The 57671-nt window shown below is 65.6% G+C and carries 44 protein-coding genes, 1 tRNA gene and 3 pseudogenes (2 of these 48 cut by a window edge); 27 read left to right on the top strand and 21 right to left on the bottom strand.

All coding sequences use genetic code 11. From position 1 onward, the window contains the following. Window positions 1–576: the 5' portion of an NYN domain-containing protein gene (locus tag ACOGJB_RS13655; protein WP_419837646.1), read on the bottom strand. It extends 75 nt beyond the left edge of the window; the window shows 576 of its 651 coding nt (coding positions 1–576); it begins with the start codon at window positions 574–576; the stop codon falls past the left edge of the window. 192 nt (window positions 577–768) lie between these two features. Here ACOGJB_RS13655 and ACOGJB_RS13650 point away from each other — a divergent pair, with 192 nt between their 5' ends. Together ACOGJB_RS13650 and ACOGJB_RS13645 are read left to right on the top strand one after the other, a co-directional pair. Continuing rightward, window positions 769–939, top strand: a complete 171-nt coding sequence (locus ACOGJB_RS13650; protein ID WP_419837645.1) for a hypothetical protein — start codon at window positions 769–771, stop codon at window positions 937–939. 162 nt (window positions 940–1101) lie between these two features. Then, on the top strand, window positions 1102–2337 hold the full coding sequence (locus ACOGJB_RS13645) for a Fic family protein (RefSeq protein ID WP_419837644.1): 1236 nt from the start codon (window positions 1102–1104) through the stop codon (window positions 2335–2337). A 544-nt stretch (window positions 2338–2881) separates the two neighbouring features. Here the strand turns inward: ACOGJB_RS13645 and ACOGJB_RS13640 are convergent. The 3 genes from ACOGJB_RS13640 to avs2 all read right to left on the bottom strand — a co-directional run bounded on the left by ACOGJB_RS13640 (window position 2882) and on the right by avs2 (window position 10826). After that, the gene (locus ACOGJB_RS13640) at window positions 2882–4174 is read right to left on the bottom strand and encodes an ISL3 family transposase (RefSeq protein WP_419837643.1); all 1293 of its coding nucleotides are present in this window, start codon (window positions 4172–4174) and stop codon (window positions 2882–2884) included. A 79-nt stretch (window positions 4175–4253) separates the two neighbouring features. Beyond that, window positions 4254–5882, bottom strand: coding sequence for a DUF4365 domain-containing protein (locus ACOGJB_RS13635; protein WP_419837642.1), 1629 nt, complete (start codon window positions 5880–5882; stop codon window positions 4254–4256). Between the two features lie 375 nt (window positions 5883–6257). Next, complete coding sequence (gene avs2 / locus ACOGJB_RS13630) at window positions 6258–10826, bottom strand: AVAST type 2 anti-phage system protein Avs2 (RefSeq protein WP_419837641.1); 4569 nt, start codon at window positions 10824–10826, stop codon at window positions 6258–6260. Window positions 10827–10954: 128 nt separating this feature from the next. On the opposite strand from avs2, the gene ACOGJB_RS13625 reads away from it, so the two are divergent. Beyond that, window positions 10955–12286 (top strand): IS1380 family transposase, encoded by a 1332-nt coding sequence (locus tag ACOGJB_RS13625; protein ID WP_419837032.1) that lies wholly within the window; start codon window positions 10955–10957, stop codon window positions 12284–12286. A gap of 224 nt (window positions 12287–12510) precedes the next feature. Here the strand turns inward: ACOGJB_RS13625 and ACOGJB_RS13620 are convergent, their stop codons facing one another. After that, a complete protein-coding gene (locus ACOGJB_RS13620; RefSeq protein WP_419837640.1) occupies window positions 12511–12672 on the bottom strand; it encodes a hypothetical protein in 162 nt (53 codons plus the stop codon). 156 nt (window positions 12673–12828) lie between these two features. Between ACOGJB_RS13620 and ACOGJB_RS13615 the strand changes: the two genes are divergently transcribed. The 5 genes and pseudogenes from ACOGJB_RS13615 to ACOGJB_RS13595 all read left to right on the top strand — a co-directional run bounded on the left by ACOGJB_RS13615 (window position 12829) and on the right by ACOGJB_RS13595 (window position 15465). Continuing rightward, the gene (locus tag ACOGJB_RS13615; RefSeq protein WP_419837639.1) at window positions 12829–13038 is read left to right on the top strand and encodes a hypothetical protein; all 210 of its coding nucleotides are present in this window, start codon (window positions 12829–12831) and stop codon (window positions 13036–13038) included. Next, a pseudogene (locus ACOGJB_RS13610) lies at window positions 13016–13525 on the top strand (IS256 family transposase); the annotation flags it as partial. The gene ACOGJB_RS13615 and the pseudogene ACOGJB_RS13610, both read left to right, overlap by 23 nt. Window positions 13526–13583: 58 nt before the next feature. After that, window positions 13584–13676: a transposase gene (locus ACOGJB_RS13605; RefSeq protein ID WP_419840734.1), complete on the top strand. Its 93-nt coding sequence runs from the start codon at window positions 13584–13586 to the stop codon at window positions 13674–13676. A 199-nt stretch (window positions 13677–13875) separates the two neighbouring features. Next, window positions 13876–14976, top strand: coding sequence for an IS110 family transposase (locus ACOGJB_RS13600; RefSeq protein ID WP_419837638.1), 1101 nt, complete (start codon window positions 13876–13878; stop codon window positions 14974–14976). A gap of 198 nt (window positions 14977–15174) precedes the next feature. Further along, entirely contained in the window at window positions 15175–15465 is a 291-nt protein-coding gene (locus ACOGJB_RS13595; RefSeq protein WP_419840743.1) for a transposase, read from the top strand. Here ACOGJB_RS13595 and ACOGJB_RS13590 read toward each other — a convergent pair. Continuing rightward, window positions 15429–16627, bottom strand: a pseudogene (locus ACOGJB_RS13590) (IS110 family transposase). The gene ACOGJB_RS13595 and the pseudogene ACOGJB_RS13590 sit on opposite strands and share 37 nt — an antisense overlap. A 258-nt stretch (window positions 16628–16885) precedes the next feature. Between ACOGJB_RS13590 and ACOGJB_RS13585 the strand changes: the two are divergent. The 4 genes and pseudogenes from ACOGJB_RS13585 to ACOGJB_RS13570 form a co-directional block, all read left to right on the top strand. Continuing rightward, a pseudogene (locus ACOGJB_RS13585) lies at window positions 16886–17105 on the top strand (transposase); the annotation flags it as partial. Between the two features lie 222 nt (window positions 17106–17327). Continuing rightward, complete coding sequence (locus ACOGJB_RS13580) at window positions 17328–18281, top strand: DNA-methyltransferase (protein WP_419837637.1); 954 nt, start codon at window positions 17328–17330, stop codon at window positions 18279–18281. 22 nt (window positions 18282–18303) lie between these two features. Further along, window positions 18304–19440 (top strand): hypothetical protein, encoded by a 1137-nt coding sequence (locus tag ACOGJB_RS13575; RefSeq protein WP_419837636.1) that lies wholly within the window; start codon window positions 18304–18306, stop codon window positions 19438–19440. 179 nt (window positions 19441–19619) lie between these two features. After that, window positions 19620–19790, top strand: a complete 171-nt coding sequence (locus ACOGJB_RS13570) for a hypothetical protein (RefSeq protein WP_419837635.1) — start codon at window positions 19620–19622, stop codon at window positions 19788–19790. A 46-nt stretch (window positions 19791–19836) separates the two neighbouring features. Here the strand turns inward: ACOGJB_RS13570 and ACOGJB_RS13565 are convergent. Next, a tRNA-Met gene (locus ACOGJB_RS13565) sits at window positions 19837–19913 on the bottom strand. Window positions 19914–20228: 315 nt separating this feature from the next. Beyond that, the gene (locus ACOGJB_RS13560) at window positions 20229–23168 is read right to left on the bottom strand and encodes a UPF0182 family protein (RefSeq protein WP_419837634.1); all 2940 of its coding nucleotides are present in this window, start codon (window positions 23166–23168) and stop codon (window positions 20229–20231) included. 179 nt (window positions 23169–23347) lie between these two features. On the opposite strand from ACOGJB_RS13560, the gene purN reads away from it, so the two are divergent. From purN to ACOGJB_RS13525, 7 genes are all read left to right on the top strand, one after another. Next, window positions 23348–24034 carry a phosphoribosylglycinamide formyltransferase gene (gene purN, locus ACOGJB_RS13555; protein ID WP_419837633.1) on the top strand — a complete coding sequence of 229 codons (687 nt, stop codon included), beginning with the start codon at window positions 23348–23350 and terminating at the stop codon, window positions 24032–24034. Window positions 24035–24209: 175 nt separating this feature from the next. Then, the gene (gene purH / locus ACOGJB_RS13550; RefSeq protein WP_419837632.1) at window positions 24210–25778 is read left to right on the top strand and encodes a bifunctional phosphoribosylaminoimidazolecarboxamide formyltransferase/IMP cyclohydrolase; all 1569 of its coding nucleotides are present in this window, start codon (window positions 24210–24212) and stop codon (window positions 25776–25778) included. A gap of 157 nt (window positions 25779–25935) precedes the next feature. Continuing rightward, window positions 25936–27759, top strand: a complete 1824-nt coding sequence (locus ACOGJB_RS13545) for a D-alanyl-D-alanine carboxypeptidase/D-alanyl-D-alanine-endopeptidase (RefSeq protein ID WP_419837631.1) — start codon at window positions 25936–25938, stop codon at window positions 27757–27759. A 170-nt stretch (window positions 27760–27929) separates the two neighbouring features. Then, entirely contained in the window at window positions 27930–28172 is a 243-nt protein-coding gene (locus ACOGJB_RS13540; RefSeq protein WP_419837630.1) for an AbrB/MazE/SpoVT family DNA-binding domain-containing protein, read from the top strand. A 13-nt stretch (window positions 28173–28185) separates the two neighbouring features. Then, window positions 28186–28629 carry a hypothetical protein gene (locus ACOGJB_RS13535; RefSeq protein WP_419837629.1) on the top strand — a complete coding sequence of 148 codons (444 nt, stop codon included), beginning with the start codon at window positions 28186–28188 and terminating at the stop codon, window positions 28627–28629. Between the two features lie 20 nt (window positions 28630–28649). Further along, window positions 28650–28889 (top strand): type II toxin-antitoxin system VapC family toxin, encoded by a 240-nt coding sequence (locus ACOGJB_RS13530; protein WP_419837628.1) that lies wholly within the window; start codon window positions 28650–28652, stop codon window positions 28887–28889. A 69-nt stretch (window positions 28890–28958) separates the two neighbouring features. Beyond that, on the top strand, window positions 28959–30197 hold the full coding sequence (locus ACOGJB_RS13525) for an RNA ligase (protein WP_419837627.1): 1239 nt from the start codon (window positions 28959–28961) through the stop codon (window positions 30195–30197). Between the two features lie 10 nt (window positions 30198–30207). Here the strand turns inward: ACOGJB_RS13525 and ACOGJB_RS13520 are convergent, their stop codons facing one another. From ACOGJB_RS13520 to ACOGJB_RS13510, 3 genes are all read right to left on the bottom strand, one after another. Then, window positions 30208–31197, bottom strand: coding sequence for a malate dehydrogenase (locus ACOGJB_RS13520; protein WP_419837626.1), 990 nt, complete (start codon window positions 31195–31197; stop codon window positions 30208–30210). A gap of 132 nt (window positions 31198–31329) precedes the next feature. Further along, a complete protein-coding gene (locus ACOGJB_RS13515; RefSeq protein ID WP_419837625.1) occupies window positions 31330–32175 on the bottom strand; it encodes a bifunctional 5,10-methylenetetrahydrofolate dehydrogenase/5,10-methenyltetrahydrofolate cyclohydrolase in 846 nt (281 codons plus the stop codon). Window positions 32176–32215: 40 nt separating this feature from the next. Then, window positions 32216–33496, bottom strand: a complete 1281-nt coding sequence (locus ACOGJB_RS13510; RefSeq protein WP_419837624.1) for an NAD(P)/FAD-dependent oxidoreductase — start codon at window positions 33494–33496, stop codon at window positions 32216–32218. A gap of 101 nt (window positions 33497–33597) precedes the next feature. Between ACOGJB_RS13510 and ACOGJB_RS13505 the strand changes: the two genes are divergently transcribed. The 5 genes from ACOGJB_RS13505 to ACOGJB_RS13485 all read left to right on the top strand — a co-directional run bounded on the left by ACOGJB_RS13505 (window position 33598) and on the right by ACOGJB_RS13485 (window position 43859). Next, window positions 33598–33885 (top strand): DUF1330 domain-containing protein, encoded by a 288-nt coding sequence (locus ACOGJB_RS13505; RefSeq protein WP_419837623.1) that lies wholly within the window; start codon window positions 33598–33600, stop codon window positions 33883–33885. Window positions 33886–34021: 136 nt separating this feature from the next. Then, window positions 34022–37288 carry a DUF499 domain-containing protein gene (locus ACOGJB_RS13500; RefSeq protein WP_419837622.1) on the top strand — a complete coding sequence of 1089 codons (3267 nt, stop codon included), beginning with the start codon at window positions 34022–34024 and terminating at the stop codon, window positions 37286–37288. Between the two features lie 11 nt (window positions 37289–37299). Next, complete coding sequence (locus ACOGJB_RS13495; RefSeq protein ID WP_419837621.1) at window positions 37300–37716, top strand: DUF7680 family protein; 417 nt, start codon at window positions 37300–37302, stop codon at window positions 37714–37716. After that, a complete protein-coding gene (locus ACOGJB_RS13490; protein ID WP_419837620.1) occupies window positions 37709–40636 on the top strand; it encodes a DUF1156 domain-containing protein in 2928 nt (975 codons plus the stop codon). The genes ACOGJB_RS13495 and ACOGJB_RS13490 overlap by 8 nt, the downstream gene beginning before the upstream one ends. Next, entirely contained in the window at window positions 40629–43859 is a 3231-nt protein-coding gene (locus tag ACOGJB_RS13485; RefSeq protein ID WP_419837619.1) for a DEAD/DEAH box helicase, read from the top strand. Before ACOGJB_RS13490 ends, ACOGJB_RS13485 begins: the two co-directional genes overlap by 8 nt. A 949-nt stretch (window positions 43860–44808) precedes the next feature. On the opposite strand, the gene ACOGJB_RS13480 is transcribed toward ACOGJB_RS13485, so the two are convergent. The 5 genes from ACOGJB_RS13480 to ACOGJB_RS13460 form a co-directional block, all read right to left on the bottom strand. Further along, window positions 44809–45153, bottom strand: coding sequence for a RipA family octameric membrane protein (locus ACOGJB_RS13480; protein ID WP_419837618.1), 345 nt, complete (start codon window positions 45151–45153; stop codon window positions 44809–44811). Between the two features lie 316 nt (window positions 45154–45469). Continuing rightward, on the bottom strand, window positions 45470–46090 hold the full coding sequence (locus ACOGJB_RS13475) for a DUF4276 family protein (protein WP_419837617.1): 621 nt from the start codon (window positions 46088–46090) through the stop codon (window positions 45470–45472). Next, window positions 46087–47268, bottom strand: coding sequence for an AAA family ATPase (locus ACOGJB_RS13470; protein ID WP_419837616.1), 1182 nt, complete (start codon window positions 47266–47268; stop codon window positions 46087–46089). The genes ACOGJB_RS13475 and ACOGJB_RS13470 overlap by 4 nt, the downstream gene beginning before the upstream one ends. Before the next feature lie 169 nt (window positions 47269–47437). After that, complete coding sequence (locus ACOGJB_RS13465; RefSeq protein WP_419837615.1) at window positions 47438–48439, bottom strand: lysylphosphatidylglycerol synthase domain-containing protein; 1002 nt, start codon at window positions 48437–48439, stop codon at window positions 47438–47440. A 116-nt stretch (window positions 48440–48555) separates the two neighbouring features. After that, complete coding sequence (locus ACOGJB_RS13460; protein ID WP_419837614.1) at window positions 48556–48837, bottom strand: hypothetical protein; 282 nt, start codon at window positions 48835–48837, stop codon at window positions 48556–48558. A gap of 190 nt (window positions 48838–49027) precedes the next feature. Between ACOGJB_RS13460 and ACOGJB_RS13455 the strand changes: the two genes are divergently transcribed. Further along, window positions 49028–49381 carry a hypothetical protein gene (locus tag ACOGJB_RS13455; protein ID WP_419837613.1) on the top strand — a complete coding sequence of 118 codons (354 nt, stop codon included), beginning with the start codon at window positions 49028–49030 and terminating at the stop codon, window positions 49379–49381. A 29-nt stretch (window positions 49382–49410) separates the two neighbouring features. Then, the gene (locus ACOGJB_RS13450; RefSeq protein WP_419837612.1) at window positions 49411–50622 is read left to right on the top strand and encodes a glycosyltransferase; all 1212 of its coding nucleotides are present in this window, start codon (window positions 49411–49413) and stop codon (window positions 50620–50622) included. On the opposite strand, the gene sucD is transcribed toward ACOGJB_RS13450, so the two are convergent. Then, complete coding sequence (sucD, locus tag ACOGJB_RS13445; RefSeq protein ID WP_419837611.1) at window positions 50619–51503, bottom strand: succinate--CoA ligase subunit alpha; 885 nt, start codon at window positions 51501–51503, stop codon at window positions 50619–50621. The two genes, ACOGJB_RS13450 and sucD, sit on opposite strands and share 4 nt — an antisense overlap. 159 nt (window positions 51504–51662) lie before the next feature. After that, a complete protein-coding gene (sucC, locus tag ACOGJB_RS13440; RefSeq protein WP_419837610.1) occupies window positions 51663–52811 on the bottom strand; it encodes an ADP-forming succinate--CoA ligase subunit beta in 1149 nt (382 codons plus the stop codon). Between the two features lie 176 nt (window positions 52812–52987). Between sucC and ACOGJB_RS13435 the strand changes: the two genes are divergently transcribed. Further along, window positions 52988–53341, top strand: a complete 354-nt coding sequence (locus tag ACOGJB_RS13435; protein ID WP_419837609.1) for a hypothetical protein — start codon at window positions 52988–52990, stop codon at window positions 53339–53341. Window positions 53342–53368: 27 nt separating this feature from the next. Here ACOGJB_RS13435 and ACOGJB_RS13430 read toward each other — a convergent pair whose 3' ends face one another. The 3 genes from ACOGJB_RS13430 to ACOGJB_RS13420 form a co-directional block, all read right to left on the bottom strand. Beyond that, entirely contained in the window at window positions 53369–55735 is a 2367-nt protein-coding gene (locus ACOGJB_RS13430; protein WP_419837608.1) for an ATP-dependent helicase, read from the bottom strand. 87 nt (window positions 55736–55822) lie between these two features. Further along, window positions 55823–57118, bottom strand: coding sequence for a bifunctional ornithine acetyltransferase/N-acetylglutamate synthase (locus tag ACOGJB_RS13425; protein ID WP_419837607.1), 1296 nt, complete (start codon window positions 57116–57118; stop codon window positions 55823–55825). A 178-nt stretch (window positions 57119–57296) separates the two neighbouring features. Further along, window positions 57297–57671, bottom strand: the 3' portion of a protein-coding gene (locus ACOGJB_RS13420; protein ID WP_419837606.1) for an RDD family protein. Its footprint extends 36 nt past the window's final position; 375 of the gene's 411 nt are visible here — the last part of the coding sequence; its start codon lies off the right edge, out of view — the gene reads right to left on this strand; its stop codon occupies window positions 57297–57299.

Below are 57671 nucleotides of genomic sequence, written 5' to 3'. Positions count from 1 at the left end.
ATGCCGGCCGGGAATGCGCAGCGCCCTTTGCGGCTCAGGCGACGCCCACCAGGTGGCGGTCTCGACGCGCTTGCCCACCCGCACGGCTTCCTCGATCGCCGGCAGCAGGTCGGTGTCGGCGGACACCACCACGGCGACGTCGTAGCGGTCGTAGTGCGCGCCCAGCGCCAGGTGCAACGCAAGCAGCACATCGACGCCTTTCTCCTCGGCCCGCCAGCGCTGCCGGCCGTCGGGATGCTTGCCGTCGGGCCAGTAGCGCATCGGGCGAGTGTGAACGCTCACGCCGGCGAGCGCTTCCCAATGGGCCTTCTGACGGTCGAACGCCTGGACCAGTTTGTGCGAGCTGCGAGCGCCTGGCTGGCCCCGGTACACCTGCACTGTGTGGAGGCGGCGAGCCGGGTCGACGCCAAGGCCGCGGCGGCACAGCAGCTCGCCCAGCCGATCCGGATGGACGTGACCATGCCACGTCGGCGATCCTGCGGGCACGAACAGCGCTCGGGTGGTGTGCCAAGTGTTCTGGTAGTCCACGAACACCGCGACCCTGGTGCTGGCGGGCTGCGGCGACGTCTCAGACATGAGGGCAAAAAATAACCCCGCCATGCCCGGCAAAGCCGGCCAGACGGGGAGGAATAGAGACACCGTACCGGATACTGGCACGACGCCGCAACACACACAGGCCAGCATTGTGAACCGCTCTGGACGACCTATAGCTACGCCGAACGAGTCACACTGGGAATGGCCTGCATGGGTGGTCTGCCAGGGGGCACGATGGCCAAGAACGGCGGCAAGGGTGGCGGCCGGAACGGAGCCATCAGAGGCCGCAATCAGTTCCAGAATCCGAAGAACGGCAGCTGGATCAAGCGCGACACGTCCTCGGGCCGCTTCATGGCGATGAAGAGAGCCGGCGGCCTGTTCAAGGGCGTGCGACGCGAGGACTGACGGGCGCGATTCTGAAACGCCGAGGCCTCCGGCAGCAGCGCCCGCCTGCTCCAAGGATCCGTTGATCTCGACGATATGTAAGTTACGGTTATCTGATAACCGATACTTAGAGGGACCGTGGCATCACACTTGCGAAAGCGCTGGGACGCGAACTTCCAGGGGATGAGTCGACGAGATCGACGCGGCTGCGACTATGACGCATACCTCGCCGATCCACTCGCCGACTGGGACCTGTCGATCCCCGCCGACGTCGCTGCCGACGTCGCCGACGCCGAAGCAGCCGTTCGAGCACTGAATGACGCGGGCACGACTCATGTGAGCCTCGAGGGTCTGGCACGGTTCTTGCTGCGCGCCGAGTCAGTCGGATCGTCCAAGATCGAAGGCCTCGAGGCCGCTGCCCGTCGCCTCGCTCGAGCCGAGGCTGCGATCGCGCTCGGCGGTGACGCCAATGATCGCGTGGCGGTCGAGGTGATCGGCAACATCGCAGCGATGGAATCGGCAGTCGAACTCGCCACCAGCGCGGACCCCTTCGAGCTTGACGACCTGCTGTCGGTTCATCGCACGTTGATGGACAACTCGCCCACCCCCGAACTCGGCGGCGTCGTCCGACAGGAACAGAACTGGATCGGCGGGAGCTCGTTCAACCCATGTAGCGCGGCGTTCGTCCCGCCGCCGCACGAGTACCTCCCGGACCTGTTGGCCGACCTGCTCGACTACGTCAACGGCGACGAGCACTCCCCCCTCGTCCAAGCCGCCATCGCCCATGCTCAGTTCGAGACCCTCCACCCCTGCGCCGACGGCAACGGTCGCACCGGCCGAGCGCTGATCCACGTCGTGCTCCGACGCCGGGGCCTCGCCCCCACCTTCGTGCCCCCGTTGAGCCTCGTGCTCGCAACGTGGTCCGATGACTACGTCAACGGATTGATGACGTTCCGCCACCTCAGCGAACCCGACAGCGCCGAGCGATCCGCCGCTGCGGTCGGATGGCTCCGCATGTTCGCCACCGCCACCAGCCGAGCCTGCCAGGACGCCGACGCCTACAGCGACGACATCGACGAAATCACTGCGGCCTGGCGTTCAAAGCTCGGCCGCGTCCGAGCGAACTCGAGCACCGACTTGCTACTGGGCGTCCTGCCGGGCGCGCCGATCGTCACCGTGGAGTCGGCCAGCAAGCTGATCGGACGGTCCAAGGCGCGGACCACCGATGCAGTGAACACCCTTGCCGAGGCCGGGGTGCTCCGTCAGCGCAACGTCGGCCGGCAGCGGTACCGGGTCTTCGAAGCAACCGAAGTCCTCGACTTGTTCACCGATCTCGAGCGAGCGCTTGCCAGCCCGACGGGAAACACAAGAAGCGATCGACCCGTCCGGCTCGCGCCCCAGCGCCCCGAGGGCCACTGAGGGCGGTCGAACTCGGCCCCAGAAGACGTCGGATCGATCGGCGTCGATCTCGTCAAGCAGCTCGTCTACGTGCTGCGTCGGTTCGGCCCCCTCCTCGCGCCGCTTCATGGCGATGAAGAGAACCGGCGGCCTGTTCAAGGGCGTGCGACGCGAGAATTGACCGGCGCGATACAAGCCCCGGAGCTGCGCTCACAGGGCTCGCTGGTTGGTGGGTGTGTTCGCCACCTATGTGGACACTAGAGAATAGGGCCTTCTCGGGAGGAGTCCACACTTTCACTATAGGGGGTTCCACACTTTTTTGGCAACACCGCAGGTCAGAACACCTTTGATAGTACCTAATTCTGGTTACCGTATAGTGCCAAAATGAGTGGTCTCGGACAGCTCCGATTGTGCTCGAATCCGCTGCTTCCACACGATCGCGGCCTCTGATACCACGTTCTGCCCGAACGGTGGCATCCATTTAGGGCGAATTGACGTAGCGGTCCAGAAGAATCCTGCGTCCTCAAGCGGACTGAGCATTACATCCATAGTGGCTCTTCGCGCTTTAGCGTGGGGTGAGGGTGTCGAGCAGGGTCCAGTCGGGTTTGCCGGCATACAGCAGGACTCGGATGCGGTAGTGGTCGAAGTTGGTGACCCCGAACGACACTCGCTTGATCAGCTTCGCGAGGTTGTTGGCTGCTTCGGTCGGCCCGTTGGTCACCTGTGAGCGGTGCCAGTTGGTGATCGGGGTGCGCCAGGCGTGCAGGGTGCGGCCGAGCTTGTTCAGCTCCGGGGAGTACGTGTCGTCGCGCAGGTCGCGGGACAGTTCGTCGAGGGCTTCGAGCGCGACCTTGCGGTTTGGGATGCGGTAGGTCATGCGCAGGGTCTCCTTGGCGTGCCATGCGTCGCGGACTTCGCCGTGGGGGTCGCCGGCTGCGAGCAGGCCGCGCAGTTTCGCCTCGCCGCGTTCGGTGACTCGTTCGTGTGCCTTGAGCAGCAGCCGCCGTATCCGGTACAAGGGATCGTGCTTGGTGCCGCGTCCGCCGGTGGTCTCGTTCTGGACGCGTCTGCGCACTTCGTCGATGGTGCTGTTGGCGAGCTTGACGACATGGAACGGATCGGCGACCTGGATCGCTTTGGGCAGCGAGCCGGTGAACGCCTTGCGGTACGGCCCTGACAGGTCCATGACCGCCCACCGCACCCGCCGCCGCCACACCGAGGTGCGCGCCTGGATCCATCTGGTGGCCCCTTTGGCGCTCTTACCAGCGACTATGTCGAGCAGCTTGCCCCGCCTGGCGTCCACGATGGTGGTGCCCCAGTGCTGTTCGCGGTATCGGCCGCGGCGGAACATCAAGATCTCGTCGAGCCCCAAAGCGGTCACGCCGCCGATGCGCGACCGGTCGGCTTCGAGCAGCGCTCGGCCCCAGCGATGCACTGCGGCCATCGCGGTGTGCCAGTTGCAGCCCAGCTCGGCTGCGATCTCTTTGATCGCCCGTCCCTTGCCCGCCCCGCGGGTCGCCCAGCGAGCAGCCCGGCTCGTCATGCGCCCCCTGGGCGGCGCGATCTGAGGCTCCTGATCGGTGAACGTGCGCACCGCGCAGCCCTGATGAGGGCACAGCCAGCGGCGCTTGCGCCACACCAGCCGGGCCGGCCGCCCGAACGCCGGCAGATCAGCCAGACCCACCGCGCTCGCCCCGTGAGCCCACACCTTGCCGCCGCAGCCCCCACAGCACGGCCGCCCGCTCAACTCGATCTCGACTTCGAGCGGGCCGCCGCGGCGGCCCCGCACATCGAGCACCGCGACATGCGGGCCCAGACCCACGATCAACAACAACGCACGCGTAAGGTCAACAGCCACAGGGATCCTCCAGAACTCGCGGTCTCGACACCTCCGATTCTGGGGGATCCCTCCCTATCCAGCCCGAACCCTCACAGCACTACCCCACGCGGAAACGCGAAGCGCCGAAATTCGCAGCGACCGAGGTGCTCACCCAGCCAGTCCTAGGCAGCCTTCGCAGTGATTTCACCAATGCGTTAGCCGGCCCGACGCGAAGCAGATGTCCGATGGCATCACCGAGGGGCTTCTTGCTGCCGCATCGGCGCAGGATGTCGAGCCCCTCAGCGAGTTGGCCTTGCTCGTCGTCGCTCTTGGAGGCGCGCATCAGCTGTCGGACGCCGCGGCGTTCCGCGATCGACTGCCACGCACCCTGTTCGGCTGTCAGATCGGCGTTCAGTTCGGCAGCGAACAGTTCGTCCTCGCCGGAGGAACCATAAACGAATTCATCAATCGGGTCGTCCTGCGCCCAAGAGCGGTAACTCTCGTCGTGTTCACCGCTCAGCGCCGCGGATACTTGGCGCGAGCGCCACCACGACACCGCCGTGTCGAATGCGATGAGCAACTCCTTGTAGTTCTGTTTCTCCTCGTCCTGATCCGAAGCGAAATCGCCAGACTCGATTCGCTTCATCCACGCACCGAAGTACACCGGCCACGCAGCGGACGCGGCGAGCGCCGACACGGTGATGTCGTCGCGGTCGCCAGCCAGAGATCGCTGAGCTTGGACTGCATCGGCGTCCGCTCCTTCTATGTCGCCCGCGTCGATCTTGCTGCGGGCTCGCTGAACCAGCACCCATCCATGGTCAGCAGGGTCCAATGAGCCGGATTCGACGAGCGAGTCGAGCACCTCAGAGCTGACGACATGCGATTCTTCACGGCGATGTGCGCAAGACAGCAAAACCCCCGAGGCGGCATGAGTGCCCCTGTCCGGAGCTGACTCGAATACCGTACGGAGCCGTACCAGGGAGTCGTTGGTAGCCCACTCCCAGAATGCAGCCACGAACTGCCACAGCCACGGTGCATCAGCGTCCGTCTCATCAGGATCAGGGACATCTTCGGCGACTTCAGAGAATCGCTTCAAGTCGCTGAAGCGGCCGGCGGCAATCAACGCGATCGCCTCCTCCGCACAGATCGTCGCCTCGAAACCTGCCGCCCGAAGCGGGGCGACAAGCCGCGGCGCCATGAGCGCATACCGCAGACGGCGACCCAAGGGAAGGCTGTCAATGTCGGCGGTGAATGCCAGCCCTTGCAGCTGCGGTGCCGATTTCTGGCGAGCTGCGGCCTCCACCAGCGCGTCTGCGTTCTCGCTCGAGATCGTCTGGGATCGGGGCACCAAGACCTTCGCGCCCTTGCCGGTCGACTTCACGGCCTTCGGCTTGACGTGCACCCAGTAGGAGACTTCCTCCGCGACATCCGCGAGCACGAGCAGGTGGGCCGCTGGATGCGTGGTCCAATGATCGAAGTGCCGCTTGGATCTCTCCTTGTACCACCAGCCCTCAATGTCATTGTCTTTGCCTCGTCGGCGTCGCTTGAAGTAGCTGGGGCCTGACTTCACCTGGACACCGATCTGCAGCTGAAGGCTGTGCCCGCGTTCGTCGAACAGGTCTGCGTACAGATCCGTACCGACATCGCTGCTCGACGGCGTCTCGACGGTGCGCCACCCAAGACGCGTCAAGTCTCGCTCGACCTGTTTCAGGCCCTCCACTTCGACTTGACGAGACCGCCTGCCCATCAGCCGGACAACCTACGGCGCTCAATGACGCGCCAGCGCGCGAATTCTGAGCGGGTGCCGCCGTCCGGACGCTGCCACCCGATCGTCACGCTCAGACGTGCGTTCTTGGAATCTCTCGGGAGCGACCCTGCGGCCTGAAGTTTCAACGGGGCAACGTCATGCTTAGGAATCCCGTGCGTCGGGCCGAAAGCATGAGTTGTTCATTTCCGGGTCGGGACGGAACGGCGGTTGCCGGTCGATATTTCGCCGGCTTCGTATCGGCGCTCCTGCTCCTTCTCGTCGGCTTGGTTGACTCGTTCGCACTGTTCAGCGTCGAGACAGAACGCCACGTCCTCGGCACGGCCGTGAGCTTCGGCGTAGTCCTCCTAGCCAGGCCTACGCGGTGCGATCGCCGGTCGGGGCTTCCGGGTAGGTCTGCATGTTGCCTCGGGATGGATCGTCTCCGTAGACGTAGGCCCCGGATCGTCGCACGCTTGCTGCCCAGCAGTCCAGCCAGTTCCCGGGTTCACGTGCCCGCTTTTCGCCCACGATGGCCCACACGAGCGCATCGCCTGAGTCCTCCAAGTATTGGGACAGGCGATCCTCTCGAATGAGCAAGGCCGACGAGCAGTCATCGTGGGTCGATGGATCAAACGCGACGAGCGTTCCATGGTTGTCAACGAAGTCGGCGCCGTTTCCCGTCCATCGCATACCCATCGCGTCGACGAGTCGGGAGTTGGACCGCAGCATTTCGTGACTGTCGGTCAGCGAACAGTCGTAGCCACTCGTTTCAGCGCTATAGCTGAATGCCGCCGGACACAGAGGCGTCGGACACGCTCGTCCGTCATCGAACGGCTCGGGATGTTGCGATTCAAGGTGGTCGCTCAGTTGGTCCTTGAATCCCGGTCCCCAGCCCAGTTCGCCGAAGAACAGGTAGTGCGCCTCTGGCGGTTCGGTCATCCATCGGTTCCAGAAGTCGACGTTTCGGGACCAGGCGAGGAACTCGTCGACGCGGTCTGCGTCGACGAGGTATCCGTATGCATCGAGCCACAGTTCGCGGTAGTCGACCTTCTCGCTGACGATGACAAGCGGAGCGGGTGATTCCCAGGTCCTGAATCCGTGCACCTTGATCCAGGTCGTGCCGCTCTCAGGGTCCCGGAAACGGAGCTGGCCGTCACGGCCTGGAATGTCGTCTTCTTCGCGCAGCCAGTCCTCGTGTCGGATCTCGTCAACTGTGGGGATCGGCACTGACCGGTTCCACCATCTTGTCGGGGCGCCGGGATCGTCTCGGTCGCGCTCGATTCTGGGGACGATCACGGATGGATCGATGTCCCGGACGCTGAGCTGCCAAGGTCCTTGGTAGTCAGTGCTCGAACCGGTGTCCTGGTAATCAGATCGATACTGATAGTGGTCAGCGATGAGCGCCAGTATCTCGTGGTACGCGATCCACTGGTATTTCTTGCCGATGCGCTCGGCCTTTTGCGTCCCATGTCGCGGACCGCCGCCCGTTGACCGATCGAAGTCCCCGAATCGCTCCGGCGTCCATCCGAAATCGAATACGCGCCACAGCACATAGCGCTGAATGATGTCCAGTTGCAGACGCGGTGCTGAAGCACCTCGTGCCTGCGTTACTTCTGCGTATCGCGCGATGTGTTCTTGCGGGAGCATCCTGATCAGCAGGCGTTCGAGTTGCTCGTCGTGATAGGGCACCTCAACAGTCGCATCGAGGTACGAATCAAGTGCTTCGTCAGACTCGTCGATATTGAGGCCGCCGAGGGCGTCTCGGAACGCGATCGAGAGCGGCGTAGGTTTCGTCCTCGTGCGGAGCTTCTGAAAAACTCTCCGAGCAATCGGGCCGAGAATCACTGCGAATGCGTCAGAGACCTCGTCGGCAGAGCGCCACGGCGGCTCGGTGAGGGCAACCTCCAGCCAGTCCCTTGATTCAGACTTCGAGTTCGTGCCGATCACGTATCGGGCAAAATCGGATCTCTTGATGGAGGAACAGAGCCAGGCTCGTGCTCTGTCGTCGTCCGACAGGTCATGCGGCGGGTCGCCTGACAGCGGGTCGAGGTGTTCGAGTTCTTCGCTGCTGGGAATGTGCGGCCATGTGCTGTGATACGGCGGTTTGATCCGATCGGCATCGATGTCGAGGTTCGCGCCGAGGTGAACAGCTCGCTCGATCACTCCACGGGCGTAATCGCGCAAGAGAATGTGGACGGGAGGTGTGCCCCCAGCAAACACCAGTTCGTACACAGTCTGGGCGAGCGGTGCGAGACCGTCGGCGTCTGTTGTGCGCATTGCGACGCCGTATGCGACCGCGAAGACCCGCTCAGTCACATACGGGTCGTCAACATCCTGGAGCCGGCGTACCCAATCCGTCGTGACAGCCAGTTCGTTGCTCAGTATCGCGACGAGTCCCTTGGTGGCGCGATCGCGAACGAAGCGATCCGACGCCGTCAAGAACCAAGCGAGGACCACTGCACAGGCGTGCCGCGAGGGATCGTCGAGTGGTGCCGTCTCGGGCTTGTACTGCTCTGCCCAGTCCAGTACCCGGTCTATCGGCCCCTGTTCGCCGTATGCCCAATGAAGATAGGTCGACCAGATCTCGTCCCGATCCGGAATCCCGAGGCTCCGCAGACGCCCGTGGAGATAGGCCGCTCCCAGCGGGTGGTTCGGGACCGTGGCGCACGACACGAGAGCGTCGAAGACCGCGCCAAGCCTGCCCGAGTGCTCGTCGGCGAACAGGCCATCGACGATCTCCCGGCACTGCAGCCCGACAGAGGCCGGGTCCCTCCACGCAAGGCTGCGCACGAACGCAGAACGGACATCGAAGCTGTCCAGTCCGCCGGGCAGCAAGCTCGGCAGCTCTTCGGCGTACTGCTCGGCGGCGTGGATGCACAATGCGTCCAGGAGTCCGCTGTATGTGACCCACCTAGCCACACCTTCGGGTGTGCTCGCATCCGTGAGCGCGTCGGCGAGGCTCGAACAGTCGGCATGCTCATCGACCAGATAGGAGGCCATGAGGTGGTCGGCGAACCACTCGTACCCGAATGTGACGAACCATCCGTCATGTCGCGGCCGGCCTTCGAACTCTGAGAGCAGATCGACGTCGACGAGCGCCCGATACAAAGAGTCCGTGAATCCTGTCGTGGGAACGAGCGAGTTGATGCGGTCCCGGACGTCGTCGCGGGCGATCGAGCGGTTCGCATTGCGTATGCATGTCTCCGCAAGAATCTTCAAGGCGCGATCGACGACCCTGTCCGTCGGGTCGACGTCGAGCCGCTCCGCAATCTGCCGGTTAAGTTCTCGCAGGTAGCGGTCGAACACTCGTGAGATGCCCTCAGAGCCGAGCGGAATCCGTCGTTCACCGCTGTTCTTGAGACCCGCGCAGAGCGTCTTCAAGAAGAGCGGGTTGTTGAATTCGGGCCGTATCAGCGGCACGGACGGGAACTCGATGCCGTAGTAGTCGAAGAAGTTGCGCGCAGCGTCATACGCCACCCCCGCGAAGCCCGCATGCGCCACCTCGGCGGCGTCTGCTCTGACATCGTCAGGCAGCACATGGTGTGCATAAGTCGTGCGCACCGACAGAACGACGCCGATCCATGGCGACGCTTGGATCGGGGCGAGGAATGACGCGAGATGCGCATTCCAGATCCCGTGATCTCGTGCCTCATTGACGGCATCGATCATCAGAAGCGCACGGCAACCTGACGCCTGCGCCGCGGACTCCAAGGCGCCGACGAACGCCTCGGCCGAAAGATGCGCGAGGTCCAGTTGCTGGAGCGCCTGAGTCCACAGCGGCTCGTTCGTTGTGAACTGCTGACCCATCAGCAGCACCGTGGGGCGGCGCTCGTCAATTCGCCTGCGGGCCACATCGCACAACAGATGCGTCTTGCCTGTGCCGGCCTGACCGGTGACGAGCATCAAGCAGCTATCCGCGATTTCCTCCATTTCCCGCAGCGCACCCGACGCCGCCCACGCCGCCCCTTCAAGCGAGTCGAGCGAGTGCAGAGCCTCCCTGTAGGGGTTCACGCGGCTTGTGGTGCTCTCCGCCTGCTCGGAGACTCGCTGGCTGTGGGCATCGGCGGCAGCTTCTAGCTCGGCTCGGCCGCGATCACCGCGAGAGAGAGCATCGTGGATCGTGCCCTTGATCTCCGCCAGTCTCCAATCCTCGTCAGATCGGCACCGATGCCCGCTGATCCGCTGCACGACCCGCTGAATGGCCCCGACGAACTCTTGAAGCCCAGCCAAGCCGCCGCTCGGTGATTCGCCGGCGGCAACACGCCCCAAGTAGCCCAAACCCCGCTGTACGTCCTCAGCGAGCTTGCGAACCTCCGCTGCAGCGAACCCGGTTCGCCCGAACACCTCGAACTTCTTGGCCACAGGCAAATCAACGTGGATCACTGGCGTATATCGAGGCCCCGCAGTCCTGATCGCCGCGTCAAGTCGATTCGCCAGCCATTCGTCGCTGAATTGACCAGGATCGCCGAACCAGAACTCGCGTCGGCCGACATGCTCGGGTCGCGACAACCACTGCAGCAGTTGAGTCTCGCCCCAGAACACGAATTCCACGTCCCTGCCACGATCGCGAGCCCACCTCTGCCACTTGGCGACCCGGCCTTGCCACTTCTGCTTCTCGGTGGTCCTCACACCGGCTCGGGGCGCGTGAGACAGATTCCGCGGCAGGCACACGAAGTACCGAGTCAACGACGGATGAGCCTTGAGCGCCGTCTCGACAGACCGATCCAGCTGGCGCCACTGTGTGTCGCCGAGCGCAGACAAGAAGAACTTGGCCTGCCAGCCCCACTTGGTTCCATCTGCGAACTCGCAATAGCACTCCACCCCGCCATCAGGATTGCCGACCCGCTGGAAGCGGGCGGCACCTGGAGTGTGCTCATCAGCAAGCTGTGCGCACAATTCCTCAAACCCGTCCGCCTGCGACCCGCTCCACGGTCGAAGCTTCACCCACTCAGCCTGGATCCACCGGTGGGGTGGCGGGTTTGGGTGGTGCGCGTCCACCAGAAAGGCCTCCTGACGTGGCATTTTGCCGTTGACGAATAGTCGGCGTGATGCCATGACGGGAGGCACTTTCTGTGAGCAGCGTAGCTGGGGGTCTGGACCGGATTGAGGCAGTGTTCGACGAGGAGTCTTTGGTCGCCGATGCGGGGTTGTTGTTGGCGGGGTCGCTGGTGGCCCGGCTGGGTCTGGAGTCGTTGATCGATGAGGTGGTGACGCCGCCGGGGTCGGGCCGCGGTTCGGGTGCCAAGGTGCTCACGGCGGTGTGCTCGATGCTGGTGGGCGGTTCGTTCTTTTCGGACGCGGACAGGCTGCGGGCCGCGTCGACAAGGTCGGTGCTGGGGTTCGCGCCTGTGGCGCCGTCGACGTTGGGGACGTTCGCGAGGTCGTTCACGTTCGGTCATGTGCGTCAGCTCGACCGCGCGCAGGAGCTGGCGTTGGGCCGCGCGTGGGACGCAGGCGCCGCCCCTGCGGCCGAGCAGGTCACGATCGATGTCGACTCGACGGTCCGCGAGGTGCACTCCGACGCGAAGCAAGGCGCCGCCTATGGGCATACGCGCACGCTGGGCTATCACCCGTTGGTCGCGGTGCGCGACGACACCGGCGAGATATTGCATTCGCGGATGCGCAAGGGGTCCTCCCAGAAAGGACACCTGCGGTTCGTGTCCGAGACCGTCGCCAGGACGCGGCGGTTGGCGCCACAGGCGGCGCTGACGCTGCGCGCCGACGCAGGGTTCTTCTCCTGGGACCTGACCGAGCGGCTCGACAAGCTCGACGTGAGGTTCCTGATCGCTGTGGGCCGCAACCCCGCTGTCGACAAGGCGATCGCCGCGATCGACGACGACGAATGGACCCCGATCGGCTACACCGACGACGGCGAGGCACACGTCGCCGAGACGACGTTGACCTCGAGCCGGCGCCGCCGCGGCAAGCCCGCTCGCACGGTGCGGCTGGTGGTGCGCCGCACCCGCATCGTCGGCGAGCAAGGCGACCTGTTCCCCGACTGGCGCCACCACGCCGTCGTCACCGACATCGACGCCGAAACGCTCGACACCAAAACAGCCGACGCCGCCTACCGCCGTCACGCACGCGTCGAGCTCGCCATCAAAGACCTCAAAGCCGGCGGCCTCGCCCACAGCCCCTCAGGACGCTTCGCCGCCAACGCCGCATGGCTCGCCTGCGCCGTGCTCGCGCACAACATCGCACGCTGGACAGCGCGCATCGGACACGTCCACGACCCCCGAAAGCTCACCGTCGCCGCCACCATCGCACGCCGCCTGCTCGCCGTCCCCGGCCGGCTCGTCAACCGCAGCGGACGGCCCACCCTGCGGCTCCCCGCCCGATGGCCCTGGGCTCACACGTTCGCCGCCGCGCTCGACAAGATCCGCAGCCTGCCCCAACACTGCTGAACCGCCCCCAGCGCCCAGCCGCCCGGCGCAGCACACCCCCAAAAGCGCAGCACACCCCCAAAAGCGCAGCACACAACCCAACCCCCCCAAGCCGAACCGGGCACCACCACGCCCCAATGACCCCCATTACGTTGCCGGCGGCCCTGGCGCGACGGCGTCAGGGGCTGGCTGCTCGCCCGGGCGGGCAGGGCTGTTTCCCAACCACCCCACCGGTGGATTCAGGCTCAGAAGGCACCGCCACCTCGCCGCCCTGTCGTCTCCATGTCCATGTGCAGCGCCCTGCCCAGATGCGCGGGATGCTCAGCAAGCCACGGCGTGAAGTCCCTGGCCTCATCAGGCCACACCTCACGCAGCAGAACCTCGGACAGCGACTCGACTCGGACCATCGGAATCCCTTCGCCCGTGCGGCAGACCGACCCCGAGACGGTAACGGCATCGCGCTCACCGTGAGGTTTCGTGCGCGTGATGGGGAGTGTCGGAAAGTTTGTGTAAGCGGCGTGGTCTGAGGGTCCCTGGCTGGGTGCTGGGGGCCGGGAAGGATCATGTCTGCGGCTGATCAGAATATGCCGGCTGTGCCGGCGGGAGAGGCCGTCGGCGAGACGGCGATGGCCGACTGGGCCGAGCTTTTGGTGGCCCAGGCACGCGCTGAGGGCGTGGAGCTGACCGGCGACGGCGGCCTTTTGACGGGGCTGGTGCGTCAGGTGCCCCCGGATCGGCCTGGAGGTCGAGATGAGCGAGCATCTGGGCTATGAGCGTCACGCGGCTGCGGGCCGCGGGTCGGGGAACTCTCGCAACGGGTCGACCCCCAAGACGGTCACCACCGAGATCGGCGAGGTCGACCTTCGGGTGCCGCGTGACCGTGCGGGCACGTTCTGCCCTGTGACGGTGCCCAAGCACCGGCGCCGTCTGGACGGGCTGTCGGGCAACGTGATCAGTCTCTATGCGAAGGGGCTCACGACCGGCGAGATCCAGGACCACCTGGCCGAGATCTATGACACCTCGGTGAGCCGGGAGACGATCTCGAAGATCACCGAGGGGATCGTGGCTGACATGGCGGTGTGGCAGAACCGCACCGCTCGATCCGGTCTACGCGGTGCTGGGTTCGACGCGATCGTCGTCAAGGCCCTTGACTCCCAGGTCGCGAACAGGCCCGTCTATGTGGCCATAGGCGTTGATCTTCAAGGCGAACGCGACGTCTTGGGCATGTGGCTGGGCCCATCGGGCGGCGAGGGCGCCACCCAGTGGGCCACGATGCTGACCGAGCTGCGAAACCGGGGTCTCGCCGACGCGTCGGTTCGTGTGCTGCGACGGACTCAAGGGCCTGCCCTCGGCGATCCGGGCGACCTGGCCCGAAGCGACGGTTCAGACATCGTTAGTTCATTATGGGTAGGCCCCGAAGGGTTCGGGGTGTCATCCGCGTCGGCGGAAGAGAACCAGTGCAGACCGACCCAGGAGGTCCGGACGCAGACCTGTTCCTTTCGTCGATGACGGGCCTCGAACTGCAATCAGGAGTTGCGCTGCGAGCGCCGAAACGAGTGACGGTGGCGGTCTGTCGAGACGGGTGAGCTGACCTCGACGGAGGACGACATATGACAGCATTTGCCGGTATCGACTGGGGCGGGGCTTATCACCAGGCCGCAGTCGTCGATGACTTGGGGCGGGAGCTGGTCAACCGGCGTTTCGCCCATGACCGGGCGGGCGTCGACGGTCTCGTCGCTTTGCTGGGAGATCACGACGGGCTCGTGGGGGTCGCGGTCGAGCGAAGCGAGGGGCTGCTCGTCGAGCGGCTCCTCAGTGAGGGCTTCGCGGTGTTCGCGGTGAGTCCAAGGGTTTCGGCTGCTGCTCGTGAACGCCACCAGGCCGCGGTTCGCAAGAGCGACCGCTTCGACGCGTTCGTGCTGGCTGATCTGATGCGCACCGACGGCTGGAAGTGGCGGCCCCTGGCTGCGGAGTCCGCGCTGCAAGCCGAGCTGCGGGCGGTGACGCGGCACCGCCGTCAGTGCGTGGACAGCCAGATCGCTGTCGAGGCGCAGCTTCGAGAGACCTTGGTCGCCTATCACCCTGCGGTGACCGCGCTGTTCTCCAGCGTCGACCGCGACGCCACGATCGCGTTCTTGCGCGGCTACCCGACCCCAGAGGCCGCAGGCCGGGTCGGCGACAACCGCATGGCCGGTTTCTGCAGTCGCATCGGCTACTCGGGCCGGGTCCCGGCCGGTGTGCTCGCCGAGCGGCTGCGCGCCAATCTGCTGTGCGCAGCACCCGGCAGCGTCGCCGGGCACAGCTACGCAGCCCTGGCGCTGGCCGACCAGCTCGAACTGCTGAACCACCAGATCCGGTCCTGCAACCGGCGCATCGGCGCACTACTCGCCGACCACCCCGACCATCGGATCATCGACAGCTTCCCCGCCGTGGGCCGCGTCACCGCAGCCGAGCTCATCTCAGAAATCGGCGAGGACCGCGGCCGCTACCCCACAGCACAGGCACTGCTCGCCGAGGCAGGCGCCGCGCCGGTCACGCTGTCATCAGGCAAGATCCAACGCGTGCGGGTCGGCGGGCCTGCAACCGCCGACTGCGAGCCGCCACCACCAGCTGGGCCTACACCCTCAAGCGCATTGACCCCGTCTCAGCAGCCCGCTACGCCAAAGCCTGCGAACGCGGCGCCACCAAGCACACCGCCCTGCGTGCCGTAGCGTCGAGCTGGCTGCGCGTCCTGTGGCGCTGCTGGCAAGATCGCACCCTCTACGACCCCGCGATCCACCGACCCGACACGCCACGCTGAACCGGCCGCCCAACACCAATCCGGCTCCCGCCGACACAACGCCGGCCCCGCCAGCGCGCCCCCGCACAGCCCGGTCCCCGCCAAAAGGTTGACAACAGAAGTCTGCGTCGTGCACATGGTCCCCAACAGCCTGCGGTACGCGTCCCGCAAGCACTGGAGCCCCATCACCAAAGCGATGCGCGACATCTACACCTCAGCGACCGTCGAGGCCGCCGAGCAACGCTTCGAGAGCTTTGCCGCCGACTCGCAGGACACCCTGCCCCGCCATGATCCGCTCGTGGCGGCAGTCATGGGACGAGTTCGTGCCGTTCGGGGAGTTCCCCGCCGAGCTGCGCAAAGTCGTCTACACCACGGATGTAATTGTCAAGTTCTGGTGTGGGGGCGTTGGGGCTGCCAGTGAGCGACGAGGACTTCATAAGCGTGTTCTTGTTGCTCGACGAGTGCTTTCTCGGCGTCTCGCAGCGGCTTGTGGTGGTAGTCCCGTGACGGCCCCGCGTGGGGGCCGGGCCGGGCCGCGGCGGGGCGCCGGCGGCGAGCTCGAGGCTTCGGCGTTTGTGCGCGACCAGGCTCGGGCGGGCGAACGCGTAATCCTCGCCCTTGGTGATCAGATGCCAGCACAGCACCGTCATCTTCCTCGCGGTCGCGACAGTGGCTATCTGGAACCCGCGTCGGGCCTTGATGCGTCGGTGGAACGCTCGCAGCGGACCGGGGGCACGCGACGCCGAGAAAGCGGCCTCAACGAGCATCCCGCGGGCCTGCGATCGGCCTGCTTTGGTGATCCGGCCGTGACGGGCGGGGCCGTTGCCGGACTGGGAGACCTTGGGGTTCAGCCCCAGGTAGGACACCAGCCGGTCAGGCGACTCGAAACGCGAGAAGTCCCCGACCGCGGCCATGATCGAGGCGGCCACAGTGACGTTGATGCCCGGCACGGTCATCAACCGGCCGATCACCGGATCCCCGACGGCGTCGACGGCGATGTCGCGCTCGACTACAGCAAGCTCGTCGCCGCCGAAGTCGAGCTGGCGCAACAACGCGTCGACGCTGCGCTGCTCGTCAGCGGGCAGCGCCTGGGCGGCCAGCCAGCGTCGTCCGACACCGCCGAACAGATCCGCGTGAGGGCATGTGGGCACCAGATTGCGCGACAAGATGGCATGCACTTGGTTCTTGAGCCGGGTGCGCTGACGCACCAGATGGGTGCGCCGGGCCACCAGCCGCCGCCGCATCCGGGTCCGCTCGTCAGCCACCCAGGTCTCGGGCAAGAAATCGGCCGCCAGCAGCTGAGCGAGGATGCGGGCGTCGACCTTGTCGGTCTTCACCTTGGCCTCAGCGATCGCTCTGGTCTTGCGCGGATTGGACACCACCACCCTGGCCACCACCTCGCGCAGCATCACTGCGATCGCATCCGAGTTCGTCGTCGCCTCAAGCGCGATCTCATCGTCAGGCTCAAGGAACTCCGCAGCCCACTGGCGCAGGTCCTGCGGGCGCACCCCGATCCTGCCCTCGTCGCGCACCAGCCCGTCCTCCACGACAGCGATCTGCGCGAACGAACGATGCACATCCATCCCGACATGACGCACCACAGCTGTGTCTCCTCTCCAACTTCGGATCGAGGAACCGCCGGGCGGACACGACAAAAACGGATTCGCGCTCGCAGCGCAGTCGGGCCGGTCGCAGGGGCGGCCAAGTACTAACACGAGCTCGCAGCTCAACGTGTAGATCGGCCTGCCCTGACTGTTCCTCCAAAAGCCCCGAACCCGACAGCCCCGAACCTAGAAGACCCGGCCGCCGACGAGCACAGCACCACAGATTTCATACCCGATACAAACGCCATAGAAAGCCTCAACGCCAGATTCCGACGGGCAGTGCGCCATCGAGGACACTTCCCCAACGAACAAGCCGCGATGAAAGTCCACCTGCCTCATCGCCACCGCCCGACCCAAGAACCGAACCAACCTCACCGGCAAGACCAACGGCTGGAAAGCCATCCTCAACACCTTGACCGTCCACTACGGCGACCGGATCGCCGACCACATCCGATGAAAACCACCACGCCCGGATACACAAAAAATATGACAGGCCCCCCCGTGGTGGATCACCCGCATATCATGACAAGTCAGAAAGTCGTGCAGCACTTCGGGCCGCCACCGGGCAGATCCCACTGCCCATTGACACGATGCACCCACTACCGGAACCGGCACTCCGGGACCGTCTCGCCGACCGCAGTCCGCTTTCGTGTCGCACCCTGTTCCTATTGTGGACTGCATGAGCAATCGATCTGCCAATGCGTCGGCACCTCAAGCATCCGAGGTCTACTGCGGTGATGCATTCGATCTGATCGACAAGCTCCCTGAGTCGTCCGTGGACTTGATCGTGACGAGTCCACCGTACTGGTGTCAACGCGTGTACGAGGGGCAGGAGCACCACGATTGGGGGGTTCAGGATGCGTGGCGTCGCGAGGGCAACCCGCTCGATGCAGCCCCGCCGTATGACTGGTATCGAGCGAACGGCGGCATGTTGGGCCTTGAGCCGACCCCCGACTGGTACGTGGCGCACCTAGCCGAGTGGTTCGATCGAGCGCGCCCTGTTCTCAAACCCGACGGGAACGTCTGGGTCAATATGGGAGACACCTATTTCGCGCGGTGGGCAAGCATCCGCCCCCGGGGCCGCCAGGGTCTCGGAGACACGGGCAGGGTCAGGCGGCGAACTCCGATGGGGGACTACCGACAGGAAAAGCAGTTGCTGATGGTGCCAGCACGGTTCGCGATCGCGATGCAGGGTCGTCGCTGGATTCTTCGCAACGATCTCATCTGGTCGAAGCCGAACGTTCCGCCCCGTCCAGAGAAGGATCGTCTTCGGCTGGCCCACGAGCACCTGTTTCACTTCGTCCAGCGGCCGAGCGAGGGCCGGGCCTCATATTTCTACGACGCGGAGGAAGCCGAGCCCGGCCGGCGCGACGTCGTGACGGTCAACGCTCGCTCGGGTGCGCACGGCCACACGGCGACATTCCCGCCTGACCTGATTCGCCCTCGCATTCTGTCGTCTTCACCGGTCGGCGGCGTGGTTCTGGACCCGTTCTGCGGCACCGGACGTGCGCTCACGATCGCGGCCGAGAATGGGCGCACCGCGATTGGATTCGAGATGGCCGAATCGTTCGCAGAGGTTGCTGCGCAGGATCTAGCGACCACGACCGGCACCCGGCCTGATGCCTCCGAGTAGCTCGCGGCGGCCGAATCACTTCGTGGGAGAGTGGTTCGGGCAGCGCATCTTCCCCGGTGTGCAACTCGGCGACGCATCGCTGGATGCGATGAAGACTCAACTGTGCCCCTTTCTGACCGCCGCGGTTGGCGAAGCTCAGGAGTGCATCAAGGCGACGCCCTCCCAAGGCGTGTGCACCATCACCAGCCGGGACGCAACGCGATATGGCGTGGACGAGGGTTCGATCGACTGGCTGGTTTGCCCATATCGCACACTCGACCACGGGTTGCTCAACGAAGTCGCGCATCGCCTATTCGACATCGCCGTTGATGCGGATGCGCTGATCGTCGCAGCCGTGACGCTTGACGAACCGACAACCCAGTCGCGCATTCGAGCAGCGCTCGCCGCCGGCACACCGGCGTTCGTCTACTTCCGTGCTCGCCTCGGCGGTGAAATCTCGTTGAGACCGACCGACGGGTCACCGGAGTTTTCGTTCGACATCACAATGGTTCAGCTACTGCCGGGTTCTGGCGATCCCGAGATCGGTCGGTACGCCATCGTGGAGGTGCAGACAATGGAGTTCCACGGGTCGTATGGGGAAGCCACGAGCGCGCTGCGAAGCGCGCTCGACCTGCACGATGCGAGCTTCGCCGATCAGATTGGTGAGAATCCCGAATGGGCGGGGCGAGCAATCCAAGGGCCCAGTATCGCCGACACGTTCAAGCGGACCTTTTACCAGATGATTTTCAAGTTCCAGTTGGGTCTGCACACGAGCTGCGCAGGAACCGTGTTGGCGCTTCCGCGTGCTGTGTGGAATTCCTGGCAGCCCCATCTCGGCCGACCTGAGCTACAACCCGATCCTGATAATCCGACGCTCCGGTCGTTACCTCGACCGGAGGGCGTCGGTCTGACCGAGGAAGCCCCAGCCTGGATTCTCGTGTTCGACACCGATCAGACCGTCGGCGTTTCACCCAACCCGTTGCTGATCGACATGGTGATCGCGACCGACACCCCCACGCTGCTGCACTATGCATTCGATGTAGCCCCAGAGGCTGCATTGGGTGGAGGCGCAACCGAACGCCTCTACGCGGACATATGCAGCAAGATGCTCAATCGTTGGCCCGAACTGCAGCGAGACTCGGCAGCGGATGACAGGGCGCCTGCGCAGGACGACCCATAGCTACGCCGAACGAGTCACACCGGGAATGGCCTGCATGGGTGGTCTGCCAGCCGTGGCAGTGAGCTGACTGCTGCCGCACGCCGAGGTTGGGTGGGCCGAATCGGCTTGGGCAGGGGGACGCGACACCGTCAGCTTGACCAGCTCAGAAATACACTGAGTTGACGGAGCCAGGAGGCACGATGGCCAAGAACGGCGGCAAAGGCGGCGGCCGGAACGGAGCCATCAGAGGCCGCAGTCAGTTCCAGAATCCGAAGAACGGCAACTGGATCAAGCGCGACGCGTCCTCGGGCCGCTTCATGGCGATGAAGAGAGCCGGAGGCCCGTTCAAGGGCGTGCGACGCGAGGACTGACGGGCGCGAAACAAGCCCCGGAGCTGGGCTCTCGGGGCTTGCCGGTTGGTGGCGGGGGCAGGATTTGAACCTGCGACCTTCGGGTTATGAGCCCGACGAGCTTCCAGACTGCTCCACCCCGCGGCGAGAGCGACAACACTACCAGCGGCCTTCCGACACCAGCAAGGTTGGGTGCGGAATCTCGCTTCATCCAGGGTCGAGGGCTGCTGCGCGGCTAGGGCGACCTGAGGTTCGCAGGCTTGCCGGCCGGAGATTGCGGTGCTTTGGCCTTTGCCCTAGCGCGATCTCGGAGGGAAGCGAAGTACTGCTCGTCGGCACGCCCAATCACTGGCCCTGCGGCGCCGTCAAGAATCAGTTCACGAAGTCGTGACCGTGCTTGTTCAGACGACATCAGCCCGCGCACTCACTCATACGGTGGGGCCAGCCGTGCCGTCGGGCTTAGCCGGAGGCGGCTTGTTCGAGGATTCGGGCAGCTCGGGCGATGAGGCCTTCGGCCTCGTCGACGGCCTCCTGGTAAGCGGCCAGGTCGCCTTCGCGCAGGGCGGCATCGGCCCGGTCGAACGCCCGTGAGGCTCGCTCGAGCAGGTTGGTCACCGTGTCGGTTTCGGGTGCCGGGTCGGGTTCGTCGGCCTCGTCTTCAGGCGCAGCGGCTTCCGGCTCGTCTTCGGCATCGTCGGTTGTCGTGGGCGCCGCACTGGTCGACCGGATCGTCTCGTTGCCGATGTCGATCTCGGCCCCGCCAATCGCCTTCTCGAGCGCCCCTTCGAACGTCTCGGAGATCGCCACATTCGACCCGATGCCGGCAATCACCAACTGCAGCTCAGGCACCGCCGTCGGCCCTGTTGCCGCAATGAACAGCGGCCGCACGTACAGCAGCGAGTTCTCCACCGGGATCAGCAGCAGGTTGCCGGGCCTCACCACCGAGCCGTTCTGGTTCAGCAGCGTCAGCCGCTCGGAGATTTCCTCCTCGGTCTGGATGTTCGAATTGAACAGCGCAGGACCGTCGATCGGCTGATCCGAGCGGATCTCGAACACCTCGATATCGCCATATCGGTCCGGATCGTTGTGGACCACCATGAAGCCTTCGAGGTTCTTTCTGGAGTCGTCGTCGGAGAAGGGCACGAACGGCCGGAAGATCACGAATGACGGAGTGTCGTCGCCCGGCAATCGGAACAGCAGGTACTGCGGCGAGATCCTGGCCTCGACCGTGGCGATCACCTGCCCGGTCGTCTCGTCGCGCACCGTCTCGACTGTGGTCTGGCCGATCGAATCGCCCGGGTCCTGCGCCACTGCCCACGCACCCGCAGCGTCATAGAACTCCGACGGGTTGTTCAGGCGGTAGCGGCCCCACGCTTCGGTCTGCACCCGGAACAGGTCCTCGGGATAACGGAAGTGTTCCTGCAGCTCGGCCGGCGGCGCATCGTCGGAGAACAGCGCCGGGAACTGCTTGATGTAGGACTGCACGATTGGGTCGCTGCGGTCTACGACATAGAACGTGACCGTGCCGTCGTGCGCATCCACCACGGCCTTCACCGAGTTGCGCACGTAGTTGAACGGATCGCGCAGGTCGCTTCCCACCGTCGACGCCCGCGAATTGGTGCGCTGCGCATAGGGGAACTGCGTGGTGGTGGTGTAGGCGTCGAGCACCCACTTCACCTTCCCGTCGAGCACGACGGGATACGGGTCGCTGTCGTAGGACAGGAACGGGGCCAGCAGCTCCACCCGCTGGGTGATGTCACGGTTGAAGAGGATCCGGCTCTCGCCCTGGATCTCGCCCGACACCAGCAGGTTCGGCTCGGCGAAGCGCACGGCGAACGCCAGGCGCCGGAAGAAGCCGCCGATGCCGACGCCGTCTTCACCGTCGTAGCGGGTCGTCTCGGTATGGTCGTCGTCGTCCTGGAAGTCGACCTCGGCTCGCTGGGCGCCGATGATCGCATAACCCTGCAGGTCCTCGCCCACGTACAGACCCGGCTCGTCGAGCTCGAGTGCCTCCGCGCCGGGCGAGATCACGTTGGGAATATCGCCCAGTGCGTACGCCGGTCGGCCATTGGCATCGACGCCGTTGGCGGGCGCCGCAGCCACGCCGTAGCCGTGGGTGTAGGCGACGTGTTCGGTCTCCCACGTGTCGGTCGGCAGCTCGGTTGGGCGCAGCTCACGGGCCGCCAGCACGATCTGGGTGATCTGGCCGTCGATCTCGTAGCGGTCGACGTCGATGTCACGGAAGTCGTAGAAGCTCTTGATGCCCTGGGTCTGCTGGAACGTGTCCTGCATGACTGCGGGGTCGAGCAGCCTCACGTTGCGCACCGTGTCGAAGTTCTTCTCGATGTCTTCGGCGGTCAGCTCGGGTTCGTAGTTGAACTCGCTCGACGTCACGTTGTCGAGCCCGAGCGCGATGCGGGTCATCTCGATGTTGCGCTCGATGTACGGGGCCTCACGGGTGGACTCCGAAGGCTCCACCTGAAAGCGCTGAACGATGGCCGGGTACGCCGCACCCGCGAGCCCGGCAATGACCACCCACAGCGCCACGGCGATCACCGGGTAGGTGAAGCCGCGCCGCCAGATGTTCACCACCAGCAGCACGAAGCTGAACAGGCTGATCACCATGAGCAGCCGCAACACCGGCAGCTGCGCGTTCACGTCGGTGTAGGTAGCGCCGTCGACGAAGCCCCGAGCCGACAGCGTCAGCTCGAACTGGTCGAAGTAGTAGCCGACCGCCTTGATGAGCGCCAAGATGCCCAGCAGCAGCGACAGGTGAGCCTTCACCTGCGGCTGCACCCGGCTGCCCGCAGGGGCCTGCACCCGGATCGCGCCACTCAGGTAATGCCAGACGGTGGTGAAGATGAACGTCACCAGCACCGCAGCGAACGCCCAGCCGACCAGGAAGTTGAAGAACGGCAGGCGGAAGACGTAGAAGCCGACGTCGCGGCCGAACTGCGGGTCGGCGAGGCCGAAGTCGGTGGCGTTGATGAAGAACAGCCACGCTTCCCACTGGCCTGAGACGCCGGAGCCGACCATGAAGGCGAGGATCAGCGAGACGCCGATGCGGACGAGGCCACGACGCCGGCGGGACATCTGGTGCCAGCGGGCGGCGATGTCCTCGGCCGGTCCCGACGGAGTCGCGCGGGCAGCAAGACGCTCGGCGATGAACAGGTTCAACCACAGCAGGACGAAGAAGATCGCCGTGAACAGCAGGCCCAAGCCGATCTTGGCCCACAGCACCTTCCACCACACCGAGGAGTAACCCAGGCTGTCGAACCACAGAAAGTCGGTCCAGAAACCGGCCAGGCCCCGGATGGAGAACAGCAGAACCAAAGCAATCGCGACAGCGATGCCGATGATCAGGCGGAAGCGCGTGAGACCGCGTGGGCGGCGCGGCACCGGCCGGGGACCCTGTGGACCTTGGGGGCCTTGAGGACCCTGAGGTCCCCCTGGCGGTTCAGATGACGGAGGCGGCATGTCCTCGGGCGGACGCATACGGCAGCGAGGCTACTGGGGCGCGTGGGTAGCGCAGCCTGCGGACCGCGCTGTCGCCGGGCGCGGCGCGTAGCTTCGGCGGCGTGCGCCTGGCGGTACTGGTCTCAGGAACCGGTTCGATCCTCGAAGCGATGCTCGGCGGCGGGCTGCCCGTGGACCTCGTCGGTGCCGACCGTCCGTGCCGTGGTCTGGGAGTTGCGGCCGATGCAGGGATCGAGACGGTCTTGGTGGCGCGATGCGAATGGACGATGCGCGGGACGGGCGAGGACAGCGTGATCGACGGGCACAGCGCGGCCGATCACGACAGCGCAGCCGGTGGGGTCAGTGACTTGGGCCGGCGGCGCTTCGACCGGGAGGGCTACAGCTGCGAGCTGGCCGCCGTGCTGGGGGGGCGAGGCGTCGACGTGGTGGCGATGGCCGGCTTCGGCACGGTGCTGGACGCATCGTTCTTCGAATGGGGCGACGGCCGCTACCGGGGACGGGTGCTGAACACCCATCCGTCATTGCTGCCGGCGTTCCCGGGCTGGCATGCCGTGCGTGACGCGTTGGATGCCGGGGCCGCCGAGTCGGGCTGCACCGTGCACGTAGCGATTCCCGAGGTGGACGCCGGCCCGGTCTTGGCGCAGCGAGCTGTGCCGGTGCTAGCGGGCGACGACGAGACAACGCTGCACGAACGCATCAAGAAGGCGGAGCGCGAGCTCTACCCGGCGACGATTGCGGCATTTCTGGGCGAGCAGCGCGCCGGACAAGAGCGCGGCGGGCGCATGTGATCGCTGCATCACACACCACGAGTCCACCAGTGCTGGGCACACTCGGGTGCAGCGCCCCGCAGGTGCACATCGCTCGAATGCCGTCGCAACCGGCATGCCTGCCCGCAGAATGTCGAAACCGAAGTCGGCCGTCTCCGCGCAGCGACACATGGTCGATGGCGAAGAAGGGTGCGGGATGAGGGCGTTGATCTCAGTGTGGGACAAGACTGGCGTGGTCGACTTCGCGACCCGGTTGTCAGGCCTCGGGTGGGAGATCGTGTCGAGCGGCGGGACGGCCGGCGCGTTGGCCGATGCCGGGGTGCCGGTGCTTGCAACCGAAGACGTGACCGGCAGCCCCGAAATGCTCGACGGGCGGGTGAAGACGCTGCATCCCCGCATCCACGGCGGGATCCTGGCGGATCGGTCGAAGCCCGCTCACTTGGCGTCATTGTCGGAGCACGACATTGCGGCCATCGACTTGGTGGTGTGCAACCTGTATCCGTTCCGGTCCGATCCGGGTCCCGAGCTGATCGACATCGGCGGGCCGGCGATGGTGCGGGCTGCCGCGAAGAATCACGGTGACGACGCTGGTGGCGTCGGCGTAGTGGTGGACTCGGCCGACTACGAGCCGGTGCTGGCCGAGCTGTCTACCGCAGGTGCGCTGAGCGCTGCGACGCGGCGGCGGCTGGCGCGTGCGGCCTTCGCCCATACCGCGGCGTACGACGCGGCGATCGTGAGCTGGCTGGACGAGCCGGTCAGCGGCGGCGGCGAGCCCGCGCCGGGGGCCGGCGAATCTGACGAGCCCACTCCCCTGCCGCCGACGGTGCACCTGGCGCTGGAACGGGTGGACGAGTGTCGCTACGGCGAGAACCCGCACCATCTCGGAGCCCGGTACCGGCCGGTCGGCGAGCTGACTTGGTGGGATCACGCTTACCAGCACGGTGGGCTGGCGCTGAGCTATCTGAACTTTTTCGACGCCGATGCGGCGTGGCGGATCGTGCACGATCTCGGCGACGCCGAGGGTTCGGCAGCGGTCGTGATCGTGAAGCACGCGAACCCGTGCGGAGCGGCTGCCGGCGGCGATCTTGCCGACGTGTACCAGCGTGCCTACGACTGCGACGCCCGCTCGGCGTTCGGCGGGATCGTGGCGTTCAATCAGATCGTCGATCTCGACACGGTCGAGCGCATCGAGACGGCGGCACAAGCCGACCTGATCATCGCGCCCGGCTACGAGAACGGCGTCGTAGAGCGCATCGAGGCGAAGCGGCGCAACACCCGGGTGCTGGAGGCGCCCCGGCCTGATGAAGCCGGCACTTCGCTGCGGCAGATCAACGGCGGCTGGCTGGTGCAGTCGCCGCATGCGTTTGCTTCAGCGCCCGAAGACTGGCAGGTGGTCACCCAGCGCAACCCGACGGCAACCGAGCTCGCCGATGCCCGCTTTGCATGGCGGGTCTGCGGGCACGTGACGTCGAATGCGATCGTGCTGGCGCGCGACCGCACGGCGTGGGGCATCGGTGCGGGCCAGCAGAATCGTGTGGAATCAGGCCGGCTCGCCGCTGCGAAGGCCAACGGCCGGGCGGTGGGCGGTGCCTGCGCCAGCGATGCGTTCTACCCCTTCGGTGACGGCGTCGAGGCCGCTGCTGAAGCCGGTGTGGCCGTAGTGGTGCAACCCGGTGGCGCCTTGCGAGACGACGACGTCATTGCCCGCGCCAACGAACTCGGCCTCGCCATGCTGTTCACCGGCGAGCGGCAGTTCCGGCACTAGTGAGTGCCGGAACCATCAAGCACAACCGGCACCGACAAGCGACGGAACCATCAAACACAGCCGCCACCGACAAGCGACGGAACCACCGAACACAGCCGGCACCACTGACGGCCGGAACCATCAGACCAACGGGCACGAGCGACGAGGGCAGAGTGAGATGAACGCGCCAAGACTCGGTCAACGCGGCGCGGCAGTCGCAGCAGTAGTCGTGCTGCTGGCCGCACTTGGCGTGCCGATTCCGCGTCCAGCGGGCGCGCAGACGTCTTCGTCCGCTGCGGCGCCGGTGCTGCCGCCGCCCGAGGTGCTCGGCGACTGCACCGACGCCGTGCCAGTGATCGTCGCGTCGGACGCCGATGCACAGTCCGACATCTACTCGGCGGTGACGCTCGTCGGCGTACTGGCAGAAAAAAGCTGCATCGTTCTCGCCGGGGCCCGCGACGAACCGTTTCCGCAGAACCAGCTCCGCAGACTCGCCACAGCGGCGACTGGCGGCTACGTGGTCGGCGGTCCAGCAGCAGTGTCCGACGTCAAGCTGGCGGGCCGCGACATGACCCGCGTCCACGGCGCTGATCGCTGGGAAACCGCAACCGCGGTGGGCACCATCGCGACTGCGATCGCATCAGGCGAAGACCCCAGTCCACCCGGCGACACAGCCAACCCGCCCGATGAGAGCACGCCAGCCTCGCAGCAGCGGCTGGCCGCCGAATTCTCGGCCGCGCTGCGTTCCAGCGCCGCGCCTGAGGACATGTGCATGTCGTTGTATCTCAACGGCGAACCGGTCTTCGAACACGGGGCCAACACACCGCTGCTGCCAGCGTCGCTCGCCAAGCTCGCGACCGTCACTGCAGCGCTGAGCGAACTGGGCGCCGACGCGACGTTCACGACACAAGTGGTTGCGGATGCCAGTGCGCTCGCTGCGGTGCGCGACGGCGTGCTTCGAGGCGACCTCTACCTGATCGGCGGTGGCGACCCGGTGCTGGCTACCCCTGGGTACATCAATCGCATCGCCGATGCCCGCCCCTACACCGATGTGACCGAGCTGGCGGACAGCGTCATGGAGACACTCGACGCTCTCGGCATCGACACGATCGACGGTGCGGTTGTCGGGGACGGATCATGGTTCGCCGACGGCGAGCAGAACTACACGACGCACTACCCGCCCGGCGCAACGTCGGAGACGCCGCCGATCTGGAAGCAGTCGTACCTGTCGCAGAACTTCGTGGGCGTGTTGTCGGGCTTGATCATCAACGACGGCTACTCGCCCTACGCCGTCAACCGGCGAAGCCACACCCGCAGCACCGATTCAGTCCAAGCAGCCGCGTCGAACTTCGACGACCTGCTCGAAGCACGCGGCGTGGTGATCCGGCACCGACCACGGTCGGGCAGCGCCCCGGCGGCAAACGACTCGACCGATCTGGGCAGCATCACCTCACCAACGGTCGCTGAGATGCTGGTACGGATACTGCGCTACTCGGAGAACACGCCGGCGGAGATGCTGCTCAAGCAGATCGGCCGGCTCGGCGGCGACTCGTCACGGGCGGCCTCGGTGGCGGCAGCAACTGCCGCGCTCGCCAATGTCTTGGGAACAGCAGCCGCCGAGATCGTGCTCGTGGACGGTTCAGGGCTGTCGGTCCACAATCGCATGAGCTGCGAGGCGGCGGTGCGCTTGCTGCTGCTCGCGGGCGCCGATTCCCGCTTCGTGGACTCGCTGTCGATCGCAGGGCGCACGCCAACGCTTCAAAGCTGCGGCCCGCAGACTCCCGCCAACGGGAACGGTCCCACGAACACGGTCTTCGCCAAGGGAGGTCAGCTGAACGACAGCTCGGCCATCGCCGGCGTCAGCACCGCTGCCAACGGCGACGTGCTGACCTTCGCCATGATCGCAAACGAACCGCTCATCATCCGCATCGGAAGCTGCAACTCGCTGCGCCAGCGCACGCTGAATGCCATAGGCCGCTACACCTACGGACCCACACCCTGAACCCGGCGCACGGATCGCGCGCCCGAAAAACCACTGCGATCGCGCAGGTCGGGCGCGTCAGACTCGTCCGATGAATCTCTCGGTACCGGCACTCATCGCTGGCGCACTGCGCCCAGCGACGTTGCCATGCAGATTTGTAGATAAACATGGTTGCCTTGTAAACTCGGGTAATGGCTGTTGCGCACTACCGGGTTTCGGAACGAGGTCAAATGGCGCTGCCCGCTGAGACACGCCGTCGGTGGGGAATTGCTGCGGGAGGAGCAGTCGAGATCGCCGATCTCGGCGCTGCAGTGGTGGTGGTGCCGGCCGGCCGAGGCGGATTGCGGTCGATGCTGGGTGAGGCTCTCGAGGAGGCCGGTGGTTACGAGTCGCTCGCACGCCGCGTCGCCGCCAGCGAGCCCGATCTCGCATGAGCCCGCATCTTCCATGAGCTCAGGCGTCCTCGTGGACGACCACATCCTGTTGAGGATGCTGCTCGGCGAGGAGCCCGGCGAGTTGCGGCCCCGAGGCGGCATCGTCGCCACGACGGGGCTGTGGTACCACCGTCTCTGCCGTGCACTCGCGGGGCAAGCTGTCGTCGGCTCGATGTCTCGCCGGCTCGGAGACGTGTCGCCCGAAGTCGCAGCCGAAGTCATTGCCGCTGTCATCGAACTGCCGGCATCCATCGAGCTGGTATCGCTTCGCACGGTCGGCTGGCCGATGGGCGAACTCGTACGGGACGGGGCCCGCCTCAACCTGCTCTCACTCGAAGCACTGGCAGCCGCTCGCTTTCTGGATGCGGAGATCTGCTGCGCGCAGGCCAACGAGAATGAACCCCTCACAGACGCGGCTCGCACCCAAGAAATACCGATTCGCAGCCTGCAGCTCTGAGCACCCGTCTCCGTAGCGAGATGGTGTCGGCTAGCCGTGCCGAGACTCTGCTTCGGGACCTTGAGGCTGTTCCGATCAGACGCGTCCCCCACCGTCGCCTGGTGGTCACCGCGTGGAAGCATCGGCACAACGTCAGTGCATACGACGCGCTGTACGTCGCCCTGGCGGAGCTTCTCGATGCGCCGCTGCTGACCGCCGACGGTCGGCTCATGCGGTCACCGAACCTCGGCATCACCGTTCACCATGTCCAGCTGACGTGAATCCGACAGGTCGATACGCCAGCAGAAATCCCTTTGGGCGCGCACGCCTGCCGCGAAAAACTCCTGCCCATGCATATCGATGACTTGGTGCCTGCCCGCGAACTGCGTGCGGCCATTCGTGACGGGCTGGTGCGCGAACGCTGCCATGAAGGTCTGCGCATTCTGAACTACACGAAGAAGTGCCAAGCCGACGCTGCATGGACCGAGGTCACGATGACCTGTCGCGGACTCGTCGTGGACGGAGACGGTCGGGTTGTGGCCCGCCCGTTTCCGAAGTTCTTCTATCCCGGGGAACCTGCCGCACCGATGGTCCCCGACACGTCGGAGGGTCGCTGGGCGATGCGAGTCTGCGAGAAGCTCGACGGGGTGCTCGGCATCGGCTACGTGGCGCCCGACGGCAGTTCGCGCCTGTGCACCCGCGGGTCGCTGACGTCCACGCAAGGCGCCGAAGCGAACCGGATCCTCGGCGAGAGGTACTCCGATGCGATGTTCCCATGCGGAATCACTCCGCTGTTCGAGATCATCAGCCCTGCGTGTCGAATCATCGTGGACTATGGCGAGCGGCGCGATCTCGTGCTCGTCGCGGCCATCGACATCGAAACCGGTGCCGACCTCGCACTCGGCGACCTGGCGAGTCACGACTTCGATTGGCCCGGGCCGATGGCGAAGGTGCATCGTCTGTCGTTCGCTGATGCGGTCACTGCGACAAAGCAGGGAAACCGGGGGCAAGATTCAGAGGGATTCGTGGTGTGCTTCGACCCGGTGGGTCGAAGCGAGCCGTCACTGCGCTTCAAGCTGAAGCACGCCGACTATCTGCGGATGCATGCCGCGCGCTTCCACCTGACGAGTCGCAAGGTTTGGGAACTCGCCGCCGCGGACGCGCTGACAGCGGCGGGCATGAGCAACCCTGCCTCACTGGTCAAGGCCTTGAGGGTCTCGTCCGAGACTGCAGTCGAATTCGTCGACGCCGGTGGCGGTCTGGTCGACGCGCTGCTGGACCTGCTTGACGATCGGCTGCGCGCCGATGTCAAGCAGCTCGCAGAACGTCTGGCTGCCGATGCCGACGCACAGCTGGCGCTCTTCCGCCGGCTCATGGCCGGTGAACTCGCCGACTTGGTCGACGACCCGCGCGGGTTCGCTCTGGCTGCTCAGCAGGCTGCAGCCGACCACGGCGTCTCCCCGCATTCCCTCTACAGGTTGCGCACCGGCCGCTCCACCGACGCACTCGCGCAGATCTGGTCCGACCTGCGCAGCACCACCAACTCCGACCCGATACAGGACTCACCGCCCGGAACAGGCACGAACTAGCCCATGTGGCTCAGCCGAGGAGACCCATGCCTGCGACGGCGTCGCGCTCTTCGACGAGTTCGGCCCAGGAGGCCTCGATGCGGGAGCGGCTGAATTCGTCGAGCTCGAGGCCGGTCACGACGTGGTACTGGCCGCCTGAGACCGTGACGGGGTACGAGGTGATGATGCCCTCGGGGGCGCCGTAGTCGCCGGTGGAACCGATGCCCATCGACACCCAGTCGCCACCGGGCGTGTCGCAGGACCAGTCGCGCATGTGATCCACCGCGGCCGACGCGGCCGACGCCGCCGAGGACGCTCCCCGAGCGTTGATGATTGCTGCGCCGCGCTGCTGCACCGTGGGGATGAAGTCGTCTTCCAGCCATGCCTGGTCGTCCACCAGCGCCGCCGCGTTGTGGCCGCCGACTTCGGCGTGGAAGATGTCTGGGTACTGGGTGGCGGAGTGATTGCCCCAGATCGTCATGCGGGTCACGTCGTTCACTGACATGGCGGCCTTGTTGGCCAGCTGTGCGATGGCCCGGTTGTGGTCCAGCCGGGTCATGGCCGTGAACTGCCCGTCGGCGATGTTCGGGGCGTTGCGCATGGCGATCAGGCAGTTGGTGTTGGCCGGGTTGCCCACCACGAGCACTCGCACGCTGGGGTTGGCCGAGTCGCTGAGCGCCTTGCCCTGCACAGTGAAGATTCCGCCGTTGGCTTCCAGCAGGTCGCTGCGCTCCATGCCCGCCTTGCGCGGCATCGAACCCACCAGCAGCGCGTAGTCGGCGCCTTCGAACGCCTCATTCGGGTCCGAAGTGCCGGTGCGGGACGCCAGCAGCGGGAAGGCGCAGTCGTCGAGCTCCATCATCACGCCGTCGAGCGCACCCATCGCCGGGGGAATCTCCAGCATCCGCAGCTCGACTGGCTGATCGGGGCCGAGCATGGCGCCCGAGGCGATCCGGAACAGCAGGCTGTAGCCGATCTGGCCCGCGGCCCCGGTGACAGCAACTCGTACGGGATCGTTCACTGCACTCTCCTGGTTCGACGCGCCGAGCAGGTGCCCCGGCTGCGGGCGTTTCTAGCGCGGCAATGCGGCAGCTGCACTCGCGTTGCCGTCGCGTCGATCGAGCAACTTCGGACGGCTCAACGCGACCGCGGTTCAGCCGGATGCAGCAGCGGCGTCGACGGTGTTCGCGAGCAACATGGCGCGGGTCATCGGACCGACGCCGCCGAGGCGGGGGGTCACCCAGCCGGCCACCTCGCCGACCGAGGAGTCCACGTCGGACAGAATCTTGCGGCCCTCACGGGTGATGCCGCCGCCGACTACCGCTGCGCCGGGTTTCACCATGTCGGGCGTGACCAAGCCGGGCACGCCGGCTGCGGCGATGACGATGTCGGCCTGGCGGGTGTAAGCGCCCAGATCGGCCACGCCGGTGTGCACGACGGTGACCGCCGCGTTGGCGACCGGTCGCTTCAGCGCCATCAGCAGCGCCATTGGGCGGCCGATCGTGAGGCCGCGGCCCACGACGACCACGTGACGACCCTCCACCGGCACGCCGTAGTGCTCGAGCATGACCTGGATGCCACGGGGCGTACAGGGCAGCGGACCGTCCACGCCCATCACGAGCCGGCCCAGATTCACCGGATGCAGCCCGTCGGCGTCCTTGTCGGGGTCGATGGCCAGCAGTGCCGCTTCCTCGTTGAGCTGACGCGGCAGCGGCAGTTGAACGATGTAGGCATGCACAGCCGGATCGGCGTTGAACCGTTCGATGACCGCATCCAGCTCGGCTTGGGTGAGGTCGGCGGGAAGCTCTTCGTGAATCGAGGAAATGCCCACCTCGCTGCAGTCACGGATCTTGGCGCCCACATAGCTGTGCGACGCCGGATCGTCGCCGACGAGGATCGTGCCGAGCCCCGGCGCCAGGCCCTCCTGGGCAATCCGGATTCGAAGGTCGTCCTTGATCTGGTCGGCCAGCGCCTGGCCGTCCAACAGCACAGCAGTCACGGGAGGCAACCGTAGTGGCGCTGCGCTGGGACTCTCGCCCTCAAGCGTCGTCAGTCGAGATTGACTCAGCCGCAGCAGCCCTGCGGGAGGCGGAAGTACGAGCAGTGCGGCGCTGGTGGAGGCGTCGCAGGGTGGGCGACGCGGCGGCGAGGGTGCGATCGGCGGCAGCGAGCACCCGGCCGGCGGTACCTGGCGTTTCGTTGTCGATAAGGTTGCCCATCACCTGCAAGGTGAGGCGGGCGATGGCGTCGGTGCCGACCGCCATTCGCAGGCCTGCTCGCAGAATGCGGGGATGGCCGATGAGAAACGAGAACCGTCGGCCGGTACGCAGGAATGCGTCGAACTTCTCGGCCACGATGCGGTCATAGGTGTCCGCAACCGCGGACGGATCCTCCGCGAACAGATCGGCGGCGAGAATGCCGGTCTCAAGGCCGTAGTCGATGCCCTCGCCGTTCATCGGGTTGATCAGCCCCGCTGCGTCGCCGATGGCCACCCAGCCGGGGCCGTGACGCTTGGTGGCGCTCATCGGCAGGCGCCACGCACGCGGGCGTTCGAGGTACGGGCCGAGCTGCCAGCTCTCGGCCACCAGGTCCCGGTAGCTGTCGCACAGCCGGTTCAGGTTCAGCTTCGCGAAGCCCTTCATCGTGTTGAGCGCCCCGACGCCGATGTTGACCGTGCCGTCGCCAGCGGGGAACAGCCAGCCGTAGCCAGGCACGGCAGTGCCCTCACCGTCGCGCAGCGTCAAGCAGGCCTCGAGGTATTCCTCGGCGTGGCGGGGAGTCTCCGCATAGGTGCGAATGGCAAGGCCGAACGGCTCGTCAGGGTCGCGCAGCGCACCCAGCATCCGGGCGGCCTGGCCTTGGGCACCGGCGGCCAGCACCACGAGATCGGCAGTCCAGCGCTCGCCGCCGGCGATGACCCCCACCGCTGCGCCGTCTTCGAGGATCGGCATCGCCTCGGTGCCGAAGCAGAGCTCGGCTCCCGCAGAAACAGCACCGTCGCACAGCGCGCTGTCCAGCCGGCGCCGGGGCCACACCGCTCCATAGGGCCCGAACTGGCCATTCGCCGGCCAGTCCAGCTCGCGAACCTGCCGTCCGGCGATCATCCGCAGCCCGGCGATGCGGTGCGCCTCGTCGAGCGAGACGCCCAGTTCGTCAAGTACCGCGACCGCTCTCGGCGTCAGGCCGTCGCCGCACACCTTGTCGCGTCCGGCGGGGGCCTTCTCGAACGCGGTCACCTTGATGCCCGCACCCGCAGCCCGCATGGCCGCCGCCGCACCGGCGGGACCGGCCCCGATCACGATCATGTCCCGGTGCGGCACCGCTACAGCCTGCCGATCCCGACGCCGGATCGCTCACCAACGGCCAGGGCCACGCTGCCGCTGGCCTCGCAGCGCTTCGGATGGCCTGCTAGACCGGGCCGATGCCTGCATACCTCATTGCGAACTACGACGTCGTCGATCCCGACAAGTACAAGGACTACCAGCGCAACGCAGCGCCCATCATGGCGGGCGGCGGCAAGCTCTTGGTACTCGACCCGGCATCGGTCCTCAAGGAAGGCGGCGCCGGAGCGCAGACGGTGGTCATCGAGTACCCCACCATGGAAGCCGCACAAGCTGCGTACGAATCCGACGACTACCAAGCCGTCGTGGGCATTCGCTTGGCGGCCACCGCCAACGGCCGCGCCGTGCTTGCCAACGGCATGGGCTGAACCGGCGCAATTGCCCGGTCGCACCCATCGGCCCGCCTCGCTCTTCGGAGTGTGCTGACAGCGGACGCGAGTGGCGACGACCGTCGGCGGGGCGGAGGCGGTTCGTGTCGCGCCCAGGTTCTAACCTCGCCGGTCTATGGCGGTACTCCCCAGCGTGGTCGAGACCTGCGTGCCTCGCGAGGATGTGCTGCGCGGGGGCCTTGTCGACAAGCACTTCGCTGCCCAACTGGACCAGGTGGTCCGCGGTGCCGTCGGCTATCACGACTATGCCGACCCTGACTCGTTCTTCAAGATCACGCACCCGACGAACGGCCTGCGCGAACTGCTGGCGGGGACGTTCGCTCGCATGTCAGGCAATGCCAGCGCGGCGCCCAGCGCCGAGCACGCGGTGTACCGCTATGAGACCAGCTTCGGCGGCGGGAAGACGCATGGCCTGATCGCCTTGTGGCACTTGGCCAGCGGCGCTCGGCCGTCCAATCTCGACGAGTTCATCGACCCGGTGCTGCTGCCCGACGAGTGCGCTGTGGCAGCGGTGGTGGGCGACAGCCTCGACCCGATCAACGGTCTCACAACCGATGGAGTCACCACGTTCACCTTGTGGGGAGAGATCGCCCGCCAGCTTGGCACCGATGCATGGAGCGCCGTGCAGGAGAGCGATGCGGCTCGCACGGCCATCGGCAAGCAGGTCTGGCTGGACATCATCGGCGACCGCCCGACGGTGATCGTGATCGACGAGATCGCCCAGCATCTGCGGCTGCTGGCCACGTCGGGCAGCGAGCAGTCCCGCAATCAGGCTGCCCAGACCATCGCAGGGCTCAAAGTGCTGTTCGAAGCGGCGACCGCGGCGCCGCGGGCGCGCATCATCGTCACGTTGGCCACCGGCACCGAGGCGTTCGAAGCCGAGACTGCCGAGGTCGCGAAGGCGCTGCTTGAAGCCGAGGCCCAGCAGATGCTCAGCGAGGCTCACGACGTCATGGAACGCCCGAAGGGCGCCGTAGGCCGGCCAGCGGAGGACGACGAGATCGGTTTCATCCTGCGTCGGCGACTGTTCGCAGAGGTCGACGAGCGCTCTGCTCGAGCAGCAGAGCGGGCCTACCGGCAGCTGTACGCCACGCTGGCGGAACAAGGCGTGACGGTGGGCGGCTCGGCCACCGACGACCCGGCGAGCTATGCCGAGCGCCTGCGCACCGCCTACCCGTTCCATCCGGCGCTGATCGACTGTCTCGACAAGCGGATCGGCCCCATGCCGGGGTTTCAGCGTGCCCGCGGCGCACTGAAGATGCTGGCAGAGACGGTTGCTGCGCTGTGGCGAACTGACACCGACACGCCCGTCATCAACCTCGGCGATCTCCCGCTCAACAATCTGACTGTCAGGTCGGCCATCACGACTTCGATCGGGCGCGAAGCCCTCGACGGTCCCGCCGAGGCCGACTTCGCCGCCGACACCAGCCACGCCGCGTCAGTCGACAAGGAACGATGGCCGACCGAGCGGCTCGCCACACGCGCCTGCCGCGCAGCGTTCTGCAACAGCGTTGTGGGCGGGGCGCAGCCGGGCGCGTCCGGCCCAGACCTGTACGCGGGCACGCTCGCGCCGGGCGACAGCCCCGACGCGGTCGACGCTGCATTGGAAGCAACCAGCCGCGTCGCTTGGCACCTGACCTATGACGGCGCCCGGTGGCGGTTTCAGGTGGAACCCAACGCCAATCGCATCATCGCCAGCGAGGTGGCCAACGTCTTGAACTCCGACGTCACCGAGGAACTGGATCGGCGCATCCGCATCCTCTTCGCCAGCGACGGCCCGACCAAGGCAGTGCATTCCCCGACCGGGCCCGCCGACGTGCCCGACGCGCAGCAGTTGCACCTGGTCGTGTTCTCCCACGAGGACCTGACCGTGACCGCGACGGCAGCCAGCACGATCCCCGAAGAAGTGGTCGATGTGGCCCACCGGTACGGCACCAACGAACAGAACAGGACCAATCGCAATTCGATCGTGACGTTGGTGGCAGACGCCGACGAAGTGGAGCCGATGCGCGGCCGAGTCCGGTTCGAGCTCGCAGCCAAGCGCATCACCGGCGATTCAGAGCGCCTCGGCCAGTTCGACACGCAGGTCGCCAAGGCGTTGCGGCGCTTGGCGCAAAACGCTGAACTCGAATCGCGCATCGCGGTCACACGGGCGTATGCACACCTGTACTGGCCCGAGAACGCGCCCGCGAACAGTCACCTGCGACATCTGCAATTGCCGTACAGCGACTATGGAAAGATGCCGAAGGGATCCCAGACCTCGGTGATCGTCGAAGCGCTGCGAAGCCACGGCAAGATCACCGACACACCGCCGCCGACCGACCTGCTGGCGAACGCCAGCGGCTTCGGCAAGGTCCGCACCGAGATCACCACCGCGGAACTGGCCGCGCTGCCGTGGCGCGACCACCGCCAGAAGATCGTGCTGAGCGCCAGCTTGCTCACTCAGGCCATCGCGGCAGGCGTCCGCAACGGCACCTGGGTGTACTTCGACCCGGAAGCAGGGCGGGCCTGGGGCAAAGACGACCCGCCGCCAAGCGTCCGCACCTCCGCCGACACCCTGCTCTACACGCCCGCTCGGGCTGCCGAGCTGAACCTGCTGCGCAAGCGAGTCGACTGGGATGCGATCGGCGCAATCGTGACCGCCGCCACAGGTCCGGTCGACGGAGCGAGCCTGCGCCGCGAACTCACTACAGCACTCGGCGGCGAACCGCCCAAAGCAGAAGTGCTGTCGGCCCTCGCGGACGCGGTGCGCGACGGCCGGCACGTCACGGTCTCCCTTGTTGCCCCGAGTTCCGAAGCGGCTCCCGATCCGATGCCGACAGCCGACATCGCAGCAACCGAGCTGGACGCCCTGTTCGTGTTCATCCCCTCCCGGCCCGCCAAGCCGCCACCCGACGAGCACCGCCGAATCTCGGTCGAGGGCGAGACGGCCGGTGTCACACTCGGCAAGCTCCGCGACGCCGTTGCTGATGGCGGTGTCGACGAGGTCGCCTCGCTGACCATCACAGCGAGCGCCGAGGCTGGCCAAGGCACTGCCAACCTTCGAGCCCTGGGCTACTGCGCATCCCAACTTCCGCGCTTCGAATGCATGATCGAGGCATCACTCGAAGTCGAGTTCGGCGGGCTCGAAGGCGCGGTCGGCGCTGGGCTCGCGGGCGGCATCGCTGGCTGGCGCCACATCGAGCGAGCACTGCTGACACTCGCCGATCTCGGCAGTGCAGTGGGCGGGACGCTCACCATGAGACTGACACCGCCATCACCGATAGCGGTAGACGGGAGCGACTGGGAACAGTTCCGATCAGTAGTCGCCAACAACAACCCCGGTGCCCTGCGCATCGAAGCCGAACCGTCGCATAGAGCATCGGCCGGAGCAAAACAGTGAGGGTGCCGAGCATGCGCGAACGTCGTTTCGAGCTGCGGCTGCAGCCGACGCACGCCGGCGACGACTGGGGCTTCCGTCTCTGCGAGACGTTCAACAACACCACCGAGGCGGTGGCGAAGGTCGATGCAGCACGCGCCACTCAATTCAGACGGACGGTGGTCGAAGCGGTCGAAGCGTCCGGCTACCCGCCCACGTCCGTCTCACCGCGACGATGCCGACCCTTCAATCTGCAGCAAGGCCCCGGAGTGCGGCTGGCTCTGACGGTCTGCGCATCACTGCCGGTGGCGAGGCCGCAACGACGGCGGGCGATCGTCGACGGCGTGGATGCCCTGTCGCCCGAAGAAGCGCTGTACTGGTATGCACGAACAACCGGCCCCGAGCGCGGACGGGCACTGCGGGCACTGCGGCTGCTGCTAGCCGATGACTGAAAGCGGCCGACCCCGACTGCTGATCGAGGACTGGTTTCCGGTCGCCGAGCTTGGCATCGAATCAGTGCGCGAACGCGCTGTCGCTATGGACTTGCCGCCACTCTTTGCGCTGCATGTGTGGTGGGCCAGACGGCCGCTGGTCGCAAGCGCTGGAGCCATTCTTGCGAGTCTCTTGCCTACGTGGTCCCCAACACTCGCTAGCCAGTTTGATGACCAAGAGGACCTGTCTACGCCAGAGGCATATCGACTTTGGTTTCTGCACCTCTGCGGCATCTGGGGAAATCCGGTGGCAGCGAAGCGAAGCTCTGACGCAGCCAAAGCCGCAGGCACGACACTGAAGCACAACCCATTCGGTTACAAGCAGGCATTCAAGAACTCGCCCGACGCAGGCAACGTTAATCTCCTTCATGAGGTACTCCGATACACATGGAATCGCGTGCCGACGCTGCTCGACCCGACGGCAGGAGGCGGCTCAATTCCATACCAAGCGGTGCGTTATCGGCTACATGCCCACGCGAATGATCTCAACCCAGTTGCGGCTTCCATTCTGCGCTCGGCCGTCGAGTTTCCAACATACTTCGGTGACGAAATCGTTGGAGACTTGCAGCGCTGCGGTTCGATGCTCGTCAGGCGCCTACAGACGCGGCTCCAAAGCTATTTTCCGTCGCTGCCAGAGGAACAAGTAACAAACTACATATTCGCCCGGACAGTGGTCTGTCCGCGTACGGGCAAGAGGGTGCCTCTGGTGGGTGATTGGGCCTTGCGCCGCGGCAACACACCGGTTGCGGCGCGACTGGTCACAGAGCGATCCGCCAACATTCTTGACGAACCAGAATTTGAGATCGTCGAGGGGACTGCGGCACAATTCGATACCAAGAAGGCAGGCACGTGGTCACGCGGAAAGGCGGTCTCGCCCTGGGATCACTTGGTGATCGACAGCGACTACATCAAGGACGAAGCCCGAGCGGGACGGATGGGCGAAATGCTATACGCAGTCGCGATCCGCTCGGCGAAGGGCCGCAGCTATCGCGCGCCAACCGAAGTGGACCTCGACGCCCTTGCCGCCGCGGAGGCCGAGTTGGAGCAGTTGTTGCCGAAGTGGGAGCGCGATGATGTGCTTCCCACGGAAGCCATCCCGTTCGGTAACAAGACGGATGAACCACACAACTACGGGATGACGCGCTGGCGAGATATGTTCACACCGCGGCAACTACTTGTCCATGGCACTTTCGTTGAGGAATTTCGCAAGCTGATTCCCGAGGTGCGCGACGATCTGGGTAAGCAAGATCGGGCGGATGCCGTATTGGCATTGCTTGCAATGATCCTCGGCAAAGCCGTCAACTACAACGCTCGGCTCTGTTCATGGCACGCGGGCCGCGAAGTAACTCGCTCTGTCTTTGACTCACACAACTTTGCGTTTAAGCACGCCTTTGCCGAGTTCGAGAGTGGAACTGATTTGTTCCAGTGGAGTTTTCAACGCGGTGTAATGAGAGCGTACGTAGGCCTCACAACGCCATTTCATCCTGTCAATGAGGGTGCCACTCTCGGAAATACTGGAGCAGCAGCCACAACCGTTGCCGTTACCCGTGAGAACGGGGGAAACTTGACTTCGCTGGCTGACGAGTCGCAAACTCTCGTGTGCATCGACCCACCGTACTACGACAACGTCATGTACGCCGAGTTGGCGGACTATTTCTATGTCTGGCACAAGCGGACGCTGGGAGGGTTGTGGCCCGATCTCTTTGTAGATCAACTCACCAACAAGGATGACGAAGCAGTCACCAACAAGGCGCGCTTTAGCCATGCGGGCAGACGGGCTAAGTCATTGGCCGATCATGACTACACGGCGAAAATGAGAGCTATCTTCGCCGAGTGTCACCGCGTGCTCGCTCCTAATGGAGTCATGACCGTGATGTTCACTCACAAGCGAGCTGACGCGTGGGATTCGCTTGGCACGGCATTGTTGCAGGCCGGGTTCGAGATTCGCGCGTCTTGGCCGGTTCACACGGAGAGTGAGCAGTCGCTCCACCAAGCCCGTCAGAACGCAGTCAAGTCGACGGTGTTCTTGAGTTGCCGCAAGCGTGTCGGCAGCACGGCCAGCGGTGACACCGTGTACCTCGACGACATCGCTGCGGAAATACGTGATGTTTCGGGCGCTGCGCTTGAGCGTGGGCACGCGCAGGGTCTCGTGGGCGTGGATCTGTTGCTGTCCACGTACGGCCCTGCGTTGTCGGTGCTGTCCTCGCGGTGGCCGGTGTATGCCGCGGAGGCTGACGAGACCACCGGGCAGTCTCGGCTGTTGCGGCCAGAAGAAGCGCTGGATGTCGCCCGAGGCGAGGTGCTGCGTCGCGAGCGGATGCGGTTGGTGGGCCGCGACATCGAATTCGACCCACTCACCGACTTCACGTTGTTGGCGTGGAGCACGTTCGGTGCCCGTGAGTTTCCCTACGACGAGGCTCGGAAGCTGGCCTTGTCCGTCAGCGATCTCGATCTTGACGATGTCGTCAACGCGAAGCTGGTCAGCGCAACGAAGGGCACGGTGAGCTTGACTGAGCCGCGGCTTCGTCTGCGCCGAGAGACGGACGCTCACCTGCCGGGTATCGATCGCTCCCGCACGGCCGTCGAGGTGTGGGTGGACGCAATCCACACCGCGGCGTACATCACTGCGCAAGACGGTGCGGGGGCAGCAAAGCGGTGGCTGGACGAACGCGAACTCACCGAGAACCCTGCATTCGGGTCGTGCCTGCAGGCGTTCGTGCGCGCGCTTCCGAACACCAAGCATCAAGGAGAATGGAACGTCCCCGAGGCCGGGCACCTGCACTCGCTCGTGACGACCTACTTCGAGAACATCGAACTTCCGCCCGACCCGATGGAGGTTGTCATCGAGGCACCGTCGCTGCCGGGCATGGCGAATGACTGAGGACGGTTTCGTCGGGCTGAGTCTGCGACCCCGTTACGACTCGCTCGACGATCCGCTGAACACGTTCTACGTGCCAGTCTTGCAGCAGGCGTCGACGTATGACCGGGTGGCGGGATACTTCTCGTCGTCGGCGTTCATGTCGGCAGCCGCAGGGCTGGCGCGATTCGTCGGCAACAATGGCGCCATCAGGCTGCTGGTGGGCGCGCAGTTGTCCGAAGCTGATCGTGACGCGTTGCTGGGCAACGCGCCCTTGGCCGACGTTGTGGCTCGCAGTCTCAGTGGCGAGCTGGATCGCGCCTTGAGTGCCGACGAAATCGCTTACCACCGTTTCGGGGTGATCGCTTGGCTGGTGCAGCAGGGGCGTCTTCAGATCCGGATCGGCGTGCCGTGCGACCCGAGCGGCGTTCCGTTGGCCGGTGCTGATGCAGGGCAGCGCTACTTCCACGCCAAGTTCGGCGTGCTGGCTGACGATGCGGGCAACCGAGTGGCGTTCACCGGCAGCATCAACGAGTCGGCTTCTGGCTGGCAGCACAATTTCGAGTCGTTCAGCGTGTACCGGTCGTGGCGTGCCGAGACTTGGGCGGAATACGGCGAGCCGCTGGCAAGAGAATTCGACGAGCTGTGGAGCGGCCACCCGCCTTCAGGCGACGGCGATGAGCATGCGGCGACTGGGGCCTCATGGCGGACTGTGCCGTTGCCCCAAGCGGTGCGGGACCGGCTGGTGCAGCTCGTGTCGCCCGGTTGGACTCCGCCGCCGCGCGACCCGCTGGAGCCGCCAGCCTTGCTGACCCCTTCCGAGCTCGAGCATCTGGACGCGATCCGCGCGGCGCCGGGCACGTGCTCTGGTGTCGGACTGGTCTCGGCAGCCGTCGAGCCGTGGCCGCATCAGCTCTCCATCGCGCGGCGCATCACCGAGACATGGCCGCGTTCGTACCTGCTGGCCGATGAGGTCGGGCTGGGCAAGACGATCGAGACCGGTTTGGTGCTGCGGGAGCTGCTGCTGTCGGGCCGTCTCCGCACTGCGTTGCTGCTGGTTCCCGCTTCGGTGCTGATCCAGTGGCAGGAGGAACTCAGCGAGAAGTTCCTGCTGGACATCCCACGGCTGGACAGCGGCGATTTGGTGTGGGCTGACGGCAGACGTCACAAGGCCGCGGCATCCGGCGAGAGCGCGTGGAGGTCCGCGCCGGTGCTGCTGGCATCCTCTCATCTCGCTCGACGGCGGGAACAACGTGCGGCGCTGATCGAGGGCGCCGCTTGGGATCTCGTGTTCGTGGACGAAGCACATCACGCCCGCAGGCGGGGCGCCAAGGCGTCGGACTCGCCGAACCAGATGCTGGCCACGCTGACGGCGATGAAACGTGCGGGCATGTGGCAGGTGCTGCTGCTGGCATCTGCCACACCGATGCAGATGAGCACCCACGACATCTGGGACCTGCTGCAGCTCTTCGGCCTTCCCTCGCCGTGGAGCGATTCGGCGGAGCGCATGGAGCGGTACTTCGGCGAGTTCGGTGCCGAATTCGCCGACCGTGACTGGCAGTTCCTTCGCAGGATGCTGGCTGGGCACTTCGCAGTAGCCGATGCTGACCCCACGCTCGTTGCCGAGATGACGCAGCAACTTCGCCTCGTCGCGGCGAAGCGCATCATCGAGTTCCACAAGCGGCCGTACACAAAGAACTCGACGCGAGACCTGACGAAGGATCAGGAATCGTGCTGGGACGCTTGGCTGCGGGCCAGCACACCGGTGCGCGACCGGGTGTTCCGAACCACACGGGCAACACTGCGCACGTACCAAGCCGAGGGCGTGCTGCCCGAAGGGTCAGTGGTTCCCGAGCGCACGGTGACGCACGAGTCGTGCGATCTGGGTCAGCAGGCCGAGACGCTCTACGGCCGCATCGACAGCTACATCAAGCGCCACTACGACGCCTACTTGGCCGACCGTGGCCACCGGCGGCCCTTGGGCTTCATCATGACCGTCTACCGGCGGCGGCTCACGTCAAGCTTTCACGCGGTGCGCTGCTCGCTCGAACGGCGGCGAGACGTGCTTCAGGGTCGCCGCCAACTGGGGGCATTCGTCGACGACGACGACCTGATGTCATCTCAGGAGTCCAACGCTCCAGCCGGCAACGGCACGGCTGCCTCGTCGGCAGCCCTGGGCGGTGCGGATGCCGCGTCAGCGTGGGGCCCGGAGTCCGTCGATGCCGACTGGGACGACATGGCGGCTGCGACAGTCAGCGAACACTTGGCCGACGAACTGGCTGAGCTGGCGAGCTTCATCGACGAACTGAGCAAACTGCCGCCCGACGAGCCCAAGACGAGCCTGCTGTACGAGCTGCTCGAATCGAGCTTCATGGGCGGACATCGAAGCGTGGTGGTGTTCACCCAGTACGCCGACACGCTGCGCTATCTGCGCGATCGCTTGCGGGTCTTCTACGGCTCAGGGATCGTGTGCTACTACGGCGGGCGGGGCGAGCGGTGGGACCCCGACGCTGGCGACTGGGCAGTCATCTCGAAGGAGCGCGTCAAGGAACTGTTCCGCCAAGGCGATGACGTGCGGATCATGCTGGGCACCGACTCGATGTCGGAAGGCCTGAACCTGCAGACATGCGCCCGGGTCATCAACTACGACCTGCCGTGGAACTTCATGCGCGTCGAGCAGCGCATCGGCCGTGTCGACCGCATCGGAGGCCAGCCCCGTGTGGAGGTCACGAACCTGTCCTACAAAGGCACGGTCGAGGACGACATCTTGCGGCGCATCGAGGACCGCCTGAGCTGGTTCACCACCATCGTCGGCAACGCACAACCGGTGCTGGCGTCGATGGAATCAGCCATCCAGCGAGCCGCCCTGGGCCAGATCACCCCTGACCTCGCCGTCCACGAGATCGAACAGATGAACCGCCAAGCCATGGCCTCCCCGGTCAAGCTCGCAGACCTCGACGCAGTGCCGCGCCACACCGAACCGCTGCACCCCGCCATGGACCTCAGCGGCCTCAAAGACGCGCTGATGGCGATCACGCCGTGCGCACAACGCCTGAGCCCACACCCTGACATCGATGGAGCATGGCTCCTGCACCTCGACGACTCGCCCTGCGCCGTCACCTTCGACCCCGCCCAAGTACAGCAACACGACGGCCTGTCCCTGCTCACCTGGGGCAGTGCACTACTCAACGAACTTCTTGACATCGCCGGGTCCGGGGCATGTGCGAGTTCCGTGGCAGTCCCCTGAACTGCGGTGATAATTCCAAGTTCGCTGTTCTCGGAACGCGAACGCCTCGATTCCAGAACGCGTTTGGCGGGACCCTCACAGCGCTACCCCACGCGGAAACCTGAAGCGCCCGAAGACGCCTCATCAGATGGGTACGCGCTTGGTTCAGCATCCCAGCAACAATCGCCGGCGCAGCCATCGCCCTGATCCTGAACCAGACAGGCATAGCGTTCATCACCGTCGCGCTCGCAGCCGGAGCAGCAGTCCGTTACCTCCGACGGTCGCCAGACGACCGCGCAAGTATCATGAACTCAATACGTGCCTAGTTCAAAGGCCGGATAGACTGATCCGCGATGACAGACAGGTTGTCAGAATTGAAATATGACGCTGATGCTTGGCTGCGTACAGCGAAAAATATTGAGTGGACGAAGTCGGACACACCGTATGAATTCGCTTTAGACGACGACACCCGGGCGAGTTACCGCGTCTGGTTTGCGGCGCTTTCCATGTCTTGCGAACTATGGCTGAAATACCTATACGCCGTCTACGCATACGAGATATATCCACACGGCCACAAGCTCACAGAAATCTACGATACTTTGCCTGAATCTGCCAAAGTATTGCTTGATTCACGATTCATATACGAGAGGGAAAACAACCTTTGGGAACCCATCGTCATGGATGCTGAACGGCATGCAAACAGTCCATTTGGGCAAGACACGAAGACGAGCCTGACTATAGACGCAAGTAGGTTCCGTAGCTTCTTTCAGTTGCTTGACAGTACTCGGTCCGACTTTGCTCCCTGCATCGACAGATACCAGTTCGAACAGTACGCGGACACATCATTCACACCGTATCTTTCGAGGTCGGCCGAGCAGATCGCAGAAATACTCGGACGCGCCTGCCGTCCGGGCAATCACCGTGTGCTGCCGGGTGACCTGCGTTTGAGGCGACACCCGCACGCAAGAGTTTACTTCGTCTCCACCCACCCAATTGAAGACGATGGACCAACGGCATGTTCGCCAAGTCCTATGTAAACACGCCTTAGAGCGTTGACGATCTTCCACTTGGCCGAGTTCAACTGGCGGTAACTGTGGACAGTGAAGCCCCACAAGGCGCAGACGCTCAGCATGATCGCCGCGGAGAAAAACAGCGGCAATAGGGCAGCTTTCTCGATGGAGAGGCCGAAAGCGGCCAACGCGACCGATACCACGGAGTTGACCAGAAGGAAGAAGTTGTTCGCCATACCCCGTCGGTGGCTGACCTTCTCGGCAGACTCCACATAGAGCCCGTACTGCGTGATCAGGGTGCTCATGCTGTCACCGTCAAATGCTTGCTCTGAATTCCAAAGTGCCGCTCGGATCGCCTGCTGTCGCTCCATCTCGGTTGCGTTTCGAGGATTGTCAGGTGCTTGAGATCGTTTCCAGATTCTTCGCATGGCAGTCCTCTACCGATGGGCTGACGCCACCACATCCAGTCGTCGAACGAAGCATAAGAAATGTCAGCGAGTCCTACTTGCCCAAAGGACGGGACTGTCCGACGCTCCCTTGTCAACCTGCAGGTGCGAGGGGCCGGTTTCGGGTCTGTTTGTCGCGCCACATCCGTCGGATGACGCGGTCGACGAGTTGGCGTTACAGAGATTCGAGGCGGCTGACCCAAGCGTCGAAGCGGGGGCAGGCTGCTCGGATTGTTTCGAGACCGATCTCTCTCGCGATGGCCGGGCCATGCAGGCGCTTGCGGAAGCTCGGAACTGCGAGAGCGATGCGCTTGCTCGGAGCAGTGATGCGATCATCATTGATCTCTTCGGGAGTCGCGAACTGCCGAGCGACCTGCTGGAGCGCATTCAGAGCGTTCGGCGGCAGGCTCGGAATGATGTTGAACGCAGCCGGGGCCGAGAACAGCAACGCCTCGAACTCGTGCAGCTGGACGTACGCGAACTGGGGAACTGTGCGGGTGCCCTGCGGGTTGTGCTGCCTGACGTTCGCGTCGATCCGCGCCTCCAGATCTGCTGCGGATTCGCCAGCCCGCTTGCCTTTGAAGCCGTAGAAATCGACCAGCGAGGTGACCGCATCGAAGTTCCACGAGAGGTTTGCCATGACGGGTGCCAGCCTGTCCACGCTGATGTCGCCGCCTCGGCCGCTGGGCTTCATGGCTGCCGCAACGACACCGTGCGCTGCAAGTTGCGGACTCAGCACCTGCTTGACGAATTCCTCTTCCGTGTCGCCCTCCACGACGATGGCGACACGCTTCACGGACGGCCGCCCAGCAGGTTCATCTGCCAGAGTTCCCCCGTCGTGTAATCCTCCTTGAGCCAGCGCTCGTACTCACCGCGACCCTCGCGGCGCACAACCGTTCTTGAATCCTCCAGTTCCATCACCACGATCTCCTCGAGACCGAAGCAGTTGACCAGTAGCGGCGATTGTGTAGCCACGATGACCTGGCACTCGCTTGCCAGCGACTCGATCATCGAGCCGACAAGGGTGACCGCGGCCGGATGCAGTCCGAGCTCGGGCTCGTCAATCAACGCGACGCTCGGCAGCATCTCGGGCGGCAGGTTCAGCAGCGTGACCAGAGCAAAAAACCGCAGCGACCCATCTGACGTGAGATGAGCACCGAAGGTCTTGTCTGAGGCGGTGCCACGCCATCGCAGCAGCACGCGCCCGTGCTCCTCTTCGAGGACGAAGCTGTCGAAGCTCGCCAGCACACGGCGGACGTTTCGCTGCACCCACTCGAAGCGATCCGGGAACTCATCCTGCAGGCGGAGCAGAACTGCTGCGAGGTTTCCACCGTCCGACCGCAGGCCCCGATTGTCGGTCACGTCCCAGCGCTGCTTCATGCTGGCGCTGGCGGACGTGTCGTGAAACTGGAACGTCCCACAGTCCTGAAGCAGCCAGCGGATGACGCGTGCCGTCGTGGCGTTGACACCGGAAAGCCGGCCTTGGGCGGCCGAATGGATGCGGGCCTCGGTATGGCCGCTGCCTGCCGATTGCCACGGCGCGTGGCCCTCGATGCCGTCACGGCTGAAGCGCAGGCGTTCCTCGGTGAACACGAATCGGTCGGGGGCACCGTAGGCGAGCGCGAACGAATACTCGTTGACACCGTCCGGTGTCGCCAAGCGGATGTTGGCCTCCATACGCGGTGTCACCTTGTTGCCCATGAACAGCTGGTCGTCGGCACCGCCTTGCAGGGCGACGAACTGTTCGAGCTTCTGCGAGCGGACCATCCAGCTCAGCATCTCGAAGAACCGCATGACGTTCGATTTGCCAGATCCGTTCGCCCCGATGAGCACCGTGACGTCGCCGAGGCCAGTCAGCTGCACATCGGCGAGCGACCGAAAGCCACGAATCGAGACCGACTCAAGGCGGGACCGAGACTCGGCCGCACTCGTCTCGCGGATCGCGTGTTCTCGCAGGTGGGGTTCGCTGTCCATAAGGCCGGCACTCTCACATCGAAGTCAGCCCGGCACCCGCCGAGCACCGTCGGAAAACGCCAAGGCGCGACGCAATCCTACGGCGAGGCCAGCTGTGGGGCCTGCAACGCGGGTCTATCTTGCAGGCGCGGACAGTGCCTTCCCCGCCGACCAGTCAGGGGGAAGCGCGTTAGTGGGCATTCCGGCCATGCCCCGATCCTCTCGCCGTGCTCCTGCCCGCCGCTGCGAGCGGGAGCATCACGAGTTCGTGGGCGAACTCCAGCAGCCGCACGGCGATGGCGAACGCGGCCGCGTCGCCCACTCCAAAGCGCTCGGCCAGCAGGGCCGCCACCACGACCTCGCGCACGCCGAGCCCCGCCGGCATGATGCCCACCATCCCGACGACAATTCCTGCAGCGGTCGCCCCTGCAATCAGCCAGACGTCGTCGGCACCGGCGGCTAGCAGCGACCCCGCGAGCAGCACCGCCGCCATGAGACGTTGCGCCACGGCCAATCCGTAGACGAATGTTGCCCGCCACACAGCCGCCCGCTCTGCGCTGAGCGCGTCGGGCTGAACCAGCCCGGAGATCCGGCGCAGGAGGCCCACTCGCCGCATCAGACCGTCGATGCGGCGCCACCACGCCCCAGCGCCCGCCAGCGTCCACGGCAGGGTCACCAGGCCGGCCGCAGCGGCGACGCCGATCACGATGCGGGCGAACCAGCCCCCGGCGGTTCCCAGCCAATCGGCTGGCGCCCACAGTGCCGCGAACACTGCCGACCAGCCGACCAGCGTGGCAGTCTCGACTACCACCGACGCCCCGGCGGCGGCTCGCTTGACGCCCAGCGGGGCAGCAAGGCCGGCTCGGACGACGATGGGCACCAGCCCGGTCGGCAGGTAGCGCGTTGCCTGGGACAGCATCCAGATGCGCAACGCCGGGCGTTGCGCCAGCGGAGTGCCGTAGCCGCCGATGAGTTCCCGCCATCCGAGTGCCAGGCACCATGTCGCGGTCATCGACACCACCACGGCCGCCACCAGCCCAACGGCGTCGACCTGAAGGTCAATCTGGCGCAGGTCATCCCAGTAGCGGACGGCGAGCCAGACGATCATCGCCGCGGTTGCCAGCCCGACCGCCCACCGTACGGCGGTGCCCGATCGCCCTCGCTCGCCGGTGCCGCCGTCCGAGCCCGTCACGACGGCGCCGATTCGCCGCCGCTCATCGGCCGCCCCGCCAGCATCCCGCCGAGCGTACCGAGGCCCCGAGTCCTCAGCGGATGGGCGAAGTAAGGCAGGAATCCCGAACTAGGGACTCAATCGAGCGGACCTGCTCCAGGGACTGCGAGCTCGACCGATTGCTCGTCGAGGTCACCCCGAGCATCGGCCGCCAAAACATCGGCGAGCGCCTCAACCAGCCTGTGGTCTGCCCAGCCTGCGGACGTGGCTTCACCCACGAGGCGCGCTGCTTCAAGCGTCAGCGGTGACCAGTCGCCATTGACCGTCAACATCGTCAAGTCAGCAAGCAGGCCCGATACATCAGCAGGTCCCGTCGGCAGCCACGACTCCAAGACCGCGCGCGAATCGCCTGTCGACATCGGTCGCCGAGATCGTTCCACGGATTCGCCTGCACTCACCACCCAACCAATCTAGCACCGGTGCCGTACATGTTTTAATTATGTTTCGATATATTTCAGTGCTCTCGTGTCTTGTTGACTCGGCGTTCAAGAAGTTGGCCATACGACCCTTGAGGTCACACCAGGCGGGCACATTCACATTCTCAGTGGCATGCAGCACACAACCCCCACATCAGCCCGCGAACTGAGGGCCATCTTCAACTCAGACGTCCTGCCACGAGAGCGCAACGGGGAGTACTTCAAGCTCCCGTTGCCGCCAACAGCGGCGGCGGCCTCATCGGGTCAACCGCCCGGAACACTGAGTCAGACGGTCATCTACATGAATGGACACGAGGTGGTCGCCTACGCGCACCAGTTTGTCTCGGCTGACGGCGAAACCGGCGCATCAGGCCTCCCCGACCCCAAGCTCGTGCTCTTCGAGGGAGAATGGTTGAGCGTTGACGACTCGCCGAGTGCACCGCTGGCTCCAATTCGGACTTCTCAGCCTCCTCTCGCGGATCCGTAATGGCGCGGATTGCTTGCCAGACTGGGCGTATGCGTGTGGTGCTGGTGACGCCGGGGTTCCCTACCTCGCTGGACGATCATCACAAGCCGTTCCTGGCCGACCACGCACGAGCGCTTGCCGCAGCGGGCGCGGATGTGACGGTGGTGTGTCCCGCTCATCCCGACGCGCCACGCCGCCGTGACGTCGACGGCATTGAGGTGCGTCGGGTTCGGTTCGCTCCTGCGCGCATCGAAGCCCGGGTGGCACTGGGCGAGAGCTACCGGGTGTTCTCGGGCCTGGCGGCGCTGTGGGTCATCCCGATGATCGCCAGGCTCACGCTGACCGCGGCCCGCCAGGCGCGCAACCGTGTCGTTGGGGATGCCGCCGTCATACATGGCCACTGGTGGTTCCCGTGCGGGCTCGTGGCTGTTGGCGCCGCCATGGCGGCCGGGCGGCCCGTCGGCAGCGTCGTGCAGGTCCACGGTTCCGATGCCGCGGTCACCACCAACGCAGTGCACCGCTGGCTTGCCCGCCGGGTGCTTCGCCGGGCCGGTGCCGTGGTGACCGTGTCAGAGGACTTGCGCGACTGGGCTGCGTCACTCCTGCCACGTCGTGGCGGCCTGCGCCCGCCGCCGAGTGCTGAGCCCGAAGGTCGGCGCTCCGGCCCGCTGCTGCGGATCGTCTCGATGCCGGTCGGCGCCGACCGGCTCGGAACGCCGACGCCCACTCCCCCCGACGGACCCGTCGTCGCCGTCGGGCGACTGATGTCCGAGAAAGGCTTCGACGTGCTGATCGAGGCCGTGGCGCTGATGCCTTCAGCGGAACGGCCCGACGTGGTCATCGTCGGCGACGGCCCCGACCGGACGCTGCTCGCGGCACTGGCCATGCGCCGCGGCGTGACCGTTCAGTTCGCCGGCGCAGTCGCCCCAGCAGAGATCGGCGAGTGGTACCGGCGAGCCCGCCTGGTGTGCGTGCCCAGCCGGCGTGAAGGCTTCGGCATGGTGGTCGCCGAGGCCCTCGCAGCAGGCCGTGCAGTCGTCGCAACCAAGGTCGGCGCTGCGCCGCAATTCATCGCCGACGGCACCAACGGCTACCTGGTCCGGCCCGACGACGCCCGGGCACTGGCCGACGCACTCACCACAGCCCTGCAATCAGATCTCGGCGCGGGCGCCTCCTCAAGCCCAGCGGCGCTCGCACCCTTCGGTCCGCAAGCCCACGCTGCCGCGCTGCTCGAGATCTACGCCGAGCTCGGCGGGGGCTAGAGCTCGGCGACGATCTCCGCCATGAGCTCGCCGGCCTCGGTCGGGTTCAGCCCGACGCGCACACCGGCGTCGCGCAGCGCGTCCATCTTGGCCGCAGCCGTTCCTTTGCCGCCTGACACGATGGCACCGGCGTGGCCCATCTTCTTGCCCGGGGGCGCGGTGACCCCGGCGATGTAGCTCGACACCGGCTTTGACATGTTGTGCTTGATGTACTCGGCGGCCTCTTCCTCGGCCGAGCCGCCGATCTCGCCGATCATCATCACGGCCTTGGTGTCGGGATCGGCTTCGAACGCTTCGAGGCAGTCGATGAACGATGTGCCCGGCACGGGGTCGCCGCCGATGCCCACGCAGGTCGTGACGCCGATGTCCTTTTGCTGCAGCTCGTACAGCGCCTGGTAGGTCAGCGTGCCCGACCGGCTCACGATTCCGACGGGACCGCCGGACTTGGCGATGTGGCCCGCCGTGATGCCGATGTTGCACTCGCCCGGCGTGATGATGCCCGGGCAGTTCGGCCCCAGCAGCCGGACCCCGGGGAAGTCGCGCTTCAGCATGTTGAAAAAGCGGGCCTCATCGTGCGCCGGCACGCCCTCGGTGATGCACGCCACGAACTCGATGCCCGCCTCGGCTGCGTCCATCACGGCGGAGAACACGCCCGGTGCCGGGATGAAGATGCACGAGGCATTGGCGCCGGTCGCTGCTACTGCCTCGGTGCAGTTGGCAAATACCGGCACGCCTTCCACGTCGGTGCCCGCCTTGCGGGGATTGGTGCCGGCCACCACGTTGGTGCCGTAGTCGCGGTTCAGCATGCCGTAGTACCGGCCCTGCGAGCCGGTGAGGCCCTGGTAGACGACCTTGGTGTCCTTGTCGACGAAGATGCTCACGTCATGCCCTTGCCGCGACCGTCACGGCCGCATCACGTTTGATTGAACGAATTGCCCTGCGGGGAATGCTCACGTCATGCCCTTGCCGCGACCGTCACGGCCGCATCACGTTTGATTGAACGAATTGCCCTGCGGGGAATGCTCATCTGAAGCTCCCGTTCAGCTCGCTGCCGCGGCCATCGCGACGGCTCGACGGGCAGCGTCGAGCATGGTCGGTTCCATCACGAGCTTCTCGTTGAGGTGAGGGGCGAGGATCTCGCGGCCCTCTGCAGCGTTGGTGCCGTCGAGGCGCAGCACGATCGGCGCTTCGATGTCAACCGCTTCGAGCGCCCCGATGATGCCGTTGGCCACTTCCTCGCCGCGGGTGATGCCGCCGAAGATGTTGATGAAGATGGCCCGCACGTCGGGGTCGTTGTTGATGACCTCAAGCGCATTGGCCATCACCTGTGCATTCGCGCCGCCGCCGATGTCGAGGAAGTTGGCGGGCTTGCCGCCCACCTGGTTCACCACGTCGACCGTGCTCATGGCCAACCCGGCGCCGTTGGCAATGACGCCGACGCTTCCCGCCAAGCCCACGTACTGCAGCCCCTTGGCATGGGCGGCCTCCTCGCGCTCGTCACGCGGCTGGGTCTCGTCGTACTGCTCGTAGTCGCTATGACGGAACACCGCGTTCGAATCGAGGGTGACCTTGGCGTCGAGCACGTGCACCCGGTTGGCGGGCGTAAGGATCAGCGGGTTGATCTCGACGAGGTCGGCGTCGCCTTCGGTGTAGGCGGTGTAGAGCTGCTGGAGGATTTCGACGGCCTGATCGGTGGCGACGGGGTTGAGGTTGGCGCCCTCCACCCAGGCTCGGGCGGCCTCGGCGGTGAGTCCAACGGCTGGGTCCACGAGCACCTTGGAGATGGCGTCGGGATTCTCGGCGGCAACCGTCTCGATCTCCACGCCGCCCTCGGCTGACAGCATCCCGAGATGCTTCTTGGCTGAGCGATCCAGCGTGAAGCTGGCGTAGTACTCCTCGGAGATGTCCGATGCCTTCTCGATCCACAGTCGCTGCACGATGTGGCCGTTGATGTCGAGCCCCAAGATGTTGGCGGCATAGGTCCGCACGTCGTCGACAGTGGCGGCGAATTTGACGCCGCCTGCCTTGCCGCGCCCGCCGGTGTGCACCTGCGCCTTGACCATCACCGGCGTGCCCAGGCGCTCCGCGGCGGCTACCGCTTCGTCCACGCTGAAGGCAACTTGGCCGTCGGATACCGGCATGCCGTAGCCCTGGAAGAACTGCTTGCCCTGATACTCGAAGAGATCCACGGCGGGGAGCATAGGAGCGAAGGGTTGTCGCCCGCTGCGGCCCGCCTCATGAGCGTGGCCAGAAAATCGAGCCCACGGTCCGCCGTCCGCTGCCTACTGTTGCCTCCTGCTGATGCGTGGCGTCACTTCCCTGCGATCCGGCCCTTTGGGCACCCTCTATTGTGAAGGAGACCAGCATGGCGATCGACGAGATCGAGCGCACCGCCATGGTGCAGCAGCTCATCAACACCTTGGGCGAACAGCCCGCCAACACGCTTATGAAGTGCATCCTCCCCGACGGCGCAGACCAAGTGGCCACCAAAGCCGACATCCACGCACTCCAAGCAGCCACGAGCGCCGACATCCACGCACTCCAAGTGGCCACCAAAGCCGACATCCACGCACTGGAAGCACGGTTGCGCGCAGAGTTCAAGACCGATCTAGCAGAATTGACGCGGACGATCGCGTCGCAGAATCGGACACTGATGTTCACGATGGCGGGCTTCATGATCACCATCTGGGGCACCGTCTTGGCACTCGGTCTGAGCTAAGCGGCGCGGCGGCCGAATCGCTGCCGGTCAGGATCGAATGCGGCGCAGGTCGGCGAAGCTCGCGACGAGCGTCTTGGTGCCGGCTTCGGCGAAGTGCACGGTGACCTCCCAGTCGTCGCCGTCGGGCCGCACTTCCTGAACGACTCCGGCACCGAAGCGGGCGTGCAGCACATCGTCGCCGACGTCGTAGCCAATATCGGCCGTCGCTGCCGGTTGGGGCTCCACAGACTTGCGGGCCGCCCGGCGACGGGCCTCCGCCCGGCGAGACTCCCGGCCCTTGGCGATGCCGTCATCATGGCGAGCGGGATCGGCTCGCTGCTGACCCCGAGCGGCGAGCTCCGCATCGTCGAGCTGGCTGTACTCGCTGGTCGGACTAGTTCCGCTGCCGCTGCGCACTCCGGCGCCGCGGTTGGCGCCCCAGTCGCTCGTAGCTGGTCGCCACGACGAGCCGTAACGGCCGGTGTCGGGCGAACGGTCGTCGAGCAGCTGCTCGGGGATCTCGCCGATGAACCGGCTCGGCGGGTTGTAGCTGGTCTGGCCGTGCAGCATCCGGCTCCAGGCATGGGTCAGGTACAGGCGCTCGCGAGCACGGGTGATGCCCACATAGGCCAGCCGACGCTCTTCTTCCAGCTCGAGCGGATCTGTCAGCGTGCGGTGGTGGGGGAAGACACCGTCTTCGAGGCCAGTCACGAACACCACGTCGAACTCGAGGCCTTTAGCTGCGTGGAGCGTCATCAGCGAGACCTGCGAGGCGTCGCTCATCTCGTCTACATCGCTGACCAGCGACACGTGCTCCAAGAACTCGTCGCACGACTCGAAGTCGGCGGCTCCGCCGACCAAGTCCTCCAGATGTTCGAGCCGTCCTTCGTCTTCGATGCTGTTCGTGTCGCGCAAGGCCTGCGCGTAGCCAGAGCCTTCTAGCGCTGTCTCGAGCACGGCAGCCGGTCCGTCGGCAACTCGAGCGGCACAGTCGGCGAGCAGCTCGCGGAACTGCACGAGCCCGGCGCGCGCCTTCCCCCGTATGTCAGTGGAATCGAGTCGGTTGATGACCTCGGTCAGCGACAGACCGTCACGGGCAGCTGCTTCGTCCAGCTTTGCGATGGAACGGTCTCCCACGCCGCGGGCGGGCTCGTTCACGATGCGTTTCAGCGAGATCTCATCGGAGGGGTTGACCGCGGCACGCAGGAATGCCAGCGCATCCTTGATCTCGCGCCGGTCGTAGAACCGGGTGCCGCCGATGATCTGGTACGGCACGTCGTTCGCGACGAGCTCTTCTTCGATCACGCGCGACTGGGCATTCGACCGGTAGAAGATCGCAGCGTCGAACCAGTCGATCCGGCCCTCGCCGTGAAGGCGTCGCAGCTCCGAGCAGACGTAGCGCGCTTCGTCTTCCTCATTGGTGCCGCGGTAGCGGATCGGCTTTGCCCCGCCGGATTGATCGGTCCACAGGTTCTTCGGCGGCCGTCCAAGGTTGTTGCGGATGACCGAATTGGCGGTGTCCAAGATCGCCTGGCTGGAGCGGTAGTTCTGGTCCAGCACGTAGGTCGAACTGTGATCGAAAGTGGCGCCGAACTCCAAGATGTTGCTGATGTCCGCGCCCCGGAACGCGTAGATCGACTGGTCGGAGTCGCCGACGACGAACACGTTCTGGGCGGGCCCGCTCAGCAGCCCGATCAACCGCACCTGCGCCAGATTCGTGTCCTGGTACTCGTCGACCAGGATGTGCGAGAAGCGCTGCCGGTAGTGCTCGGCCACGTCGCCGTGAGTGGTGAGCAGCTCCACGCCCAGCATCAGCAGATCGTCGAAGTCCATGGCGCCGGCGCGTCGCATCCGCTTCTGGTACTCGGAGTAGACCCGGGCCACGTCGCGGTTGAAGGGGCCGCCGCCGTCGGGCGAGTCGGCCAGCTCGGCTGCGTGGGTGGGCGTCGTGAGCTGGTTCTTCATGGTCGAGATCGCCGCGTGGACCGCGCGCTCGTTGTATCGCTTGGGGTCCAAGTCGAGGTCGCGCACCACATAGCGGGTGAGCCGCCGTGAGTCCGCTTGGTCGTAGATGCTGAACGTGGCGGGGTAGCCGAGCACGTCGGCGTGGCTGCGCAGGATTCGGGCGCAGGCGCTGTGGAAGGTGGAGATCCACATCCGCTGCGCCACCGAGCCCACCAGGCTGCCGATGCGCTCGCGCATCTCCCCCGCCGCCTTGTTGGTGAAGGTGATCGCCAGCAAGCCGAACGGGCTGAGCTGGCGCTGCGCCAGCAGGTAGGCGATGCGGTGGCTCAGCACCCGCGTCTTGCCAGAGCCGGCCCCGGCCACCACGAGCGCCGGGCCGTCGCCGTGGGTGACCGCGGCGCGCTGACCGGCGTTCAGCGGCGCGAGGATCAGATCGTCGCCAGTGCTCATCGGCACCGGCTCTCGGACACGGCAGGCACCCATGGGATTGAGCCGCTCCTGATTGCGGCCGTCACCGAAGGACCCACGCGCAGCGCTCTATGTCGTGTAGTCGGCATTGATGCGAACGTACTGGTCGGTGAGATCGCAGCCGTAGGCCGTGAACGCGCCGCCTGCGATGCCCAGATCCACCGAGATCAGCACCTCGTCCGAAGCCAGGTATGCCTCGAGCTCCCCAAGGGCCTCGGGCGTTGCAGGCGTCGGATACACCTCTTGGCTGCCGAAGCGAATCCGGACGCGCCCGGGGTCGATGTCGGTCTCGTCGCTGCACTTGCCGATCGCCATCGCGACCCGACCCCAGTTGGGATCACAGCCGTGCACGGCGGTCTTCACCAAGGGGGAGTTCACGATCGCCTTGGCGACGCGCTTGGCCTGCGCGTCGTCGCGAGCTTCGTTCACGTTCACCACGATCAGGGTCTCGGCGCCCTCGCCGTCGAATGCCAGTTGGCGAGTGAGGTCCAAGCTGACCGCACCCAGCGCTGCTTCCAGCTCGGCTTCGTCAACCTGACCGGCTGCGCCGTTCGCCAGTATCACCACCATGTCGCTGGTGGACGTGTCGGTGTCCACGCTGAGCGCGTTGAACGTCACGTCGCACACGCGGCGCAGCATGGCGTCGAGCCGGTCGGGCGCGATCTCGGCGTCGGTGGTGATCACCGAGATCATTGTGGCCATGTCGGGCTCGATCATCCCCGAGCCCTTGGCGATGCCGACCACGCTGCCCGGCCCGGCTGCGGCGCTCGCGGTCTTGGGATGGGTGTCGGTGGTCATGATTGCGGCCGCCGCAGCCGCGGCATCGGCCTTCCACAAGCCTTGCCCACCACGGTGACTCACGTCCTCGACGTTGCCATCACCGGTTGGCCCGCCACGCCGAGCCATCGGGCCGTCGGCGCGCTGGGCTGCGGGGACAGTTCCCTCGGCGTCAGCAGCCAGCTTGTCGAAGTAGGCGTCGACTTTCCCCTCGGGGTAACGCACGCCGATCACTCCGGTGGAGCCCACCAGCACCTGATCAGATTCACAGCCCACGAGCTCCGCGACTCGCTGCGCCAAGTTCGCTGCGTCCCGCTCGCCTTGCTCACCGGTCGCCACATTGGCGTTCTTCGACACGACCACGACCGCCTGCGCTCGCCCGTCGGCAACGTTGGCCCTGCTGAGCCGAACGCTGGCGCCGGCGAACAGGCTCTTGGTGAAGACGCCAGCCGTTGCGGCCACCCGACTGGAGGCCAAGACCATCACATCGTCTGTCTCATCCTTCATGCCGATGTTGCCGACGTGGCAGGCAAAGCCGACGGGCAGGTTCACCGATGCAGCTGCGTTCTTGGCCCCTGCTGAAGTCATGATCAGCCCCTGTCGCATGCTCCCTCGCGGCCCGGCCGCGGCGTGCGGCAAAGGTACTGGCCGCAGGTTGATACATGGCTGCATTTCTCAGCGGCCCGCCGCCATAGGAACGAGCGTGTCAGCCGCCAGCGTGGCCCCTGGTCGGAGTCAGCCTCTCAAGCAGCAGGCGTGACGAGGCTCAGCTGCTCGGCCGGGGACGGTTGATCACACGGCTGCCGATGAGCCGGTCGGTCACCGAGCGGCTTTCGTCGTCGCCGAGCAGTATCAGCAGGGCGTCCGCGAGGAAGCCGATACCGATTGTCACCGTCCAGAAGACGTGCTTGAGCACCTCTCTGGCGAACATTCGGCCCCATCCGAACGAGGTGCCATCCGCACGCACAGCAACTAAGCCGAGCACCTGTTTTCCAGGCGTCTGACCCCGACGGAGCGTGAACGCCAGCCAGATCAGCCAGCCGATGCCGAATGTCAGCGTGCTCACCAAGCCATCGACAAGCAACGCCGCGAACCGACGAAACGGATTGGCCGCATCCAGGATGGCCCCAGGCCGGTCAGG

Source organism: Candidatus Poriferisodalis sp., assembly GCF_965208895.1.
Taxonomy (GTDB): domain Bacteria; phylum Actinomycetota; class Acidimicrobiia; order Acidimicrobiales; family Poriferisodalaceae; genus Poriferisodalis.
The sequence above is the reverse complement of the archived record's forward strand: the minus strand, read 5'-3'. Positions and strand labels throughout refer to the sequence as shown.

Bases quoted from the DNA above. Each gene is read 5' to 3' on its own strand.
- ACOGJB_RS13485 (WP_419837619.1), top strand. From the start codon at position 40,629: ATGACTGAGGACGGTTTCGTCGGGCTGAGTCTGCGACCCCGTTACGAC.
- ACOGJB_RS13525 (WP_419837627.1), top strand. From the start codon at position 28,959: ATGCATATCGATGACTTGGTGCCTGCCCGCGAACTGCGTGCGGCCATT.
- ACOGJB_RS13470 (WP_419837616.1), bottom strand. From the start codon at position 47,268: ATGGACAGCGAACCCCACCTGCGAGAACACGCGATCCGCGAGACGAGT.
- ACOGJB_RS13620 (WP_419837640.1), bottom strand. From the start codon at position 12,672: ATGGTCCGAGTCGAGTCGCTGTCCGAGGTTCTGCTGCGTGAGGTGTGG.
- ACOGJB_RS13460 (WP_419837614.1), bottom strand. From the start codon at position 48,837: ATGTCGACAGGCGATTCGCGCGCGGTCTTGGAGTCGTGGCTGCCGACG.
- ACOGJB_RS13545 (WP_419837631.1), top strand. From the start codon at position 25,936: ATGAACGCGCCAAGACTCGGTCAACGCGGCGCGGCAGTCGCAGCAGTA.
- ACOGJB_RS13645 (WP_419837644.1), top strand. From the start codon at position 1,102: ATGAGTCGACGAGATCGACGCGGCTGCGACTATGACGCATACCTCGCC.
- purH (WP_419837632.1), top strand. From the start codon at position 24,210: ATGAGGGCGTTGATCTCAGTGTGGGACAAGACTGGCGTGGTCGACTTC.
- ACOGJB_RS13430 (WP_419837608.1), bottom strand. From the start codon at position 55,735: ATGAGCACTGGCGACGATCTGATCCTCGCGCCGCTGAACGCCGGTCAG.
- ACOGJB_RS13480 (WP_419837618.1), bottom strand. From the start codon at position 45,153: ATGAGCACCCTGATCACGCAGTACGGGCTCTATGTGGAGTCTGCCGAG.
- ACOGJB_RS13540 (WP_419837630.1), top strand. From the start codon at position 27,930: ATGGCTGTTGCGCACTACCGGGTTTCGGAACGAGGTCAAATGGCGCTG.
- ACOGJB_RS13450 (WP_419837612.1), top strand. From the start codon at position 49,411: ATGCGTGTGGTGCTGGTGACGCCGGGGTTCCCTACCTCGCTGGACGAT.
- ACOGJB_RS13530 (WP_419837628.1), top strand. From the start codon at position 28,650: ATGGTGTCGGCTAGCCGTGCCGAGACTCTGCTTCGGGACCTTGAGGCT.
- ACOGJB_RS13500 (WP_419837622.1), top strand. From the start codon at position 34,022: ATGGCGGTACTCCCCAGCGTGGTCGAGACCTGCGTGCCTCGCGAGGAT.
- ACOGJB_RS13580 (WP_419837637.1), top strand. From the start codon at position 17,328: ATGAGCAATCGATCTGCCAATGCGTCGGCACCTCAAGCATCCGAGGTC.
- ACOGJB_RS13600 (WP_419837638.1), top strand. From the start codon at position 13,876: ATGACAGCATTTGCCGGTATCGACTGGGGCGGGGCTTATCACCAGGCC.
- ACOGJB_RS13425 (WP_419837607.1), bottom strand. From the start codon at position 57,118: ATGACTTCAGCAGGGGCCAAGAACGCAGCTGCATCGGTGAACCTGCCC.
- ACOGJB_RS13635 (WP_419837642.1), bottom strand. From the start codon at position 5,882: ATGGGCAGGCGGTCTCGTCAAGTCGAAGTGGAGGGCCTGAAACAGGTC.
- ACOGJB_RS13490 (WP_419837620.1), top strand. From the start codon at position 37,709: ATGACTGAAAGCGGCCGACCCCGACTGCTGATCGAGGACTGGTTTCCG.
- ACOGJB_RS13570 (WP_419837635.1), top strand. From the start codon at position 19,620: ATGGCCAAGAACGGCGGCAAAGGCGGCGGCCGGAACGGAGCCATCAGA.
- ACOGJB_RS13495 (WP_419837621.1), top strand. From the start codon at position 37,300: ATGCGCGAACGTCGTTTCGAGCTGCGGCTGCAGCCGACGCACGCCGGC.
- ACOGJB_RS13435 (WP_419837609.1), top strand. From the start codon at position 52,988: ATGGCGATCGACGAGATCGAGCGCACCGCCATGGTGCAGCAGCTCATC.
- ACOGJB_RS13455 (WP_419837613.1), top strand. From the start codon at position 49,028: ATGCAGCACACAACCCCCACATCAGCCCGCGAACTGAGGGCCATCTTC.
- ACOGJB_RS13505 (WP_419837623.1), top strand. From the start codon at position 33,598: ATGCCTGCATACCTCATTGCGAACTACGACGTCGTCGATCCCGACAAG.
- ACOGJB_RS13535 (WP_419837629.1), top strand. From the start codon at position 28,186: ATGAGCTCAGGCGTCCTCGTGGACGACCACATCCTGTTGAGGATGCTG.
- ACOGJB_RS13650 (WP_419837645.1), top strand. From the start codon at position 769: ATGGCCAAGAACGGCGGCAAGGGTGGCGGCCGGAACGGAGCCATCAGA.
- ACOGJB_RS13615 (WP_419837639.1), top strand. From the start codon at position 12,829: ATGTCTGCGGCTGATCAGAATATGCCGGCTGTGCCGGCGGGAGAGGCC.